Genomic DNA, 57,231 nt, shown 5'->3' with positions numbered 1-57,231 from the left:
CTCAGGTAGATCAAGAGCAAAATTTAGAACTTGGACACTATTACAAATTAAGTGGAAAAATTCGCCCTGCGCATAGTTATGCCACAGCAGGTGCATTTGATGTAGAGCGGTGGTATTTACAGCAAAATATTATGAGTGGTTTTCGGGTTGAGCAGATTCAGCCTATCTCGGCTGAACAAATTTATGCCATGGGGTTTACACAACATTGGCGTGCCCAACAGACGCTATGGGCAAAATTTCGATTATGGATTGAACAGCAGCGTTATCAAATTCGACTGTTTATTCAGCAGCAACCTTTGCATCATCAAGGTTTAATTCTTGCATTACTCACAGGAGATAAAAGCCTATTAGATGCAGAAACTGAAGCACAGTTTCAGCGTTTTGGAATTAGCCACTTATTGGCTATTTCAGGGCCACATGTGCTGATTTTTGCAGGCATGCTATGTTGGGCATTACGTCAGCTGATTAGGTATTACCGTCCGCATTGGTATTTGTGGATGCCTAAACAATACTTGCTCATGTTGCCATTTTTAAGTTGTGTATTGCTGTACACCGCCTTTGTCGGTTTTGAAATTCCTGCATTAAGAACCTTGCTGATGTGCAGTCTAGTGACAGTAATGTTAGTGCTGAAGCAGAAGCTTCAAGGCTTTGCCTTGCTGATTTATAGTGCTGCCTTATTATTATGGTTTGATCCTTTAAGTGTACTGTCTGCTGCTTTTTGGCTGTCTTACGGGGCCTGTTTTATTCTACTGCGTATTTATCAGAGCTTGAGTGCGCAACCACGTATAGAGCTGAATCGTTGGCAGCAACTGAAACATGCCAGCAAAATTCTAATCGAGTCGCAATGGAAAATTTTTATTGCCTTATTTCCTTTGGTGATTGTGTTTTTTAAACAAGTGGCGTGGATTGCACCGCTTATTAATATCATCGCAATTCCATTGATTGGTATGCTGATCGTGCCTTTAGATGTTTTGGCAGGAATTTGCTTTTTTATTTTTGAACCCTTGGCGTCAATACTGTTTCAATTGAATGATCTAGCTATGGCTTTGTTGCGCTTGATTTTTCGGGGGATGGAAACCGTTTTTGTACCACGGTTACATACTTTGTCGATGTCTGCAGCGGTGTATGTCTGTCTATGTTTAGGCTTATTTCTGCTATTTTTACCACAATCGGTATTGCCTAAAACTTGGGCAATCTTATGTTTTGTTCCACTGATTATAGTCGATAGCCAACGACAACCATTTGAATTGACCGTACTGGATGTAGGGCAGGGGCAAGCGCTTTTTTTACGTTCAGGTCATTACAACATGATGATTGATGTGGGCGGTTCTTATGATGAAAGTAAGTTTAGTATTGGACAGCAAATTTTACGTCCATTTTTAGCGGTGCATGGTATTAAACAACTGGACTTGGTGGTTTTAAGTCATTTAGACCAAGACCATAGTGGTGCATTTCCTCATTTGCAAAATGAAGTCAATATTCAGCATGTCTTTGCCAATCAGACCGTAGATGTGGCAGTAAATAGCAAGTTTAATTTGTGTCAGCAAGGGCAACAGTGGTCTTTACCACATCAGGTACAGATACAAGTTTTATCTCCTAAACCGAGTCAATTACCCTATGCCGCACAGCAACAAAATGAGTTGTCATGTGTGTTGTATATTTCAGTGCCATCCGCACAGCCATATCAGCATTTTTTAGTGATGGGCGATGCAGGTTGGGCAACTGAATATCAATTGTTGCAGGAATATCCTGATTTAAAAGTAGATGTGTTAATTTTGGGTCATCATGGGAGTAAGCACAGTTCTGCCTATGATTTTTTAGCACATTTTAAACCCAAATTGGCCGTGGCATCTGCAGGTTTTGATAATCGTTATGGACATCCTAGTTCTTTAGTTCAGCAACGCTTAGCTGTGCTCAATATTCCGTTCATGAACACCATACAACAGGGCAGCGTACGTTTTTCTGTAGATGCACAACAGCGTATGCTTATACAGCCGTATCGGCAGCAGAAATTGTGGTTGCAGCGTTAGTTTGGTTCTGTGTCTGGGCACGTACAGCCTGCACATCTGCCAAGGCTTCTTGCACAGGTTTATGATAGACCCCGCGTAAATCTGGATGGGCTTTATAGCGTTTATAACTCCAGTGATAATGTGTAGGATAACGACGGATCAAATCTTCAATTGCACGGTGAATAATAGCTGTCCCTGCATTGGCATCACACTGATAAATGTGCTCATCTATCGCTTCGATATACATATCAAAGCCTTGATCTGCATTTCTTAACGCATATAAGAACAAAGCTTTTGCTTTAGTTTTCTGAATCAATTTGGCGCTTAAATTACTCGATTCCAACGGAATACCAAAAAAAGGAATCATCTCACCACCTATATTTGGGGTATGGTCTGGCAAAATGACAGTGGTTCCGCCTTGTTTGAGTGCTTTAAAAATTTGACGTACCCCAGATTCATCTGTTGGGACTAAATGTGCCTGTTCACGGCTACGTGCTTGGCGCACAAAATCATCTGCCGCAGGGTTTTTGACAGGTTTATACATGATGGTCATTTGCGTATATTGAGCGATCCACGCATTCATAATTTCCCAAGTGCCAAAATGCGGCACAATTAAGACCAAACCCTTTTGTGCAGCCAGTGCATCTTGTAATAGTTCTAAACCATGTACCTGATGGATTCTTTGAATATTTTTTTGATTGCTTGATCCCCAAATATGAAAAAACTCAAAATAAGAGGTCAGTTCGTTACGAATTGCTTGCTGGATAATCTGTTCGCGTTGTTGTGAGTTCAGCTCAGGAAGCGCAATTTGTAGATTGAGTTGAATGGTTTGAGAGGTTTTACTCAAACGCAGTGTATTGACCAAAAAAGCCAAAGATTTTGCAAAAAAACGCGCAACTGTTAAAGGTTGTCGACTGACAAAATCAAGCAGGCGCGATAAAGCCGTTGTCGGTGCAGGTTCGGTCATAACGACAGCATCAATTGATAGAAAGGATAAAGATGTAAAATATTATAGGAGAAAATACAGGCTTTAGACAGTTTTTGCCAATTCCGTGTATATAATGGAGCAAATTTACTATTTTTTGGATTGTTTCATGTCCGATTGGCCACCAAAACCACAAAATGAATCACAACAAATATCTCCACAAGCACAGCAGCCCACAGGCAATGAGTGGAAACTATTAGAAAAAGCTGTTTTAGCTTCAGTTGAAGAACAACGTCGTGCACGTCGTTGGGGGATTTTCTTTAAGTTTTTAACTTTTGCTTATATATTTTTACTGTTGGTGATAATGGGCAAAGGGTGCAGTACCACGACCACGAATCCATCGGCAGCGAGTCCACATATCGCGGTGGTGGATATTGTTGGCACAATTGCATCTGATAAGCAAAGTGTGAACAGCAATGACACCATCAAGTCACTGAAAAAAGCCTATGAAAACAGCAACAGTCAGGCGGTGGTGCTAAATATTAATTCTCCGGGTGGTTCACCTGTGCAGTCAGATGAAATCTGGCAAGAAATTCAATATCTGAAAAAACAGCATCAAGGGAAAAAACTCTATGCCGTGATTGGCGATACTGGCGCTTCAGGTGCGTATTACATTGCTTCCGCTGCAGATGAAATTATTGTCAATCCATCAAGTTTGGTGGGTTCAATTGGCGTGATTATGCCAAATTATGGGCTGAGCGGTTTAATGCAGAAGATGGGTGTGGAAGATCGTACTATGACCTCAGGTGAAAATAAAGCCTTATTGTCGATGACACAACCTGTTGATCCTGAACAGAAAAAACATGTGCAAGCCGTATTAGATAATGTGCATGGCCACTTTATTCAAGCAGTGAAAGATGGACGCGGCGCGAAACTGAAATCACAAGATCCTGCGATTTTCTCAGGTCTGTTCTGGACAGGTGAGCAAGCCGTGACTTTAGGCATTGCCGATAAGATTGGCAGTTTAAATAGCCTGAAGCGTGATTTAAACCTAGATAAAACAGTGAACTATACCATTGAACACAGTCCTTTAGACTCTGTGTTGGGTCGTATGGGGGCAGCAGTGGGAGAGGGCTTTGCCACTTCTTTATCTCAACATATTCAGACTGAGCAAAACGCGAAATTACAATGAAACCACTGATTCATTTTGCGCATGCCAATGGCGTGCCATCGAAGGTTTATCAAAAACTGTTTGATTTACTTAAAGATGATTACGATGTGATTTACGTCCCTTTGTTGGGGCCAGATAAGCGTTATCCGATTGATAATCATTGGCAAAGCTTAACCCAACAAGTGATTGACAGTGTTGTGCGTCAAGCTCAGGGACGTAAAGTGATTGCGTTGGGGCATTCTTTAGGTGCAGTGTTGTCGTTTCAAGCCTCTTTACAACGCCCTGAATTATTTGAACAAGTGATCATGCTTGATCCACCTTTAATTATGGGTAAAGCATCGGTGTTTTTACATTTTGCCAAAATGTTTAAGCTTAAAGCAGTAGATCAACTGTCGCCTGCGTCTTTGTCTTTGCGCCGTCGTGATCATTGGGAAAGTCGTGAGCAAGCAGCAGACTTATTGCGTCCGAAAGGTTTTTATCAAGATTTTGATGCCGACTGTTTTCAGGCTTATATCGAGCATGCTTTGACTGATGACCATGTACGAGGCGGGGTACAATTGACCATTCCAAAAATGGACGAGGTCAATATTTTTAGAACCAATCCATCACTGTGGTGGTTACCGCAAGCAAAACTGCAAGTGCCGACAGAATTGGTGATTGCAAAAAAAGGGCCGTTCTTAAAAGCAGGTTTCCCACAAATTACCGCCAAGAAATTCAACATTGCTTATCAGGTGGTTGAAGGTGGACACATGTTCCCTTTAGAAAAACCTGAAGCGACGGTGCAGTTGATTAAAGATTTGATTCAAGCACAGCAGAGTAAAGCTGCTTCTGTTTAATTCAGTCTGAACCAAATACGAACCATAAAAAACGCCTGATCAACAGGCGTTTTTTCGTATATATCAAAAGCTACATACTTAAAGAATATTTAAAAATTGCAAAACTGCACAGGTTGTTGTATCAGTTGTTGGCGATACATCACACCTTGCGCAGTGTGCTGAATGGTTCCGTTACAAATCCATTCAACCACTTGCGGATAAATCAAATGCTCCAACACATGCACACGGTTCGCCAAGCTTTCGGCATCATCGTGGATGTTTACTTGCAACACACCTTGTGCCAGTGCTTGACCTGCATCTAATTCAGCAGTGACATAATGCACGGTACAACCATGTAAAGTATCGCCTGTATTGAGTACACGTTGATGGGTGTGCATGCCTTTATAATGCGGCAAGAGTGAAGGATGAATGTTGAGCATTTTACCTTCCCAAGCATGCACAAATTTGGCACTTAAAATACGCATAAAGCCTGCGAGAACAACCAAATCAACATCCCAATCAAGTAATTGTTGATGCATGACATCATCAAATAATTCACGACTCGGATATTGTTTGTGCTCAATCACTGCAGTTTGAATCCCTGCTTGTTGAGCGCGTTGTAAAGCATAAGCATCAGGCTTATTGGAAATAACCCCAACAATTTGCCCTGAAAGATTGGCATCTATCAGGGCTTGTAAGTTACTTCCGCTGCCTGAAACGAGGACAGCTATTTTGATCATCTGAGTCAAATCACGCAAAAATTACGCGAATTTTTTCATCTGCGCCTTCAACGGATTCGGCGTTGTCTTGAATACGACCCATCACCCAAGCTTTTTCGCCAAGGCTGTTGAGAAGCTCAACTGTTTTGTCTGCATCGTTGGCATCTACAACAACAACCATACCTACACCACAGTTAAAGGTGCGATACATTTCAAACTGTTCTACACCGCCTTCACGTTGTAACAATTTGAACAGTTCTGGCCATTCCCAAGATGATTCGTCAATCACTGCTTGCGCACCATTTGGCAATACACGTGGTAAGTTACCTGGTAAACCGCCACCCGTAATGTGCGCCATAGCATGCACATCAACTTGTTTGCACAGTTCAAGCATTGATTTGACATAAATGCGTGTTGGTTCCATGGCAACGTCAGCCAGTGGACGACCATCAACCAGTTGAGTTAAATCAACATTTTTTACGTCTAAAATTTTACGAAGTAAAGAGTAACCGTTTGAGTGTGCACCTGAAGAAGCGACACCAATCAGAACGTCACCAGCTTTTACTTTAGAGCCATCAATAATTTTGCTTTGCTCAACCACGCCCACACAGAAGCCTGCAAGATCGTAATCTTCACCTTCATACATGCCTGGCATTTCAGCAGTTTCACCACCTACAAGCGCACAGCCTGCAAGCTCACAGCCTTTACCAATTCCTGTAACAACATTGGCTGCAACGTCTACATTTAAGTGACCTGTTGCATAGTAGTCTAAGAAGAATAAAGGTTCAGCACCGCACACCAGCAAGTCATTTACACACATTGCCACCAAATCTTGACCAATTGTGTCATGGCGGTTTAGGTTCAACGCTAAACGTAATTTAGTTCCTACACCGTCTGTGCCAGATACGAGCACAGGTTCTTCATAACCTTTCGGAATTTTACAAAGTGCGCCAAAGCCGCCTAATCCACCCATCACTTCAGGACGAGTCGTGCGCTTAGCGACAGATTTGATACGATCGACTAACGCGTCGCCCGCTTCAATATCGACACCAGCATCTTTATAGCTTAAACCAGTGGTTGGGGTAGAAGTTGAGTTGCTCATAATGAAGTCTCCGCATTCGCGGGGCGATTATACCTGAATATACGAAACTCTTATGTTATTTATGCGCTAAAATGCTATCTTTATTCAAATATTTTAACTTCTATAACGAATAAACTGAAAAAAGGCGAATTTCTATGGTCGATCGTACCTTGCGTCGCATTTTTATCCTGTCTGGGATAGTGCTGCTCCTTTGGGTGCTGTACTTATTAAAACCGGTTGTCATTCCTTTTGTTGTTGCATTTTTCATGGCTTATTTATTTAGCCCATTGGTTGAAAAATTTTGCAAAGTCGGTTTGCCACGTTGGCTATCTATCAGTTTGGTTTTTATTGGGATTGGCATCGCGCTGACTTTGGCAGTTTGGTACATCATTCCTTTGGTTTGGAAGCAGTTGATGATTGCGCGTGACAGTATTCCTGTCGGTATTAACTGGATCAATTCGACCTTCTTGCCGTGGGTATCATCCACTTTCAATATTGAAGAAATGGAAATTGATACCTCGCACATGAGCAGCATCGTCATGGATTATGTGCAAACCAATTATAGCGCCGATAGTATTCAAGCCATGTTATTGCGTGTCGCACAGTCTGGTCTGAATTTTATTCAAATTGGCGGCACCGTGGTGCTGATTCCGATTATTGCTTTCTATTTCTTGCTCGACTGGCAGCGTATGCTCGACAGCCTGCGCCGCTTAATTCCGCGTCCTTATGAGCAAAGCACGTTGGCTGTGGTACAAGAATGTCACAGTGTGTTAGGCGCTTTCGTTAAAGGTCAGTTTTTGGTGATGATCTTGTTGGGCGTCGTTTATGCGACTGGATTGCAACTGATTGGTTTAGAAGTCGGCTTGATTATTGGGATGGTAGCGGGACTTGCTAGTATTATTCCGTATTTAGGTTTCGCTGTAGGGATTGTTGCAGCCATTATTGCCACTTTCCTACAATTTGGCATTGACTGGATGCAATTGGTTTTAGTCCTTGTGGTCTTTATGATTGGACAGGCGGTGGAAGGCTATATTCTACAACCGTTTTTATTGGGTGATAAAATCGGACTTTCGCCAGTCGCGGTGGTGTTTGCTGTTTTAGCAGGTGCACAACTGGCTGGATTCATGGGGATGTTGATTGCTTTACCTGTAGCAGCGGTGATTGTGGTTTTACTGCGTCATTTACGTGATTTTTACGAAAAAAGTTATTTGTATGGGCAACCTGTGGTGGTGTCGGAAGATGGTGCATCGGGTGACATCAGCATTGATACAGCACAAGTTCATATTGATATTGAGCTTGATCCTCAGTCAGCAAATTCACTGCAACAGACTGAAAAATCAAGTAAGATAAAGCCCTCAGATCAGCAAAACTCCTAGGTGATTACAATTCTATGCGTCAACTGCAGTTAGATATCGAGCCTCAATTAGATGCACGGATCAGTGATTTTTCTGGTCCAGGTTGGGGGCATGTGATTGATGCAGTTCGACAGCTTCATGCAGGATTGGTCAATCGCTTTTATGTCTATGGTGGTGCGGGTACAGGCAAAAGTCATTTATTGTCTGCAATTTGTGATTCCTATTTAGAAATTGGCAAATCAGCTATTAAAGTATCCTTACTTGAATTATTGGATGCCCCAACAGAAGCAATTACCTCTTTAGACCGTTATGATTTGGTTGCTTTAGACGATATTGAAGCGATTAGTGGTGTACCACATTGGCAACGTGCGGTGTTTCACTTAATCAATTACAGCAATGAGGTTGGTGGTCAGTTGGTGTTTTCATCACGTTTTGCACCGATTGAATTAAAGCTTGAATTGCCCGATTTGCAATCACGTTTGACGCAGGCAGTGAGTGTTAAAGTGCCTTCAGGCAGTTTGTATGCAGACCGACAAGCTTTAGTGAGTTCCGTGTTAGAGCGTCGCGGGATTATCATCGACCCACAAATTATTGATTACTTATTGTTACATGGCCCACAGCAGACCTCGATTTTGCTGCAAAGCCTTGAACAGTTGGTGCAATTACTTAAAGGAGAGAAAACGAAATTAAGTGGCGCAAACCTGCGTCAGATTTATGCTTTAATTGACGAATATCGGTAAAAATTAAAATTACTTGAGAATTTGCGCAAGCTATGCCAAATTATTCGGAAAATAATTCGAAGTTGCAGGGAATTTGCAACTAAAGAAGAAAAAAAACAAAGAAAATTACAAGGAGTACGCTTATGCTCAAGCAGAGCATCGGCATTGGTATGCTGTTTATCGCAGGTCATGCATATAGTAGTAATATCATTGTCACCACCACTGCTGACACCAAAGCAGATGATCAACAATGTTCTTTGCGTGAAGCCATTGAGTATATTAATTTAGGCATGCCTGAAGAAGGCTATTTGGGCTGTGGCGGCAAAAATGCCTCAAGTGTGATTTTATTAGAAAAGAAAGCCGTCTATCAAATTGATACTCAACTTAAAATTACAGAAAACCTTGAAATTAAAACCACCTATGACAGTAGTCTGAATGATAAAACTGCCCCAGGTTTGAATAATGCCACGATTCAGATGCGCGGCAATGAGCGAATTTTCCACATTGAAGATAGCAAGGATCGTTTCTTAAAAGTTTCTTTAAAAGAATTAACTTTACAGGGCTGCGGTGAGGAACGCTGTCGTCAGCAACAAGGTGGTCTGATTTATAATAATGAACATTTAATTTTAGACTATGTGAAACTGAGTCAGGGTGTAGCCAATCAAGGTGGGGCAATTTATAACCTCGCACAAATGACTGACGAGAAGATCCCTGCAGGTTTTATTGAGATCAAAAATAGCTTGCTTGAAGCTAACCAAGCGCAGGAAGGTGGCGTCATTTATACGCAATTCCCCCGCTTTGTGATTACAACTTCAGTATTTAAAGGCAACAAAACCATATCAGTTGCTTCAGCCAATCTCTATTCTGCAGCAAGTTTGGCAGATGAAGAAATCAAAGCCTTTCCTAGTATGGGGAATATGATCGTGAGCAGTACTTTTACTGCAAATGAAGGCTATGTCATGAATGTGCTGGATGATATTGGTGTCAATAACATTAGCTTGATTGGTAACAGCCGTGGTGTGTATCTCAACGCACCTTTGGGTAAAGCCTATATTGCCAATAGTGTGATTTTGGGTAATCCACATCCTGTCAGTGTCAATACTGCAGCAAACTGTGTGCAAGCAGGTTCAGATGCAACAAGATTGCAAAATAATTTAGTCGGCGCAGGCTGTAGAGCAGGCGATAGCAACTATCCAAATACGCTATGGACTGCAAATTCGGTGCTTGCAGGTAATCTGCTTGAAGGTGCATGCCAAACCCTCAGTCAAGATAAAACGGCACTCTTTTGTCCATATCAAGTTCCTGAAAACTCATTCTTGGGCTTTATGCGCCCACGCGTATTGCTCAGTTATAACAGCCTGAAAGATTCTGTGGTGTTGAATCAGGGGCAATTACAACTGGGGGATAATACGGTAGTCGGTTGTGCTGCTTCAGATCAGCGCGGTAAAAACCGTCAGTCAGATATTACCTTATGTGACCGTGGTGCAATAGAGGTGATGGTTCCTGAAACTATGGGGCTTATAGGTCAAGATATTTTGGCGGGTCAAATTGCTAAAATGTCGGTGAGTGATTTGTTGGGTGATAGTGATTTGGTGCCTAAAGAATTTTGTGATCAAGTCTATCCAAACAATCCGACAGGCCAAGCATGGCAAGCAGGTTGTGTGCAAATTGAGCAACTCGATACACGTTCTAAAGGAAAATTGACCGTAGATGAGTTGGGGAATTTGGTATATACCCCAGATTCTGCTTGGCATGGTGCAGATGTCTTTAAAATTAAATTAGTTACCAGCACCACACGCTTTAACAGCACAACACCTTATATGGAAGTGAAAGTCCAAGTTATTCAAGAACATGAAAATCGTATGGAAAGCGATAAAATAAAAGTTTCTGGTGGTGCATGGAGCGCTTACGGATTAATGACTTTATTGGGTTTGTTGGGTTTACGCCGTAGAAAAGCATAAAGGATGAATATGAAAAATAATAAAAAAACACTATTAGGGATAATGGTGCTGTCTGCTATGTCGCTTATGGCAGCAGATAATCGTGTGATTCAGGTCACGACCTTTGAAGATCAAAATGGTGAAGACTTAAGCAAATGTTCATTACGTGAAGCGTTAGTTGCGGCCAAGCAGAATATTGCGTTCGGTGGATGTAGCGCAGGCAATACCAACCGTGGTGCAACCGATATGATTCAGTTGCAGGCTGGGGAATATATCTTAAACTCAGAATTACGCCCGCAATCTATGGTGCGTATTTATGGGGCGACAGCGGTCGACTATAACCAAGTAGATCCGATTACCCATCGTTATCCTTCAATTGCATCGTTAAAAACCACTATTAATGCACATGGCAATAGCCGCATTATCAATACTTCAGATACCCAAGCCAGCGTGGCGCTATACGATGTCATTCTAAAAAATGGGAATGCCCATGGTGGTGGTAATGCAAACCCTGCAGATGCAGGCAAGGGTGGTGCATTATTTGTGGCAGGCCCATTAGCTGCGAACAATGTCGAAATTCAAAATTCGCATGCAGAACAAGGTGGTGCAATTTACGTTGTTGCTCATCAAGCGGAGCGTCAAGTCAATTTAGAAAATGCTTATATCCATGCGAACCAAGCCAAAGTAGGTAGTGTGTTGGCAATGGATTGTAGTGCCAACTTGGTCAATACACGCTCTATGGTGAAAATTGACCGCAGCAGTATTGTGAAAAATGGTGCTGCAAATAGTCTTAGTACTTTTGATCTTTGCGGCCAACCAGATCTTGCGTTGACTGCCAGTACGATTGCACAAAACCAAGCTGATACCAGCAAAGGTCATATCTTTAACTTAAGTAATGCAGAAAATCATCCGCTTAGCACTTTGTCACAGGTGTATTTGCAAAGTAATACCATTGTTGAAAATAAAGCATGGAGTACTTTATTTTATGACAATTATCCACGCATTAATCTCGCTTTTAATATGTTGGCCTTTAACCAAGGTAAATCTTGTCGTTATGCGTTACCTGCAAGCTTAGAGCAGGCGCACAATATCAACACAATTCGTAATGCCTTGGTCACAATGGGCTCAGCGACAGAGCAAGGCGAGTGTGATTTACCTGAAACAGCAAATAATTCTTATGACGGTGCGAAAAATTTGGATTTAACAGGGCTTAGCTTTGATCAAGTATTGCAGCCCTTGCAAGAACCATCTGCTTATAATTTATTCCTGCCGTTGTATTATCCAAAACTAGGTCCAGACCCTGCGAAAGATTTGATTGATGTAAACAGCATGGGTTGTAGCGATTATGAACAACGTGGTTTGGCGCGGGTGAGTAATGCAACTTTAACTTTAAATCCTGATGCAAAAAATACCTGTGAAATTGGCTCGGTAGAAGTAATGCGCTTAAACGCTGCCGATATTCAAAGCTTGCGTAATGTCTCTTATGAAAGTTTATTTGCCAATTATCAGCAACAAATTGACCGTATTCAGTCAGCGATAGATCAAAGTAAAGATGCTGCATCTTCGGTCGTTTCTCAATCGCGTTCTGATTTGAAAACGATGCAGGATTTGTTGGCCAATACCAAAGCCAAGCAGCAATATCGTGCCATTTATGTTGATCCATTTGCCATGGCATTAAAGCATGATGAACCAACTGCAGATGGGAAATTTGTTCAGTTAAGACAGCTTAATTCTGACAACTTTAGCATTAGCACTGAAGTATTGGGGATTGGTGCAATTTCGGGTTCAGGTACCACATTTAGTACCGATAAATTGACCCAAGATCCACTATTCAAATGTGAATGGGATGCACAGTTGCAACGGATTGTGATGTATCGACTGAATGATAAAGTCACAGAAGCAACCGATTCAGCGTATTGTAAATACACCATTACCTCAAAATTGGACAGTAATTTGCATTCTTCGGGCTTACTTGAAGGTAAATTTAGCAATATTGCCCCAATTGCAAAAGATGATCGTGTACGACTTGAATATGGTACAGACCTCAAAGTGAGTTTTAATCCATTGCTGAATGATAGCGATGGTGGGGATGGCATAATCAGTACTTTAGCTGAAAATACCAATAAACCAGCATTCTATAGAGACCATACAGGACAAGAGCTCGCAATTCGTTTTACACATAACCCTTCCCCTTCTAGCGTGGTGCTAACGGCAGATCGTAAAGCACCTTGTCCAGGTGATTATGAACGTGAAACCTGCTATGGAGGCAATATTCAGGTACAAGTGCGTAATAGTTTTAGCCCATTTGATTATGAGCTGAAATACACGATTTTCGATCATGAACTGGAATTATCGCCTGAAGCGACCATTACTTTAGAAAATACAGCGAAAAATACCAATTATGAAGCCAGTGGTGGCGGTGGGGGAAGCTTAGGTTTCTGGGGTATGTTTGGTTTAATCGGATTGGCGTTCTATCGTCAACGTCCAAGAAAATCGTAATCTACCGACTCTTTATTGCAAAAGCCTCATCTGTTTTACACGATGAGGCTTTTGTTATTGGTGACTTCAAGTACTTTCTATTATCCATGAACAGATAAAATTAGTGACTCATTGCAGGCTGCTGATATTTAAGAATGTATTCCTGACGAATTAAAGGTCGTTGTTCAGGTGTTGCTTGTTGCAAGCGTTGTCCTAATTCACGACGTTCTTGCGTGCTCATTTTTTGCCAAGTTTCACGCATTTTTTGTTTTTCGCTATCAGGCAGTTGAGTAAACCAATCCATCCGCTGCTGCAAAGCTACGCTTTTTTCTGCAGGAATTTCTTTTAAGTTTTGATAGCGCTTAATTAAGGCCAATTGTTCTTCTTCAGAAAGAGTTTCCCAGGTTTCTGAAATTTGCGTATCTGCATCTTTGGAAAAAATCCAAAAACGCTCAAACCCTGCAAAACTGGTTTGTAAAAAACTGAGCGCACAACACGCAATCACAATTCGTTTAGCTGCCATGTGGAACTTTGTCCTCACCCAACACCATTAACATTTCTAAATCTTCCACCATTTGTGGAGAAAGTTTAGGAACAGATACAGCTTGATTCTGCGGCTGTGTGGTCATTTCCATTGAATTTGGCAAGACCACAAAACCTGCAATTGCCGCAGCCAATGCAAAACCTGACATTTTCCAAAGCCCATAGCGCGATGTTTTCTTGTCTTGAATATTGTCCAAGACATGATTCATGACCGCGGCTTTGTCTTGATGGTGGCGAGCCAATCCATCAAGTTTAGATGTCACTTGTTTTAAGAAATCATCTTGTTTCATTCTGATGATCCTCCCAGATACGGATTCATATGTGCCAAACTGTTGCGTAAAGCTTGAATAGCACGGTGATAATGCGTTTTTACACTGCCTTCAGTGCAGTTCATAATTTGTGCGGTGGTTTGCGTATCAAAACCTTCCCAAGCACGTAACATAAAAGCTTGTTGTTGCCGCACAGGAAGCCCCGCAATTGCTGCCTGAATTTCTTCTACAGTCACAGCTTGATCTAAAAACTCTGCAGGATTGAGTGCTTGCTCATCGACAATATCAAGTTGTTCAACATCGTCATCATCTAAACTGATTTTTTTGAACCATGAAAACGGTTGAGCGCGGCGAGCTTCTTTACGACGCCAATCTTGTAATTTGTTATTTAAAATGGTGTAAAACAGGGGATACCATTCCTCTGTGGCTTTGTCAGCATAAGATTTATGCAAGGAAATAAAGGCTTCTTGCACCAAATCCATAGCAATGCCGTGCTGTCCTTGCGTTGCACTTTCCATCATCACTAAGGCACGCCCCGTTACGTCTTGCATGAAATTCTTCAGACGTTGCTCAGCCGTACTCTTAAGAGCACTCAAATTTTCCGAGTGTGACGACTTCGGGTTTAAATCCATAGAGATGGAAAATCCTGTCATTGGATACCCACCATTATTTTTAACATCATATTTTTATAACGCTAAAAACAATGGTTTGGTTGACATTGCAAGTTATTATTTTCAGTCTAATCTATTTTTTTTGCAGGGCTAGTCTTTTTAAAATAAATTAACCATTTACAGACGTTGGCGTACCATTTCAAAGAAACAGATTGAGCCTGCAATTGCCACATTCAAAGATTCCTGTCCACCTGGTTGTGGAATACTTACCGCTTCTGCATGCTGTAAGGCATAATCGGACACACCTTGACCTTCATTGCCTAGAATCCAGACGCAAGCCTTACGCAGATTTTTGGAATAGAGACTTTCTGCATGGTGTGAACTGGTCACATATACAGGAATCTGAAATTGTGCTAAGACATCTTCGAGTTCAATATTTTCAAAGGTATGCAAGCTAAAGTGTGCGCCCATGCCTGCACGTAACACCCGTGGCGACCAAAGTGAGGCAGAACCTTTGGTACAAATAATTTGTTCAATATCTGCTGCTGCTGCAGAGCGCAATAAGGTGCCGACATTACCCGGATCTTGCACATTTTCTAAAATCAGTGTGTCTGCTTTAAAGTCTAAAGCTTGGCTTGAACTTGGCACGTCGACAATGGCTAAACAGGCAAGGGAAGTGCCTAAAGTGCTTAAATCTTTATATAAAGATTCGCCAATGACAAAGACCACGCCTGTGTATTTAGCCAAAATACGCTCATAGTCAGGATGGCTTAGTGCATGTTCGGTGGTAAAAATCGAATTGATTTTTTTATTTTCATGTAACCACGCCAGACACAAATGTGTACCTTCAAGTACCGTTTGTCCCTGTTTTTTGCGATAGTTATTTTGTTCAATTAAACCACGTAAGTGTTTAATTTTCGGGTTATCTTTTGATTCTAAAAAAATCGTAGGCATGCGATAAAATCCACAGCAGTCAGCGAATGGCCGACTGCTGTTGTTAAAAATTATTGATGGTAGCTGCTGACCAAATCGACTTCATTTTTTGAGCCAATGATGACAGGCACACGTTGATGTAGGTCTGTAGGTTGGATATCTAAAATACGCACACGACCTGTGGTTGCCGCACCGCCTGCTTGCTCCATGAGCATACTCATTGGGTTGGCTTCATACATTAAACGTAAACGACCTGCTTTTTTCGGATCTTTTAAGTCGTATGGATACATGAAAATTCCGCTACGGCAAAGGATACGGTGAATATCGCCTACCATACATGCAACCCAACGCATGTTAAAGTCTTTTTCGCGTGGCCCAGTTTTACCAGCCAAAAGCTCATCAATATAGCGTTTTACAGGTGCTTCCCAATGGCGTTGGTTTGAAGCATTGATCGCGTATTCTTTTGTATCGGCAGCAACTTGAATGTTGTCGGCAGTCACCAAGAACTCTTGGCTTTCTGGGTCAAAGGTAAAGAATACCACGCCTGCACCAACAGTGAGCGCCATCATGGTAGATGGGCCATACAGGACATAACCTGCAGCAACTTGTTGTGTACCTGCTTGCATAAAGTCTGCAGCTTGGGTCACGGCATGTTTTGCAGGTAAAATTGAGAAAATAGTACCCACACACATATTGATGTCGATGTTGCTTGAGCCATCTAGTGGGTCAAACAAGACTAAATATTGACCATTTTCTTGAGCAGGGGTGAATTCGTCTAATTCTTCCGACGCCAAACCACCCACATTAGGATGTTTTTGTAACGCTTCAATTAAATAATCATTTGAAATAACATCTAATTTCTTTTGTTCTTCGCCTTGTACGTTTTCATTTTGTGCACTGCCTAATACGCCCGCCAATGCACCTTTTTGTAATGTTTGGTCAATTGTTTTGCAAGTATTGGCTATAGTTTCAATCACTTGAGCAAGTTCGGGTGTTAAATTTCCAGTTTGTTGTTGTAGAAATTGGGAAAGGGTGCGGTATGACATGACTGGAAAACTCCGAATGACTGCAAAAATGAGGATAACAATATGCTGCAATAGTTTAGATGAGAACGCGTTAAAAGAAAAATTAAACTCGACTATTTGCTATGATTTTACCCTTGCAAGTCCTGCAGAAAGTGCTATGTTGATGTGAAGGATTTAATTTGAGATAGGAGCACAGATATGACAACGTTAAAGTTTGATGCGACTCCAACGCCAAGCGAAGGGATTAGTTTAGACGATATTTCTGAGGACAAGATGAAAGCCGCTTGGAAAGATTACGAGTCTAAACCTGAATATAAAAAGTTTAACAAGCATGATTTGATTGAATCTATGCAAACTGCAAAAGCTGATGCCGAGTCGGAATAACTGAAGCAAAGCTGTATTTCTGCACTTATCTGTTAGTTTTTAAAATATTCGTTCGCCCAGTTTTTTATGTCATAAAAAAGCGCCCTTGTAATAAAGAGCGCTTTTTTCGTATTGGGGAAACACGTTCTAAACGAGTTTTTCCCAAACAGCAAATTATTATTTCAATAATGGTGGAACAGCTTCGTAGTTAATTTCTACGCGACGGTTTTCTTTCCATGCATTTTCATCATGTCCAGGGTTGACTGGCATTTCTTTACCATAGCTCACTGCTTCAAGCTGACCTGCGTTAACGCCGCTGGTGATTAAGAAGCTCTCAACCGCTTTGGCACGACGCTCGCCTAAAGCCATGTTGTATTCGCGTGTACCACGCTCATCGGTATGACCTGTAAGTGCAACTTTAGAGTTGGCATTGGCCATTAAAAACTGTGCATGTGCTTGTAGGGTCTGGTAATCATCATTAGATAATTCGCTGCTGTCGTAGTCAAAATGCACCACACGCTTTGCCAAGAAAGCTTTGTTGGCTTCGGTTACACCTTTGGCAGATGCACCTGCAAGGTTTTGTGCATTTAAAGCTGCATCTTCACTCAAACCTTGGGTGTTGACTGTAGTTGCACCGTTTGGTGTTTGACCTGCTTGAAAGTCAGTTGTTGGTTTGCGGTTTGCACAACCTGTCATCACTAAAGCTGATGCCAAAACAGGGAGTACCAATAATTTAACTGCGTTCATCCTCATCTCCATGAAGCTTGATTTTTGGTTTTAAAACAGAACTGAAAAGTGTTTACCTTGCGGGTACTCATTATTTTGGTGCCCACGCAGGTTCACGCACTTCACCTTGTTCACTAGGTAAGTTCATGCGGAAGCGACCGTCTAAAGACATAATTGACAATAAGCCACGTGCGCCTTCGCGCGTTGCATACACCACCATTTGCCCATTTGGTGAGAAGCTTGGCGACTCATCCAAACTGGTTGGGGTTAAAATATTGGTGATATTGGTGTTGATGTCTTGAATTGCGACTTTGTAATTACTGCCACTTGGGCGATGCACCAATGCCAGTTTACGACCATCGGCACTGAGCGTACCACGTGCGTTAAATGCACCGCGGAAGGTTAGGCGTTTGCTGCTGCCTGTGGCAAAGTCATAACGATAAATTTGTGCGGAACCACCACGATCTGAAGTGTAAATAAATGATTTACCATCTGGTGCATAACGTGCTTCGGTATCAATCGCACTGTCATTGGTCATGCGTCGCAGTTCACGGGTGCTTAAATTCATTTGATAAATTTCTGGATTGCCATGCATGGATGCGGTAAACAACATACTTTGACCATCTGGTGAGAAGCTTGGAGCACCATTTAAACCACGGAAACTGGCTAATTTTTCACGCTGACCTGTCGCCAAATCTTGCACATAAATAGCAGGGCGTTTGGTTTCAAACGACACATAGGCAATTTTTTTGGCATCTGGTGTCCACGCAGGCGATAAAATAGGATCACGCGAAGTCAAAATGGTTTTAGGCTGTTCACCATCAGTATCGGCAATTTGCAGGGTATAGCGTTGTTCAGGTGTTGCAGGGTTGCGCAGTACATAAGCAATGCGTCCGCTAAAGTCACCTTTAATGCCCGTGAGTGCTTCATAAATGGCATCACTGATCATGTGTGCAGCAGAACGTACGCGTGACGCAGGCACGCTTAATAATTCATTCAATAAGTATTGCTGTTTTTGCACATCATAAAGTTGGTAATGAACTTCATAACCGCCTTCTGCAGTGGCTTTGACATTTCCCGTCACCACATAAGGTACACCTGCGGCTTGCCATGCAGCTGCATTGGGATGGTTCATGCTTGCAGTTGCAGCAAGGTTTTTAGATGAACTGGTGAATTTGCCTGAACGGTTTAAATCGTTTTCTACAATAGGATAAATACTTTGATCATTGCCAAACGGCACAATCGCAATTTTAGGTGCTTCTTCTGGTGCTTTGGCAATTTCTAAATGCAGTTGTGCAAAAGATTGTGTGCTTAAAACTGGGCTAAGCGCAGTTAAAATAGCAAGACAAAGTAGGTGTTTACGCGTTGTTTCCATCATTCGCTATTTTCTCAAATCAACATAACTTTTTTGGATGTAATTGTGGTACATAATGGCATGCTTTGGTAGGAATGAAAGCATGAATTTATAATAAAACTGTTATAACACTGTGAAAATTTAAATTTATTTATACTCGTAAATATTTTGAGAAGGAGTTAGCCAAATAGATGTTATTCGGCTAACTGGTAACTTATTGCGCTGTAAAGGTAGAGGTGAAGCTACGTGCTTCGCGTCGTGCATCTGGGTCTGATGGCATCGGATAAGGTGCGGCAGCACGAACAGCAGCTTCTACACTGGCTTTCATGTCAGGGTCGCTAGAATTAACCACGACAGACTGAACTGCGCCACTGTCACTTAAAGTCACGCGGGCAGTTGCACGTTGACCCGAAGAACCAGCTGGGGTATCCCACGCTCGTCTGATTTTATTTTCGAAATCGCGTTTAGCAGTGGATGCAATGCGTCGTACTTCAGCCTTTTTCTGAGCAGCTTCTTCTGCAGCTTGTTTGGCAGCTGAAGCTTTGGCTTCAGTATCGGCACGTGCCTTCGCTTCGGCATCAGCTTTGGCTTTTGCATCTGCAGCAGCTTTACGTTTTGCGTCGGCATCAGCTTTGGCTTTTGCATCTGCTGCAGCTTTACGTTTTGCATCGGCATCTGCTTTGGTTTTTGCATCTGCGTCAGCTTTACGTTTTGCATCAGCTTTGGCTTTTGCATCTGCGTCAGCTTTACGTTTTGCCTCAGCATCTGCCTTGGCTTTTGCATCTGCTTCAGCTTTGCGTTTTGCTGCTGCATTGGCTTCGAGTTGACGTCTTTCTGCCGCTTCTGCTTTTTTCAGGGCTTCGGCTTCTTTACGACGTACAGCATCTGCTTCAGCACGTGCTTTGGCATCGGCTTGAGCTTTTGCTTTGGCGTCAGCTTCTCGTTGAGCACGTTCTTCGGCGCGTGCTTGTTGAGCTTTTAAGCGTTCAGCTTCTAGTTTTTGTCGCTCTGCAATTTGTTTGGCTTCAGCAGCTTGTCGTTCTGCACGTGCTTGAGCCTCTGCTGCTTGTGCAGTTTTTTGTGTATCAACTTGAGGAGCGGGTGGCGTAGGAGCCGCTGCAGGTGTTGGAATGACAGGGGCAGGTTCAAGAGCAGGCTCGGCTGTTTGAGTAATTTGCTCTGCTACATTTTCATGTGTGGTTTCAGCAGATTTAGTTTCTAATAAGGGTTTTAAATCTTCTGGTTTTATTAATACCGTTTTAATGGGTTTAGGCGGCTCAGGTGCTTTACTCATGCCCAAATAAAGCAAGCCAACCACTGCGATAAGGTGGACACCTACGGTGAACCCAATCGCGATGGCTTTTTGTTGAAAAGGTGGCTTTTTAAAATCTTTCATAAATTACTTTAAAGGCTCGGTCAGCAATCCAACTTGGGTTAAACCCGCATCTTGTAAGTCAGACATTAACGCAATCACATCACCATAAGGGCGTGTATTATGACCGCGAATAACAACCTGAAACTCTTTGTTTTCAGCTTTGGCTTGAATTTGAGCATCGGTCAAAATTTGTTTCAGTTGGGCTAATTCCAAAGGTTCGGCTTTGTGTTCTTTGTATTCTAAAAAATATTGCCCATCTTTATTTAAAGTCACCAAAGCAGGGGCATCTTTCGATTCAATTGGATTACCATTGGCTTGAGGTAAATCGACTTGAATCCCACTGGTAATCATCGGTGCAGTAACCATAAAAATCACCAATAACACCAACATGACATCAATATAGGGCACTACATTCATGTCACTTTTGAGTGGTTTCTTAATGCGCTCGAAGCGTCCTGAGCGTTGAATGGCCATTAGTCGTGATCCTTAGTATTGCCTAAAGATTGACGTTGTAATAAAGCCACCATTTCTTCGGCAAATAAAGCACGATCAGAATAAATCGCTTCGCCTTTGGCGGTGTAATGGTTAAAGGCAAGTACCGCAGGAATGGCGGCAAATAAACCAATGGCTGTGGCAATGAGGGCTTCGGCAATCCCTGGTGCGACTGTTGCCAATGTGACTTGATCGACATCTGCCAGTCCAATAAAGGCATTCATAATGCCCCAGACGGTACCAAATAAACCAACGTATGGCGCAACCGAACCAATGCTGGCTAATGCACCTAAGCCTTGTTCAAGTTGAGCTTGGTCGCGGCTTAAACCGACACGTAAAATACGTTCTGTGCCTTCAATGGTTTGTGTTGCAGGCGCTTGGCGCTTTTTGAGTTTTAAAAACTCACCTAAGCCTTGATAGAAAATATCTTCCAAACCGACACGTTTTGAATTGAGCTGTGCGTTGTTGTAAAGCGTATTTAATTCTGCACCAGACCAGAAGATTTTTTGGAAATGCTGATCATCTGCCTGTGCTTTTTTATAGCTCATGTGTAACTTGGCAATCAGATACCAACTGTATAATGATGCTAAAAGCAGCGAGAGCATTACCAGCTGAACAACAGGACTTGCTTGTAAAATAAGATCTGATACTTGAAGAGATGATTCGAGTTGTGTTGCCATAGTTACTACATGTGCCAATTCATTTTTTTAATCTTGTCCTAATTCTTTCAGAATAAGGCTACGAATTTCATCTGGCAGACGACGTGGTTTCATATCTGAACCAAGACAGGCCAATTCAACCTCGCCAGATGCAAGCATGATTTCACCACGATAAATATTTTGTTGCAATACAAATGATGACGCTTTACACGAAACTACACTTGCTGTAACAGTAATTAGGTCATCCATTAAGATTGGACGTGAATATTTCACGTTAATTTTATGCACGACAAAGTTGTAATCTTGTTGATGCCAATAATGATCAACACCCGACGCACGAAGCCATTCGGTACGGGTACGTTCCATAAAGCGAATATGGTTGGCGTGGTAAACAATGCCGCCTGCATCAGTATCTTCCATATAGATACGAATTTTAAATTCAAATTTATTCGCCATAATGATGTTCCGCTTCAATGTTGCAAAGTTGTTTGATAAGCAATACTTATAGCTTAAGCCATGTCTATGAAATGACGTGAATCGGGGCTATAAGTCAAGCTGTGTATAGCGTGGCAGTTTATCATTCTCAACGCTTCGTCCAATGGCACAAGATTTCAAACATGCTTTTAAGTTAAAATTAGCTGCTTGCCTGATACATGCAGATGATCCATTAAAATGAGCAGTACATGAGTCGTTTAGTTAAATTTTTTGTAGTGATTGCCATATTGTATTTGTTGTGGATGCTGCTGCTCCAGTCAGATGGAGGAATTGCCGATAACACAACCTATCAGTCATCGCAGCAAGTCCATCAGTTTAAAGACTATACCATTCAAGCTTTGGAAACCTATGAAGGTGAGTTTCGGGTATTGTCACGTGAAAATTATAATTTTGGACGTGAAGCCGAACTTAGCCCTGTCGATTTTGCCTTGGGATGGGGCGAAATGGCCAAGCCTGAAGTGTATAAACAGTTGTCTATTCGTCAAAGCAACCGTTGGTATCATTGGCGTTATGAACAAGCACCACCGATTCCTGTGCAAGAGATTGCAAGTTTGAGCGCTAATACGCATTTAATTCCTGCCACACCCGCGATTGCGACACAGTTAAAACAGATTGATGAAGATGATTTGATTTATTTGAAAGGTAAATTGGTTGAAGTTACTGCCGCAGATGGGTGGCAGTGGCGCAGTTCTTTAAGCCGTCATGATACAGGGGCGGGCGCGTGTGAATTAATGCTTGTTGAAGATGTGCGTGTCATCGAAAATTAGGGTCTATCTACAGACCCAATTGACCTAAATATTTAATAGCTTAAAGGGAGATAGCTCCCTTCAAGCTATTTTTTCCTTTGAGCTATTTTTCTTTTGGCTCTGGCGGTGTCATCCCAAATTGTAAATACGCCATATTGGTGGCAATACGCCCGCGAGCGGTTCGCATTACATAACCTTGTTGAATTAGGTATGGTTCAATTACATCTTCCAAAGTGCCAGAGTCTTCAGCCATAGCAGCGGCCAAAGCTTCCACACCTGCAGGCCCACCATCAAAACGCTCTAATAACATTGATAAATAACGACGGTCTAAGGTATCTAAACCATCTTTATCGACATTCAGCATATCTAGCGCACGTTGTGCCATCTCTTGCGTGACTTCACCTGTGCCTTTGACCTGCGCATAGTCACGAACGCGACGCAATAATCGGTTGGCAATACGTGGTGTACCGCGCGATCGACGAGCGACTTCATTGGCTCCTGCATCGGTCATTGGCACATCCATTAAACTCGCCGAGCGTTTGACAATATGGGTCAAATCTTCAACCGAATAAAATTCCAAACGCTGCACAATACCAAAACGGTCACGTAACGGTGAGGTGAGTAAGCCTGCACGTGTGGTAGCGGCGACAAGGGTAAATGGTGGCAAGTCCAGTTTAATGGAGCGTGCTGCAGGCCCTTCACCAATCATGATGTCCAGTTGATAATCTTCCATCGCTGGATACAAAATCTCTTCAATCACAGGTGAAAGACGATGGATTTCATCAATAAATAACACATCACCTTCTTCAAGATTGGTCAGCATGGCGGCTAAATCGCCTGCGCGTTCTAAGACAGGCCCTGAAGTAGATTTAAGGTTGCCGCCCATTTCACGGGCAATAATATTGGCGAGTGTGGTTTTGCCTAAACCTGGTGGTCCAAAAATCAGGGTGTGGTCCAATGCTTCTACGCGTCCACGGGCTGCACCAATGAAAATTTCCATTTGTTCACGCACTACAGGTTGCCCAATATAGTCATCGAGTGAAGTGGGGCGAATGGCGCGATCAATTTGATCTTCGGGTTTTTCAGAACCACTGATTAGACGGTCTTGCATATCGTGTTAACTAATCTCTTGAGCTGGGCATTTTGATGCTGCATGCACAGCCTCAAAGTATGAGTTGCGTTTAAATGCCTTTGCGAAGGCATGATTTTACTTTTGAAAGATCAAAAGTAACAAAAATCTTATGTTGAGTTGAGGGTATATCCCTATACCCCAACTCAACGGGCGACATCCATGTCGCCAGTCATGTATCCAATATTGGAAAGATGAACTTACGCTAGGTTTGTTGGCATCTTTTATTTATTCATCGACTTTAATGCTGCACGGATAATATCACTGGCTTCAGTAAAATCGGCCTTAACTGCATTAATCAGTTTTTGTGCTTCGGCAGGTTTATAACCTAAAGATTGTAAAGCGGCTTCGGCTTCGGCAACAGCAGAATTGCCTGTAAACTGAATTTGGGTCACAGTGGAATTGCTGCTGCTCACTTCGTTGGACATGGCTTTAAAGCGATCACGTAATTCAATCATCAGGCGTTCAGCGGTTTTTTTGCCCACACCCGGTACTTTAATCAGGGTGTTAATGTCTTCATGTTCTACGGTGTGAATCAGTAATTCGACACTCAAGGTTGATAAAATACCTAGCGCCATTTTCGGGCCGACACCATTGACTTTGAGTAAAGTACGGAAAATGGTTTTTTCTTGGGCTTCTAAAAAGCCATATAACAATTGAGCATCTTCACGCACAGCTAAATGCGTCCACAGGGTAATTTTCTGCCCCTTTTGTAACTGGCAAAATGTGGTGAGTGGCGTGTCAATTTCATAGCCCACACCATTTACATTCAGCAACACGGTTGGTGCTTCTAAAGCCAATACTTCGCCAATAAGACATCCGATCATATTTGTGGTTCACTGATTAATTTAAAATAAGTTGCTGTTCGCATAGTAGAGCGCATTTTCACAAAAGGCAAAATCTGCGCTTAAATCCTACTTCTATTTAGATACAAGTATTGATATGCAAATTACTCATTATAGCAAGCCGACCTTATTGCCTTGTAATTCTTGCGATAAGTTATAGGCTTGGTGATCTGAAAACTTAGAGATAATATCCAAGACTTGCATAATATTGTCATAGTGATTATGCGCAAAATCTGCCCCTGAGCGTTGCAAGATTGACATTAAATGCTGCTCTTTAAAACTTAGGGTTTTATGTGGCGTGGTGAGTGGAATAAACGCATCCAAAATGTTTTGTAAACTTTGATGCGCAATAATTTCCAGCCCTGCCTTTTGTGGATGCTCGAAAATTTTCTCACGGGCTAAGTCTTTGGCGCGATTAATACCAATTTCAATATCTACCGAGCAATATTGTAAAAGACTGCCTTTGAGCTGTCCCATTAGAATTTCCAAATGGTGTTTGGCAAACGCTGTGGTGACTTCATCGACCAAACGTTTCATGACCCGACCACGCAAAGCGGCAATTTTTTGTTGCCATGTGGTACGTGCCATCGCCAGTTCTGCTGGAATACCGTAGTCACCAATCAAGTTTAAAAAGATCGGTTCAACTTCTTCATAGCTGAGCATGTTTAAAATAATGCCATCTTCCAAATCAATTAAGGCATAGCAAATATCATCTGCTGCTTCCAATAAATATGTCAGTGGATGACGGCAATAGTGATAATCGCCCAATTGAATCAGACCAAGCTGTTCTGCAATTTGTTTGAGAATTTCTTTTTCGGCTTGGTAACAACCAAACTTATCACGTTGATTGGCAGGGCGGTTGCCTTGTTCGGCAATGGTTTTGGAGAGCCATGGATATTTTAAATAAGCGCCTAAAGTGGCATAGGTTAAACGCATGCCGCCATCATTTGGATGGTAGTCAATTTTGGTGAGTAGCCGTAAACCTTGCGCATTGCCTTCAAACTGACGGACATCGGCTTCTTCTTCATCACTAAGTTTGGCGAGGAAATTGCCGTGTGAAGCATCATCAAACCATTCACGAATGGCGTATTCGCCTGCATGTCCGAAAGGTGGATTGCCAATATCATGTGCCAAGCATGCGGCTTGAATAATCGCACCGACATCGGCAGGGGAAATCCACATAGGCAAGTGGTCTTTAATTTTTTCTGCAGCCAACATCCCTAATGAACGTCCAATACAAGACACTTCTAAAGAATGGGTTAGGCGAGTGTGAATACCATCGTGTTGAGTCAGTGGATGGACTTGGGTTTTACGGTTTAACTGTCTAAAACTTTGCGAAAAAATAATACGGTCATAATCTTTATGAAAAGGGCTGCGCGCCTGTTCTGTACTTTGTTTTTTACTACCAATTCGAACTGTGGAAAGCAGTTCTAACCAACGCATTTGAGTCATTTATCATTATTCACTATGTGCTTGTTTTGCATCATGCCAAAAAAATGACAAAAGCTCTAGGGGCGTGCGACATGGCTTGTCTTTTTAAATCTAAATTCATACAAAATGGGGGATAAGTTTGTGGCGAAGCGTACTTTAAATTTTTTTTTGGGGCTATATAAATTGAGGATTGGATGATGCGTATAGGTTGCCAAAATAGCAACAATGCTCAAATTTTTATGCTAATTTCTAATTAATTGTGAAATGGATAGCGAAGCTTAAATATGCTCAAACTGATTTATTATGTGCCTGAATCTCATCTTGAAGAAACCAAACTGGCTATTTTTGCAGCGGGTGCAGGTGGAATTGGCAATTATGAACATTGTGCATGGCAGGTTTTAGGCACAGGGCAATTTAAACCTGTAAAAGGAGCAAATCCTTTTATTGGTGAGTTAGGTGCTTTGGAACACGTTGCCGAATGGCGCGTGGAAACCATTGTACCTGAGCAAAATGCTCAGGCAGTCGCAAAAGCGCTCAAGGCAAGCCATCCTTACGAAGAGCCTGCCTTTGAGTTTATGCAACTTTTAGATATTAATTTTTAAAGACTTAAATACCAATTTTTAAAGAAAAATAGAATTGTACGATCACTCATATATGGATTGGGGCAAATATAAGTTGCGTAGATAGATTTTACTTTTCACGGGCGAAAAGTAACAAAAGCCCTCTGTTAGACTGATGGTACGTCCTGTACCACAGTCTAACGGGCGACATCCTTGTCGCCTTATCACGAGTCAAAATGTGGCTAGGTTTTAAAAATACAGTTGAAATATTAGGGTCTGTTGACACTTCATCTATGTTTGCGACGTGAGAGATATATCTCGCAAGGTTTTTTAGCTGCTATAAGGCATGGGGCAGGAAATTTAGTTATTCTAAATGACTGACTCATAACGCAATAGCAGCAAAAAATATGCTCGTCCCCTTGCGCAGCAAACAAAGCAGCGCTTTGTTCTTGCTCATGTGGCTAAAACTTTCTCAGATTACGTTATGAAACTTGGCAATAGTCTCGCTATTCCTTGCGTTTCATGCCTAATCTGCTCAGTTTTAGCCTACAGCGCAAGCCATTTATGAAATGTTAACAGCCCCTAGACTTTCTGAATAAATAGGTCACGGTCAAAACGGTATTGCGGGAAAAAGACACCATCTTCGGCACGTTCACCTGCAGCAATCACCATCACTGGAAATTGTGATCATTCAGTTTTAAGAGTTTGCGTACCATCGGCTCATCAAAACCTTCCATCATACAGCTATCAAAACCGTGTGCGCGAAGGGCCAAGACCATATTTTCACAAGCGAGTGCAGTGGTTTTACTCGCCCAAAGTTTGGCATCGGCAGGGTTAAATGCAGTTACAGGTAATTGTTTATCTAAACTACGTGCAATTTTGAAAGCGACTTTCTTAAAGTTACCTACTGCGTTTAAGTAGCCAGTCATGTAGTTATAAGGAATAAACTTGTAATATTTTTTGACTGCTGCAGGTGCTTCAGGAAAAGGAAACTCGCTGATGTTCTTTTTTGCCATTTCATCAACACGGTCTGTGCGTGCAATACACACAATTAGCTCTGCTGCAGTGCGAGCAGCAAGCTGTCCTAAGCAGGCTTTAACCAGTTGTTTCTTCTTGGCAGGGTTTTGCACCACGACAAAAGTCCACGGTTGTAAATTAGATGAGTTCGGTGCCAATAAAGCCATATCTAAACAATCATCCAATACTTCCGCAGGAATGGCTTTGTCGGTAAATTTACGCACCGAACGACGGCTTTGAATGACTTTTTTAAAGTTTTCTATATCAATATCTTGTGGTGCAGGCTCAAAATAACGTTCTTTTTTTTCAGCTTTAACATCAGCTGGATTTGGATTAGACATTACAATTTTCCTCAATTTTTTAATGATTGATAGCACATTGCAGAATATGGGGGCGAATAAAGAAAAAACCACATTCAGCCAAAATGAATGTGGTTTTAAAACATCTAGTTCACTTGAAATGGGTGTAAGTACATTTCAGCTAAACAGCGCTTAATTAAATTGGCTGAAATCAGGTTTACGTTTTTGCATAAAGGCTTGCACTGCTTCCATCATTTCTGCTGAGCTGACACGTTGCATAAAAATCTCAGCTTCATGGTCAATCCAAGCCACAATTTCATTGACATTATGTTTCATGAGGGCTTTAGATTGTTTAAGTGAAGCTAATGGTAAAGCTGCCAATTGTGCTGCTTTTTGTTGCGCCGTTGCATAGACATCAGTTTCAATGCTATTAACTAAATTTGCCGATAATGCCGTTTCGCTATTGAATTTTTGTGCAGTTAGCAACAGTTCAGCCGCCTTGTGATAGCCTGCTTGTTCTACCAGAAGTTTGCTTGATGCACCTTCAGGCGATAAGCCCAAGCTCACAAATGGAATTTGGAATAGGGCAGTATTGTCGCTATATACCAAATCTGCATGTAATAGAATTGTGACACCAATGCCAATTGCCACCCCACGTACAGCTGCAATCAGCGGTTTAGAAAACTTAGCTGCAGATTTTAATAAGATGAATGGAGGGCCTTCGGCAGCAGGTAGTTGTCCTTTAGGTGCAGCAGACTTCATAAAGTCTTGCATGTCATTGCCAGCACTAAAATCTGCATCTGTGCCACGTAAAATTACACAACGTACTGCGTTGGACTGATCTGCTTCATCTAAGGCTTGTGCAATCCACAAATATAATTCACCATACAGCGCGTTTTTTGCTTCTGGTCGGTTGATGGCTAAAGTCAGTACGCCATTGTCTAAATTCGCATTCAAATGTGGGTGAGGTTGTTGAATACAGCTCAGTGTCATCGTACTATCCTTGCTTTGATTGGTTTGAATTTATGGCTCATTATGTCGCAAATTCGCAGCGCTGGCACAACTCATGAGTTCATAAAAAGTTAGTGAATGATGAGATTTGCGTTCCTAATTCAATGTGAAATTTATTTAGAATTTGGGGTTGTTCATTTAAAAAATGAATAAGCAAGGCGGAATCTTAACGTCTATTAATTCTATTTTAGGATTAACCTTCGGTTCGACCTACTTTTGTTTTGGCAAAAGTAGGCAAAACCATTTGTCATCCACGAAACCTGCCCAATTATTGTTTTTGATTTATTATCTTGCAAAAACAATAATGAGTTGATACCACGCAGGTTGTGGATGACATTTCCGCGTATCAGATAGCATCATGTTGTTATCAAAATTAGGATTGGCGTATTTATTATGCAATATACGTTTGATTATTTGGTTTTCATTGGCCGCTTTCAGCCATTTCATTTGGCGCATTTGCAAACCATTCAAATTGCGTTCGCACGTAGTCATTATGTGATTTTGGCATTAGGTTCTGCACAAAATGAGCGCAATTTAAAAAATCCGTTTTTAGCCAAAGAACGTGAGCAGATGATTTTGTCTAACTTTTCACCTGAGATGCAAGAACGGATTAAGTTTGTGCATGTCGTAGATGTCTACAATGATGAAAAATGGCAAAAACTAGTCAAATCTTTAGTCGGTGAATTGATTCAACCGCAAGATCGTGTTGGTTTAATTGGGCATTTTAAAGATGACTCGTCTTATTATTTAAAGTTTTTCCCTGAATGGGAGATGGTAGAATTAGACAGCTTGCAAGATGCCATGTCTGCTACGCCTGCACGTGAGACTTATTATCGTGGGGAAATACAGCCTAATTTTTTCCCGCAAGGCACAATTGATTTCTTAACCGCATTTCAAAACACGGAAATTTATCGTCAATTACAAGACAAATACCAGCAGCAGGACAGCAGTAATTTGACGGAGTAATCCAGTTTTTAAATGAAAAAGGATGATTGAAAAAGCTTTCAATCATCCAGAACATTGTGTTTTTTTAGAGGCTGAAAATTAAGCCTGTAAAGCGGTTAAATCCGCAAGCACTTGCTCGGCATGTCCTGCAGCTTTGACTTTACGATATTCTTTCAGTAATTGACCTTGATGGAAAATAAAAGTAGAGCGTTCAATGCCCATAACTTTTTTGCCATACATATTTTTTTCTTTAATCACATCAAACAACTGACACAATACTTCTTCTTTATCGCTAATCAAGTTGATGCCTAAAGATCGTTTTTCGGTAAAGTTTTGATGGGCTTTGACTGAGTCGCGCGAAATGCCAATGATGGTGGTATTAAGCGCATCAAATTGTGGCTTTAGCGCAGTAAAATCGACAGCTTGTGTGGTGCAGCCTGGGGTAGAATCTTTCGGGTAAAAATACACCACTAACCAATCTGTACCAAGTTCGGTTAAATTGACTTCGCCTGTGGTTGCAGGAAAAGCTTGATTTGGTAATTGAATTGTCGTGCTCATATTTTTCTCCAAAATCATGCACATAAAAAACTAGCCACATAAAGTGGCTAGTTGAAATTGTTAAGAAAAATTATTTTTTCTCAGCCGCTTTCATTGCTTCTTCAGTTAAGGTTTTTAATTTACCTGTAAGCTGAGGACCAAAACAAGTTTGCAAATCTTTATTTTGCTTTTGTACAAAAGCTAAAGTCGCAGGGCTCTTTTTCTGGTTAATTGCGCTTTGAATTTCCCATTTTTGAGCGTTGGTTAATTTACCATCTGCTTCTACTGCACAAGTACAATATTTGCTTACTTCAGCTGTAGTCAGTTTTTTGCCTTTTGCAGTTTCTTCTTTACAAACATTAATTAAAGCTGCTTTTACATTGGTGCTTTTATATGCTTGTTGCAACTTGTCATTATTTGCGTGTGTCGTTGTTGCGAATAATGCAGCAACAGACATAATCGCAGAAACTATAATGTTTGATTTTAAATTTTTCATACACTTTACCTTGTTATGACGGTATATAACGCGTTGGGTCTGCAACACCGGCATCGGCAAAACCTTGTTTGCGTAAGCGACAGCTGTCACATTTACCACAAGCACGTCCTTGGTCATCTGCTTGGTAGCAAGAAACCGTTTGACTATAGTCTACGCCATGTTCAATACCTAAGCGAATAATATTTGCTTTGGATAAATGTAACAAAGGTGTCTCAAATTTTAACGGTTTGCCTTCTACGCCAACTTTGGTTGCCAAGCGTGCCATATTGGCAAAAGCATCAATAAATTCAGGACGACAGTCAGGATAGCCCGAATAATCTACCGCATTAATACCAATCACAATTGCTTCTGCATCAAAAACTTCGGCAGCTGCCAAAGCATAAGACAGGAAGATGGTATTACGCGCAGGCACATAAGTCACAGGAATACCTTCTTGCTCATGATCAGGTACTTCAATGCTGTGATCGGTCAGGGCAGAACCGCCCAAGTTGCCTAAATCAATATTAATCACACAATGCTCAATGCCTGCATTTTTAGTCAAGGCACGTGCAGCATCTAGCTCTGTAGTCGAGCGTTGACCATACATAAAACTAAGTGCAACACATTCATAACGCGCTTGTGCCCATGCCAAACACGTGGTTGAGTCTAATCCACCAGATAACAATACAATGGCACGAGGGCGCATAATTGAACTCCAAATTTTAAAATATAGCGATAGAACTTGAGCAAAAGTGTGAAGATTGACGTCAATACGAATGGGGATTCGTGAGGAGATTAACGACCTGTTTCATCATTCCAAAGCAATTTATGTAATTGCAATTGGAAACGAACAGGGAGATGGTCGGCTAAAATCCACTGTGCCAAATCACGTGCAAGTTGTGGCAAGGCGACTGCACCTTTTTCGACAGTAAATGCAGGGGAGAACCACACTGTATCGACTTTTTTATGCAACTGATATTGCTCAACTTGCTGCTTCGCCCAAAGATAATCGTCATGATTGCAAATCACAAATTTGATTTGATCATGTGGGTTTAAAAAATCTAAATTTGATAATAAATTGCGTGACATTTCACCCGATGCAGGGGTTTTTAAATCCAGCACCTTCGACACACGGTTATCCACTTTAGAAATATCTAAAGCTCCACTGGTTTCCAAAGACACTTCACAACCTAAATCTGCCAAGCGTTGCATGAGTGGCAGTGCATTCGGTTGAGCCAGAGGTTCACCGCCCGTCACACATACATACGGTGTTTTAAATTCTAGCGTGGTTTGGATGATGTCATCTAAAGATTGACGTTCGCCACCTTCAAAAGAATAAGTGGTATCACAGTAATGGCAACGCAATGGACAACCCGTTAAACGAATAAACACGGTTGGCAAGCCCGATGTATTGGCTTCGCCCTGCAATGAATAGAAAATCTCCGTGATGCGTAAACCCGCAGACGGATCAGAAACAGGAATAGCGGAAGATCGGAGGGTACTCATAAAATTCATCACAGTATATAAAAAAACAAAAATCTCTACGGTCATTGCTGGCCGTAGAGATGGGGAAAACTAAAAAAAGTTTAGTCTTCGCGTAATAAATCGTTCAAACTGGTTTTTGCGCGGGTTTTTGCATCTACTTTCTTCACAATGATAGCAGCATACAAGCTATAAGTGCCACATTTAGAAGGCAGGTTACCAGAAACTACCACCGAACCTGCAGGTACACGACCATAATGGATTTCGCCAGTTTCACGGTCATAAATTTTGGTCGATTGACCAATATAAACGCCCATAGAAATGACCGAACCTTCTTCTACAATCACACCTTCAACAATTTCAGAACGTGCGCCAATGAAGCAGTTGTCTTCAATAATAGTTGGGTTTGCTTGAAGTGGCTCAAGTACACCACCAATACCTACACCACCCGATAAATGCACGTTTTTACCAATTTGTGCACATGAACCTACAGTTGCCCATGTATCAACCATGGTGCCTTCATCTACATAAGCGCCAATATTGACATAAGATGGCATTAACACCACATTTTTGGCTTGGAATGAACCTTTACGTGCAACTGCTGGCGGTACAACACGCACACCTGCTTGTTTGAATTGCTCGTCAGTCCAACCTGTAAATTTCGTGTCTACTTTGTCGTAGAAACGCAAATCGCAAGATTCAATTGGCTTGTTATCATTGAGTTTAAAAGATAACAAAACTGCCTTTTTTAACCATTGGTGAACGATCCACTCACCATTAATTTTTTCAGCAACGCGTAATGTGCCGTTATCTAAACCTGCAATTGCTTGTTCAACTGCCTGACGAATTTCAGAGGGACAATCTGCAGCGCTGAAATTAGCGCGGTCTTCAAATGCTTGTTCAATGATTGTTGAAAGCTGAGACATCGATGTTCTTACCAGAAAAAAATTTCCGAAGATTTTACACTATATTGAGTGAGGAATAGATAAAAATTGGAACAGATTGGAATTTATCCTTGGCAAAATAAAACAAGTTAAGTTGCGCGCTAAATTGTTGAAGTTTTGAAAATAAATGCTTTTGCAATAAACAATAAGAATAAATTTGTATCAAAAAATAACAAAAACGGGGTGAATTTTGCATAAAAGCTGAACGCAACATGCTCTATAGTTTTCTCATGACAAAACGAATGAAAATTCAAAAAGTTTTAGTTTGAGGAGAAACACAATGAAAACTTTACATACATTTTTAGCCGCTTCGGTATTGGCAGCAGTTGCAGGTTCTGCAATGGCAGATACAGCTGTGGTACAAGATGGCTATGCGTTTGATCGTAACCAACTCATTCCAACAGGTGTACGTGCTGAAGTTGGTACAACAGGTTATGGTGGTGCCTTACTTTGGACTGCAAACCCGTATGTGGGTTTAGCGCTGGGTTATAACGGTGGCGATATTTCTTGGTCGGATGACTTATCTATTAATGGTACTAAGTACGATATGGATATGGACAATAACTTGACCTATTTAAATGCTGAAATTCGCCCATGGGGTGCAAGTCCAAGTAAATGGGCACAAGGCGTTTATGTAGCTGCTGGTGTTGGTTATATTGACAATGAATACGGCTTAGATAAGCGAAATAAAAATGCTCAAGGAACTATTCATGTAAATGATGTTGCTTATATTGGTGAGGGTGGTGTAAAAGGCAAACTCGCTTATGAAAATGACATTGCGCCATATTTAGGTCTAGGTTTTGCTCCAAAGATTAACAATAATTGGGGCGTATTTGGTGAAGTTGGTGCTTACTACACTGGAAATCCGACAGTTGAGTTAGAGGAATATGGTAATCTAGTTGGTGGAGTACCAATTGCAGAATCTGTACGTGCCGAAGCACAAAAAATCCGTAATGATGACAAATACGAATGGATGCCAGTTGCGAAACTAGGTGTAAGTTATCATTGGTAATATCTATTAGCTTGAGCTAAACCAAAAAAACGAGCTTCGGCTCGTTTTTTTATGGTTTAAAAGCGGTGTGCCAATTTTAAATGATAAACCCACGCCTCACGTTGTTCGAGTGAAGAAAAACTTGAGATTTGCGTGATTAACGACTGCGGCTGTACCGTGTCTGGCTTAGTAAAGTGCAAATAAAGTAGACCTGCAATCATAAACGTTTTGGGGTTGAAGTGATAAACCGCGCCCGTACCAACACCAATATAGCCATCTACGGAATTTAAGCTTGAGGCAGGATTACCTGCACCAGAATCCCACAAGCCTTCCACCGCAGTGATCCACTTGGGTGACCATTGATGGGCAAAACCCAAACGGGTCGACCATTGATTTTTTTGGTAATCAATCAGGTTGAACTGATTACCTAATCCTTCAGATTGCAGAATTGCAGCAAATTGAGTGGGTTGAATTTTAAAATCTTGCCAATTGACCCATCGCAATGATCCGTACAGAAAATTTTGTGCAGGTAAACCGGTGTGAAAATCTAAATTCACCGATTCAGGGGTCTGAATTTCAGTTGCTTGTTGTGGTGCAATCTCTAAAGGAAATCCCCAAATACTTTCGCTTGCATTGGTACTGTGCTTGATTTTAGAGCGATAAGTAATTGCTGTATTAAATGCATATTCAGGAATTTGGTAGCTTACACCTGCCAACCAACCCCACGCATGGTCTTTGGGGAAATTTACGTGATAATCAAAAAAGGTATAGTCAACTTGAGTACCAATTTTCAGATCACCTGAAAATGACTGGTAACTTAGACCTGTAAAGAGGTTCCAATGTTGTGTGGGTTGATAGCCAATGAGTGCTGTAATATTTCTTGAGTCAAACTTAATATCTGCATTTTCTATAGGTAAGGGTTCACCTGAAAGAATAGGACTATAGTGATAATCCACATCAACAAAATAAGGTTGGTCAAATAATAACGCCACAGAAATTTGTGGATGTGGTTGTAATTTTAATGCAGCTTGGATGAAGTGTTGATTATTGACTAAATTGCCTGTTGAAAAATCTTGAACGCCTAATTTGGCAATATTTTGTTGATGCTGTACCTGACCTGAAATATTGGTATCCACGTGTAGCAAAGCGACTTCCGCATAATTTCCTTTTTCAAATAATGCATGTACCGATTGACCGCTACGTTCTAAAGCGGCAGCAGAGGCATAACCTAGCGGCAGGACACACAGCAATCCAACAAAAATGTGAAATTTCATGTTACGTCCTTGGTCTAAATTATAGAATTGTGTTTAAAATCAAATAATCATTTTTATTGTTGATTATATTTTATGCATAATTTGAATCAATTTAAAACATTATTTTCCTGTTTTAAGATAAACGAAGATCATGGCGAAATAATGAAACATAAGAGAGCGAATGCGCTCTCTTATGTGAATGGGGTTATTCGTCAGGATAAGCAATGCGCTTTAACGCTTTAATATCGGCATTTGGTGCACATAAAGAAATAAACTCATAGCCATAGCCACGTAGTAAATGTCCTTTGCGAACCGCAATCCATGTGGTGTTTACCCCAAAAATATCGGTCTGGATTTGTTTTAGACGGTAATCGCGTTCTGCATCGTATGCCACATTGTTTACCACGCCTACGCCCATGCCCAATTCAACATAGGTCTTAATAACATCGGCATCAAGTGCAGACATAACGATATTGACATCAATTCCTGCATCGGTAAATGCTTTGTCAATTTTAGAACGTCCCGTAAAGCCGCCGTGATAAGTGATGATTGGATATTCTGCCAAATCGGTCAGGCTAATCTCAGTTTTACTGGCTAAAGGATGATCTTGCGGGGTAATAATGCTGTGGCGCCAGTCATAATAAGGCACACTTGCCAAGTTCTCTTCAGTGGTTAGAGATTCGGTTGCAATACCAATATCGGCTTCACCTTGTAGCAGCATTTCGGCAATTTCAACAGGGCTGGCTTGTTGCAAAATCAAATGTACTTTAGGGAATTCTTTTTTAAACAAATTCACAATAGGCGGCAGCACATAACGCGCTTGGGTATGTGTAGTCGCAATGGTGAGCGTGCCTTCATCGACTTTATTAAAGTCATCGGCAAGGCGTTTAATGTTATCTGCATCAACCAACATGCGTTCGACAATACTCAGCAAAGCTTGTCCTGGCTCGGTTAAACCTAGTAGACGTTTGCCTTTGCGCACAAAAAGCTGCACACCAAGCTCATCTTCAAGGTCTTTAATGTGCTTACTCACGCCCGATTGAGAGGTGTATAGTGCTGCAGACGCTTCGGTTAAATTAAAGTTTTGCCGAACGGTTTCTCTAATAATTCTAAGTTGTTGGAAATTCATAGTGGTGCAACCCTAAAAAGGATGGAGCGGGTTAGGCTCCATCTTGATGTCCTTATGCGACTTGATTTTCAAATAAATGTAAAGTGATTACACTTAACCAAACCGTTTGATTTGGGCGGAATTGGTGCAGTTTCGCTTCATCTGCGGTGAGTGCAATTTCAATCAAATTCCCTTGACGATCTTGCAATTCTGCAACTACTTTACCAGCAATCCAAACCTCACGTAAGAAGGTCGCTTGAATGGTATTTTCCTGTGGTTGGGCATGAATATGCAACTCATCTGGACGTGCAAATGCAATCACTTTGCCTTGAGGCGCATTCGGTTGATTGAGAAGTTGTACGCGATCTTCACCAATTTGCACAATCCCTTGATGATGTTGTCCTTCAAAACGGTTGGCTTGACCTAAGAAGTCAAATACAAACGGAGTTGCAGGCTGTTCATACACTTCACGCGGTGAACCAATTTGTTCGACATTACCTTTGTTCATGACAATAATTTGATCGGCAACTTCGAGTGCTTCTTCCTGATCGTGGGTCACGAAAATTGAAGTGATGTGTAATTCATCATGCAAAGTTCTTAACCAACGTCGTAATTCTTTACGCACTTTGGCATCAAGCGCACCAAAAGGTTCATCCAATAACAATACGCGTGGTTCTACCGCTAAGGCACGTGCCAAAGCAATACGTTGACGTTGTCCACCCGATAATTGTGCAGGATAACGGTCTGCTAAAAAGCTTAACTGTACCAAGTCGAGTAAACGCATAACACGCTTTTTAATCTCGGCTTCTGAAGGTCGGGTTGCACGTGGACGTACCCGTAAACCAAATGCGATATTGTCAAATACGGTCATGTGGCGGAATAGGGCATAGTGTTGGAAAACGAATCCAACTTGACGTTCGCGCACATGCACATCGGTTGCATCCTGACCCTCTAATATCACTTGCCCACGATCTGCCGACTCTAATCCTGCAATAATACGCAACAAGGTGGTTTTACCACAGCCTGAAGGCCCAAGCAGCGCCACCAGTTGGCCATCTGGAAAATCGAGGGAGATGTCTTTAAGTGCATGGAATGCACCAAAATTTTTTTCAATATTTTTAACTTGAATACTCATGCGGTCATTCCTTAAGAAACAGTTGAATCTTCATTGCGTTGGTTTTGCTTTTCTTGGCGAATTTCAACCCAAGTTTTTAAAATCAGGGTCACAATCGCGAGAAGTGCCAAGAGAGAGGACACCGCAAACGCAGCACTAAAGGTATATTCGTTATAGAGAATTTCGACGTGCAGCGGTAGGGTGTTGGTTTCTCCGCGAATATGCCCCGATACCACAGATACCGCGCCAAACTCACCCATTGCGCGGGCATTACACAGAATCACGCCGTAAATTAAACCCCATTTTATATTTGGCAAAGTGACTTTCCAGAAGGTCTGCCAACCCGATGCACCTAATACAATCGCAGCTTCTTCTTCCTCTGTGCCTTGCGCTTCCATTAAAGGAATCAATTCACGCGCCACAAAAGGTACAGTAATGAAGATGGTGGCAATCACAATTGCAGGTACGGCATATAAAACTTTGATGTCGTGTTCCATCAACCAGCCGCCCATCCAACCTTGTGTACCAAAAATCAGGACTAGCATTAAACCTGCAATGACAGGAGAAACTGAAAAAGGCATATCAATTAAGGTGGTGAGGATCGACTTACCACGGAAATTGAATTTCGCCACTGACCACGCTGCGGCAATACCAAATACCACGTTTAAAGGTACGGCAATGGCTGCAGTGAGTAAGGTTAATTTCACTGCCGATAAAGTGTCAGGATGCACCAATGCTTGGACATAGACACCAATGCCTTGTTTAAACGCTTCGACAAAAACCAAAATCAGCGGCAAAATCAGACAGCTTAAGAAGAAAATGAAGGCAATTGCAATCAGGGTATAGCGTACCCAAGTCGGTTCACGTGTTGCATCGCGTGATTGTAGTTTTTCAGCCAAAGCATTGCTGTTGGTATTTAAACTCATCGTGCAGCTCTCCCTGTGCGACGACTTGCCCATGCTTGTAATAAGTTAATTAAGAACAGCATGACAAAAGAAATCAGCAACATCACCACAGCAATTGTGGTTGCACCTGCGTAGTCATATTCTTCTAAACGAGAAATAATCATTAAGGGTGCAATTTCAGTTTTAAATGGTTGGTTACCTGCAATGAAAATTACCGAGCCATATTCACCCACGCCACGCGCAAATGCGAGTGCAAAACCTGTAATCAGTGCAGGCAATAAAATAGGGAAAATCACTTTGGTGACAATTTGAAAGCGGTTAGCCCCTAGCGCAGATGCTGCTTCTTCCAACTCGGTTTCTAAGTCACTGAGTACGGGTTGCACGGTACGCACAACAAATGGAATACCAATAAAAATCAGGGCAAGGGTAATCCCGATAGGGGTATACGCGACTTTAATGCCTAATGGTTCTAAATATTGTCCAATCCAGCCAGTCGGTGCGTATAAAGAAGTCAGGGCAATACCCGCAACTGCAGTAGGCAATGCAAAAGGTAAATCGACCAAAGAATCTATAATACGTTTGCCCGGAAAGCTGTATCGTACCAAACACCATGCCAATAATAAGCCGAAGACGACATTAATAAAGGCTGCAATGAGCGCAGCGCTAAAACTGAGTTGCAAAGATTTTTGGATACGTTCTGAACTTAAAATTTCCCATAAACCATCCCAACCGATACCCAGCGATTTAATAAATACAGCCGATAAGGGAATAAGAACAATTAAGGATAAATACGCTAGGGTAAAGCCTAGAGAAAGACCAAATCCTGGCAGCACTTTGGATCGCTGCGACATGATGACTCCTCAAAAGAGAGAATGAGTGTTTGAAAACAAACAGATAAAAGTAAAAGATAAATTCGGCACAAGCATAATTTGCGAAGATTAAATTGCAAATTTGAATAAATACTTGTTGTTATCAGAAATACTGATATGTGATTGCATATTTTCTGCAATCAAATAATCATAAATTTCAGGAAATGCCCCAAAGCCTGATGCAACATTAATATGACCCACTTGTCCTAAATTAATCGGTGTTAATTGCCATGCTTGGGCAAGTGCCTGTGCATCTGCAAAACTTAGCCACGGGTCATTTTCACTGATCAATAAGCGTGTCGGTACAGCCAATTTAAGTTGCTGAAAATAAGCCGAATAATTGCTTTGGCTGTGTTGTGCAAAACCAGATTCACCAAAACGGGCAGGGTTAGCAGGTGCAACCAAAACCACATTTTTTATTTTCGCCTGCAGTTCAGGGTGCTGCGCCAATGCTGCCACTGTGGTCAGACAACCAAAACTGTGCGCCACAATTTGAATGTCGTCCTGAATCGGGGCAACTGTTTTGACAAATTCAGCAACCCAGTTCTGTAAAATTGGGCTATTCCAGTCTGACTGTTGTACACGCGAGCAAGACATGAGTTGTCGTTGTAACCAAGATTGCCAGTGCGCATATTCACTGCCACCTACACCTGGAACAATTACGGTATGAATCATGTCGATGCTCCTTCGCATATTTCAGCCTGAAATAATGATCTGAATAACGCTTGAATATGAATTGAACCCATCATTTTCAGCTTTGGCTGTGATCACTTGGATTCAAAACTCAGTAAGATAATGCTGTAAAATTCATGTTTTAAATAATCTGCAACAAGGATAACTAGAGTTTCTATGCAAAAAAAATAATTAAAAATGAATTTTATATGAATAAAAGAGATATATGTGAATCAGGTAAAAATGCGTTTGTGAAAACACCCGCATTTTTCAATTTGGGTGTTTTCAGCTAGCGCTTTGGTATGATTTACCTTTCGGAGTATTATTTGGTTTGGTTGGCTTTGACAATCTGATCGAAAATGCCATCATTTTCAAAGTGTTGCTTCTGAACTTTGCTCCATCCACCAAACTCTTGATCAATAGTCACCAACTTCAATGGTTTAAATTGCGACTTATATTGTGCCAACACCGTAGCATTACGTGGTCGGTAATAATTCTTCGCAGCAATGTTTTGACCCGCAGGCGAATAGAGATAGTTTAAATAGGCTTTGGCTAAGTGTTGATTGCCATCTTTTTGCACATTTTTCTCTACAATCGCCACAGGCGGTTCAGCCAAAATAGATAGAGAAGGCGTGATGATCTCAAATTTACCCGGTTGTTCACGCACGGCTAAATAGGCTTCATTTTCCCAAGCTAACAAAACATCACCAATGCCACGTTCTGCAAAAGTGGTGGTTGAGCCACGTGCGCCTGAATCCAATACTTTGGTTTGTTTATAAATTTGGCGAACAAACTCTTGCGCTTTAGCATCATTGCCCGCAGGTTGATGTTTTGCCCATGCCCACGCTGCCAAATAGTTCCAGCGTGCACCGCCAGATGTTTTTGGATTTGGAGTAATGATTTCCACACCAGGTTTGACCAAATCGCCCCAATCTCGAATACCTTTCGGGTTGCCTTTACGCACTAAAAATACAATTGTGGATGTATAAGGGGTCGAGTTGTGCGGAAATTTCTTTTGCCAGTCTTTAGGTAATAGACCGCGTTTGGCAATTTCATCAATATCGGCAGCCAGTGCCAAAGTCACGACATCGGCACCTAGACCATCAATCACCGCACGTGCCTGTTTGCCCGAACCGCCATGTGATTGTTTAAAGTTAATGTTTTGCCCGGTGGCTTTTTTCCAGTACGCACCGAAATCTTTGTTAAAGTTATCGTATAATTCACGGGTTGGATCGTAGGAAACATTCAGAAAGTCTTTTGCAGAAACGCTCAAGGTTGTTGCCGAAAGTACTGCCGCCAGTAGTCCAATTTTCAGTTTTGTAAAGTTCATGTTTGACCTCAGGTATTAAATCTGTTGTTGAATGAGGCAAGCATATCGGTAGTCTATTTGCTGAAAAAATAATTTAAAATGCGGTGAATATCAGTAAATGATAAATATAAATTTCTTCATTGTTTTCTATATTTAGAGATAAATAACGAGTACTTCTTCCATGCAGTGTTATAAAAATGCCAAGCCTACCGAGCAGATTCATGTGTTAGATCGCGCGTTTCATTATGGTGATGGATGCTTTAGCACTGCACGTTTTCGCCAAAATCAAATTGAATTATTTGACCGCCATTTGGCGCGTTTGCAATATGCCAATCGCCAACTTTCTTTAAATGCCAATCTTGAGTTAATCACTGAAACGCTGACAATTTTAAAGCAGGCGCATGGCGAGTTAAATGGTACTTTGAAGATTGTTTTAAGTCGTGGTGTGGGGCAGCGTGGCTACAGCTTGCCTGATCATCCTGCCGATGTTTGGGTGTTTTTCTATCCACAAGTACAAGCGGCTTTAGATACGGCATATCATTATGACATCATTCAAAGTGGCATCTTGGCACAAGCGATTGGACTAAGCATGCCGAATTTAGTTGGGCTGAAAAGTCTAAACCGACTTGAACAGGTATTGCTCAAACAAGAAGCCGATCAAAAAGGCTGGACAGAAGCTTTGGTTACTGATGTACAGGGCAGTGTGGTTGAAGGTGTGAGTAGTAATTGTTTCATTCGTATAAACAATACATGGATTACCCCGCAACTTGGTTATAATGGCGTGCACGGTGTCATGCGGGCAGAAATTTTATCGCGCATGCAACAACAGAATTTGCATTGTGAACAGCGTGATGTTCATGTTTCGGAAATTGCGCAGATTCAAAGTCTGTTTTTCTGTAATGCCTTAACGCCCATGAAAATTGTCAGCCATTTAGGGCAGCAGGTTTTAGATGTGCAGCCGTGTGTGGAACTATTTAAGCAACTTCAACTGAATCAGATTCATTCTTATGTCTAAGCGTCCATCAAAATCTAAAAAGAAAACCAAACCTATATGGTCTAAGCGTGCTATTCAGGGTGCGCTTATTTTTGTACTCGGACTGTTTTTGGTCATTGGCATGATCTTATGGTCAAGCTTATTTAAAGATTATCCTATTGAAGGCAAAAAACAATTATTGGCAATTAATGATGGTGATACCTATTCACGCTTTATTGATCGTTTGGCAGAACAAGATCATGTGAATTTTCCAATTGTTTTAAAGCTCTATCAACGGGTGATGATTCACGACAGCATGAAAAAAGGCGTGTATGAAGTTCGTCAGGGTATGAGTGTACGTCAGGTTATGGAAATGATCGCCAATGCTGAAAATGCACAAATGAACCGTATTTTGGTGATCGAAGGCACGACTTTTAAACAATTGATTGATGCGTTAAAGAAAGATGAGTTAGTCACCAAAGAAGTGTCGCATTTGCCATATGATCAAATGCTAAAAGCTTTAAATATTCCTTTTACACATCCCGAAGGTTTATTTGCGCCGAATACTTATTTCTTTGCCAAAGGTGAAACTGACCGTAAAATTTTAACCGATTTATATCAGCGTCAAATGAAATCATTGGATGATGCTTGGAATAATCGTGCAGCAGATTTGCCCTATAAAAATAAATATGAAGCTTTAATCATGGCATCTATTATTGAAAAAGAAACCAATGTTGATGCTGAATTAGAGCAGGTTTCGGGTGTGTTTGTACGTCGTTTAAAACTGGGGATGCGTTTACAGACTGACCCAACCGTGATTTATGGTATGGGAGAGCGTTATCAGGGCAATATTACCCGTCAGGATTTACGCACTCCAACGCCATACAACACCTATACCATGAGTGGTTTAACGCCAACGCCAATTGCATTGCCAAGTCAAAAAGCCATTGAAGCGGCGATGCATCCAGATCAATCTGACAACATTTATTTTGTGGCGACAGGTAACGGTGGGCATAAATTTAGCACCAATTTGCAAGATCATAACCGTGCCGTACAGGAATATTTAAACGTACTGCGCATGAAAAAATCAGGGGAATAAGCATGTTTATCAGTTTTGAAGGTACTGAAGGGGTAGGCAAAACTACACTTATTCGCCGTATTCATGATTATTTTACTGCACAAGGTCAGTCGGTGGTTTTAACCCGTGAACCGGGTGGAACCCCTATGGCAGAGCAAATTCGTGCTTTGTTGCTCGAGGTCAACCATGAAGAAAAAATGTGTTCAGACACTGAGTTATTGTTGATGTATGCAGCGCGTGCACAGCATTTAGATCGGGTGATTTTACCTGCGTTGGCTGCAGGAAAAACTGTACTGTGTGACCGTTTTAGTGATGCGAGTTTTGCTTATCAGTGTGCAGGACGTGGTTTGAGTGAAAGCAAGTTGCAGACTTTAAATAATAACTTTGTGGCACGTATGCCTGACTTAACTTTCTGGCTGGATGCACCGATTGAACTGGGTATGACCCGTGCACGAGCGCGTGGTGAGCTTGATCGTTTTGAGCAAGAGAAAGCCACTTTCTTTGAGAAAGTAAGAGGCGGCTATCAAACTTTATGGGAGCGATATCCTGAGCGGGTGAAGCGCTTAGATGCAACACAAAGTCCAGATCAAGTATTTGCAGAAGCGATGCACTATTTGCAAGCGAAGGCATAAAACGCAAAGGCATATACAAAAAGGCATAACAAGCCATTGGGTTGTAGTTAGACATTTGATTGAATGGAAAAATCTTCTATAGTGGAAACGCTTTAGAAGATTTTTTTAAAAAATAGCGAATAGTAAGTATGACCAAAGAAGAAATTATTGAATTTTTAAAAGTAGAGTTTCCGCAAAGTCTGGAAAAATGTGAAATTGTGTCCATCAAGCCACGTGGCGCATTGGTAAATTATCACATCGATGAACGTGATTTACGCCCAGGTGGTACGGTATCAGGGCCGACTATGATGACTGTTGCAGACTATGCACTTTATATCGCCATTTTAGGGGAGTTGGGTTTGGTGGCTTTGGCGGTGACCAGTAATTTAAACATCAACTTTTTACGCAAGCCCGCAGCAGGCCGTAATTTACGTGGTGAATGTCGCTTAATGAAAGTAGGGAAAAACCTCGTGGTCGGTGAGGTTTGGGTATATTCCGAAGGTGTAGATGATGCCGTGGCGCATGTCACAGGGACGTATTCGATTCCACAGATTGGCTGAGAATAAAGTCAGCTTTATCTTAATTTTAGTTACTTATATTTACCATGTGGTTACATATGTACACATACTACATGAAAATCAGGGTTTGATTGGTTAAAAAATAATCACAAATATTTCATTTTATGTTTTTCATATAGATCAAATCTGCTTTTGTCTAAGCTAGCAACCCGTAAGTAATAAAACAAGGGAGCTAAATGCTTAAATTTAAGAACAATATTGTTCATGGAGCAATCTTTGATATGGATGGAACAATGTTTGATACTGAACGATTACGGTTTCAAACATTGAAGCAGGCATCTCAGGAGCTCATTGGCGTTGAATTTTCAGACGTATACCTCATGCAATGTTTGGGTTTGAGTGCAAAGAGCGCTGAACAACTGGCGCAAGCAGAATATGGTGCAGACATTCCTTACCGTGAGATCCGTCAGCGTGCTGATGAACTAGAACTAGAAAGTGTGCGCAATTTTGGTGTGCCCATTAAAAAAGGTTTGTTGCAGGTATTAGAGCGGTTACGAAAGTCTGGCTTGAGAATGGCGGTTGCTACGTCTAGTCGTCGTGCCATTGCCGAAGAATATTTGATTAATGCCAATGTCTATAAGTTTTTTGATGTATTAGTTTGTGGCGATGAGGTGCAACAGGGCAAGCCACATCCTGAAATTTTTATAACAGCCGCACAAAAAATTAATCTAGAACCCAGCGAATGTTTCATGCTGGAAGATTCTGAAAATGGAATCAAATCTGCACATGCAGCGGGTGGCATAACCATACTATTTCGGGATATAAAAAAACCTAATGCTAATATGTTGTCACTCACGCAGCATTATTACGCAAGTATGCAAGCTTATTTAGATGACTTAAATCAAGTTATTCCTGTATTGGAAATGCCGAGTTTACAAGAGGCCTTCCCGCAAACTTTAAATCAGTTGAGTGTGGGGATTCATGGTTTTGGTGCAATAGGTGGGGGCTATTTGGCCCAAATTTTATCGCACTGGGATGGCTATACCCGTCCTAAACGTATTTATGCTTCTACACGGAATACCTTATATCGTTCTGCAGTAAACGCCTTTGGAACGTATTCAATTCGTTATGGACAATGTTCTTATGATGAACGAATTGAAAATATGCACATCATTGATGCGGAGAACTTGCAGCAGATGCAGCAAATGTATGTGGAGTCGAGCCTAATTGCATTATGTTTGCCTGAACATGCTTTACAGCAAGAGGCTAAAGTAATTGCGCAGGGCTTATATGCCCGTTTTATAGCGCAAGTTGAACTCCATCAGCCTTTAACTATTTTGGTAATTTTAAATAAAGTTGGGGCAAAACAGCTCTTGATGACGCATATTAATCAGGCGTTAGAGACGTTGTTGGATCCCGATACGGCAGCCAAAATTATGGCGCAGCATTATTTTTGCGATACTGTCGTAAATAGAATGGTCTCTAAATTAAGCGATCAAAACTTATATCGCCAATTACGCATCAAGTATAATATTTTTAAGCAATTTCAGTTGGATGACGAAGCAGAGCCAATTGAAATTGAAGACAATACTCGATTGCAGCCTGAGCAAGAGCGTCAAGCCACCTTATATGTAGAAGATTTAAGACGCAATTTTCAGCCCAGTCACATTTTGCAAAGTATGGATTTAATTTTATTTCATGCTGAAAGTGACATGCCTATTTATGTGGAAAATGCCAGTCCATTATTGCAACACATGCGTCAAATGATTTTGGTAGATGATATTGCCGAAATCCAACTCATTAAAAATCGTTTATGGAATGGTGTACATGCCATGATGGCTTGGTTATCCAGTTTAATAGGGCATAACAGTATTGGTGTCGCAATGGCAGACCCATTGGTTGCAGATTTTACCCGCGCTGTTTCGACACAAGTAGCGTTGGGATTAGCTGCACAGTTGCCGCATCGTCAGCAAAACTTAAAGCATCTGGCACAGAGCTTTCTGGACTCATGTGAACATGCCTATAAAGACCCGTGTCAGCGTGTGGCACGTGACCCTTTGCGTAAACTCTCAGCCAATGAACGGGTGATGGGTGCTTTGATTTATCATCTGCAGCATGATTTAGCTGCAAATTATGTGAAGAAAGGAGTGGTGTTGGGCTATCTGTATGCAATTAAACTGCAGCAGTTGGGGACTCAAGCAGCATTACAGCATTTGTCAAAACAATTGCAAAATGCGCCTATATACGAACAGACACGGCAGCAATTGCAGTACACAATTAGCCACCAATTACAGCAACTATTGGCTGGTCAAGTTCGCTTAGAAGCATTTATTCAAGATGATACTCAAGTTGCAGCCGTAATATAAAACTCAACTTGATGAATTCTTAGGAGGAGGTTTAGTAAGTTAACGTCATCATATTCAAAATGATAAAATACCGAATCGTGTTATGGAATACGATTCGGTGCTTTCTTGCATTAGAATTCGAATGCACTTTATTCACAGATACTTTTATGCAAATGCTGTTGCGTAACAAGCAATCAGCTCACTCATTCACCAATGGAGTTTCCACTTGGAAATTAGGTGGAATGAGCACAGTTTTACGCAATTCAGGCGCAAGCTCAGGATAATCCAGCGTGAAGTGTAAACCACGTGATTCTTTGCGTTGCATTGCACAGCGTACAATCATTTCAGAAACCAGAACCAAATTACGCAGCTCAATCAGGTTTTTACTAACTTGGAAGTCCTGATAATACTCGGTAATTTCACGTTTCAGCATTTCAATACGGTGCAAAGCACGTTCTAAACGCTTAGTGGTGCGTACAATACCGACGTAGTTCCACATGGTTGCACGAAGTTCATCCCAGTTTTGTAAAATTACAACATCTTCATCAGGGTTGGTCACTTGAGAATCATCCCAAGCAGGAACTTCAGGTGAGCAATAATCTGTAGTGTGATGTGCTTCAATATGTTTGGCCGCTGCCATTCCATATACAAAACATTCTAAAAGAGAGTTACTTGCCATGCGGTTAGCGCCATGCAAACCTGTATAAGACGTTTCACCAATCGCGTATAAACCAGAAATATCGGTTTGGCTATGTTCATTGACCATCACCCCGCCACAAGTGTAGTGGGCAGCAGGTACAACCGGAATCATATCTGTAGTGATATCAATGCCTAATTCCAGCAAACGTGCATACAGTGTAGGGAAGTGTTCCTTGACAAATTCTGCAGGCTTGTGGGTAATATCTAGCCATACATGACGAATACCCAAACGCTTGATTTCATAGTCAATTGCACGTGCCACAATATCACGCGGAGCGAGTTCTGCTCGTTCATCAAAACGCAGCATAAAGCGTTCGCCATCAGGTAAACGTAAATATGCACCTTCACCACGCATGGCTTCAGTAATTAAAAAAGAACGCGCCTGAGGATGATACAAACAGGTTGGATGGAATTGGTTAAATTCCATATTGGCTACACGGCAACCCGCACGGAAAGCCATGGCCATACCATCGCCCGTCGCAATGTCTGGGTTTGAAGTGTAAAGGTAGGCTTTCATTGCACCGCCGCAGGCAAGAGCGGTAAATGGAGCAAGGAAGGTATGTACTTTTTGAGTACTTTCATCTAGTGCATATAAGCCTAATGAACGATTAGCTTCGTTTAAACCAAGCTTTTGTGAGGTAATCAGGTCAATGGCGATATAGTTTTCAAATATAGTGATGTTTTGCTGTTCTTGAGCACGTTGCACCAAAGTCGTGGAAATTGCACGGCCTGTAGCATCGGCAGCGTGAATGATACGTCGCTGTGAGTGACCGCCTTCACGGGTTAAGTGCAACTGTTCTTGTTCATCTAAAGTAAATTGCACACCTTGTTTCAGCAGAAAATCTACCGAAGGTTTGCCGCCTTCTACGGTTTGCTTGACGGCATCCATTTCACATAAATGCGCACCTGCAATCATAGTGTCATCTATGTGTTGTTCAATTGAATCTGTTTCATCAAGAACTGCCGCGACACCGCCTTGCGCATAGAAAGTGCTGGCTTCAGTAAGGGTAGATTTCGCCAAAACGGCAATATTGAAATGCTGGGGTAATGAGAGCGCTAAACTCAAACCTGCACCACCACTTCCCACAATAATCACATCAAATTGATGTGTTGTGTTTAAATTAGGCATGTCCATCAGCTAATTTGAAAAAAGTTGGATAATGACACCCCTTTTTACAGAAAAAGGCAAGTGCGAAGTGGATTTGAATAATGAAAAAAAAGAATAAACTGGCAACTTTTATGGAATATCCCACTTTTATTGTGATTCGATTCCACGCTTTTCATTTATAGCACTTTGGCGCATCATTTTTGATGGGTCAAATATAAGATGCTATCTCAGCTATCCTCCACAGTGCCTGCCAAACCGTAATTGAAAAAGATTCAACATTTTATTACGCAAAAGCCTATTATTTTGTGCTAAATAAGGTGAGTTCAAAGTCATAATTATTATTGAGTGAATGCTATTTATGAAAAATCGCAACTTAAAAAAAGGTTTATATGCGGCTGTTTTTACTATGGCAACTGTGCAGACTCAAGCAGCACCACCAGTAGACTTTTCTAATTTGGTTGAGCAGGTTAGTCCTGCGGTGGTGAGTGTCAATGTTGTCAAAAAAATGAGTCAGGAAGAACTCTTACAACAACAAGTTCCAGAAATTTTACGCCGTTTTTTTGGCAATCAAGTGATTATTCCTCAACAGCAAATTCCACAAGAAAAAACAGGTTACGGCAGTGCCTTTTTTATCAGTAAAGATGGATACCTTTTAACCAATCACCACGTTGTTGAAGATGCTTCTAAAGTTACCATTGTACTGAATGACCGCCGTGAACTTGATGCAACTGTCGTGGGTAGTGATGAACGTACCGATGTCGCGTTATTAAAAGTGCAGGGCAGCAGTTATCCAGAACTGCGTACAGGCAATGTCGATCAATTACGTGTAGGTGAGCCTGTACTTGCGATTGGTTCACCATTTGGCTTTGACTATTCTGCATCGGCAGGAATCGTGAGTGCCAAAATGCGTAATATGATGGGTGAAACTTCAGTGCCATTTATTCAGACCGATGTGGCGCTTAACCCAGGTAACTCAGGCGGGCCACTATTTAACCAGCGCGGTGAAGTGGTCGGCGTGAACTCCCGTATTTTTAGTGGTACGGGTGGTTATATGGGCTTGTCATTCTCTATTCCAATTGATGTAGCAATGGATGTTGCCGATCAATTAAAACGAAATGGTAAAGTGACCCGTTCTTATTTAGGGGTGAGTTTGCAGGATATTGATCGTAATTTGGCTGAATCTTATAAACTGAGCAAACCAGAAGGGTCATTGATTACTCAAGTTGCACCAAATTCACCTGCTGCACGTGCAGGCTTACGTGCGGGTGATGTCATTCTTAAATATAATGGTACGCCAATTTCTAGAACTTCGGAATTGTTGAACTATTTAAACCGTTCAGTGCCAAATCAGAGTATTCAGCTTGAAGTATTACGTGATGACAAACGCCGTAATATTACCGCTACAGTCAGCACAGCACCTGATGATACGCCTGCAAAAAACAACCCTGAAACTGCTGCTAAAGGCCCTGTCTTAGGTGTGTCTATTCGTGATTTAACTGTTGCAGAACAACGCCAGTTAGATATTAAAGGTGGTGTGCTCATTCAGGAAGTGCGTCGTGGTGGTTCAGCAGCTCAGGCGCGTATTATGCCAGGCGATGTGGTGGTACAACTGAATAATACGCCAATTCAAAATGCCAACCAGTTTGTTGAAACGGTATCTACCCTGAAACAAGGTTCAGTTGCTCGGGTCGTGATTATTCGTCAAGGGCAACGTGCCATTATTGGGATGCGTATTCAATAAGTTAAAGCATCTGTCAGTGTTAATTTGATCTCAATATAAATGATCATTCGCATAATAGTCGCTCTTCAAACAGAGCGACTTTTTTTATGCTAATTGAATATTTTTGATAGACTAAGCAGACACGGCAGTTTCTAGTAAAAAGGATGCAATGAGCAGCATATTTGATTTAAAAATCACCGTACAGCCAGAACATATTGATATTTTAGGGCATGTCAATAATGTGGTGTATGTGCAGTGGATGCAGGATGTAGCATCGGCACATATCGAAACATTAGGTTTAGGGGTGCTGGAATACTTAAAACTAAAACATGCGATGGTGGCGGTGGAACATCATGTGCAATATCGTAAAGCGGCACTCGAAGGTGAGGAGCTGATTTTGCGTACATGGTTAAGTGATTTGAATGCGCTGTATTCATTTCGTCAGTATGCATTTTATCGCCCGCAAGATAAAAGCCTGTTATTTATGGGTAGCACACAATGGGCATGTGTGGAAATTGCCACAGGCCGTCCAAAGCGTATGTCACCTACCTTTACGCAAGCTTATCAGCCACTGGCTGCAGATGTTAATCCTTTAGATTTTAGTGCTTATGATTAGTCGAGAGATAAGTTAAGTACCGAGTGTGCTCTAGTTGGGTATTACGATTCGTTATATCTTGAGGTTTTTAAGATTCATAAAGTATTTAAATCTACACATAAAATGTCTAAGTCTGCTGTATAAAACGAAAAAACTAAAGGGCAGCAAAAGGAACTCATTATTATGGATACATTGAAAAATCCATCTGCTATAATCCTTCGCAATTTCTATTCGGCTTTTGCTCTGCATGAATTTTAATGTGCAGAGCGTGTTATTTTTCAAGGTAACCCATGGCGCAAGCTAAAAAAACTGTTGATATTAAAAACATCCGTAACTTTTCGATCATTGCCCATATTGACCATGGTAAATCGACTCTAGCAGATCGTTTCATTCAAACCTGTGGTGGTTTACAAGATCGTGAGATGCAAGCTCAGGTGTTGGATTCTATGGAGCTTGAGCGTGAGCGTGGGATTACTATTAAAGCCACCTCAGTGACTTTATACTACAACCATCCAAATGGTCAGGAATACCAGTTAAACTTCATTGACACCCCAGGACACGTTGACTTTTCCTATGAAGTATCACGTTCTTTGGCAGCTTGTGAAGGTGCGCTATTGGTAGTCGATGCGGCACAAGGGGTAGAAGCGCAATCAGTTGCAAACTGCTATACCGCAATTGAGCAAGGCTTAGAAGTTTTACCTGTACTGAATAAAATTGATTTACCGCAGGCAGAACCTGAGCGCGTGATTCATGAAATTGAAGAAATTATTGGTATCGAAGCGCAAGATGCACCCACCTGTTCGGCTAAAACAGGTTTAGGCATCGACAATGTTCTAGAAACTTTGGTGAATGTGATTCCAGCACCACAAGGTGACCGCGAAGCACCGCTACAAGCTTTAATTATTGACTCATGGTTTGATAACTACTTGGGCGTTGTGTCTTTGGTGCGTATCAAACAGGGTCGTGTGCGTAAAGGCGACAAGATGTTGATGAAATCGACAGGTCAAACGCACATCATCACATCTGTGGGTATTTTTAATCCAAAACATACTGAAACAGGTGTTTTAGAAGCAGGCGAAGTGGGCTTCGTAATTGCAGGAATTAAAGACATTTTTGGTGCACCAGTGGGTGATACCATCACGCTTGCAACCACACCAGAAGTTGAAACATTACCAGGCTTTAAAAAGGTGAAACCGCAGGTCTATGCAGGTTTATTCCCGATTGATGCCAGCGATTTTGAACCTTTCCGTGAAGCACTGCACAAGCTACAAATTAACGACTCAGCGTTGTTCTTTGAACCAGAAAGTTCAGATGCCTTAGGCTTTGGTTTCCGTTGTGGCTTCTTGGGTATGCTACACATGGAAATCGTACAAGAGCGTTTAGAGCGTGAGTACGATTTAGACCTAATTTCATCAGCTCCAACGGTTATTTATGAAGCTGTGATGAAAAATGGCGAAACGGTTTATATCGACAGTCCATCTAAAATGCCTGATGGTTCAACTGTAGAAGATTTGCGTGAACCGATTGCGGAATGTCATATTTTAGTGCCGCAAGAATACTTGGGTAACGTCATGACCCTATGTATTGAGCGTCGTGGTGTGCAAAAAGACATGAAATTCTTGGGTAACCAAGTGTCTATTACTTTTGAAATTCCAATGGCAGAAGTCGTGATGGATTTCTTTGATAAATTGAAGTCATGTTCACGTGGTTTTGCATCGTTAGATTATAACTTTGTGCGTTTTGAAAGTTCATCTTTGGTTAAAGTAGATGTACTGATTAACGGTGAAAAAGTTGATGCCTTAGCGATGATTTGTCACCGTCAGGATGCACGTCACCGTGGTATTGCCTTGGTTGAAAAAATGAAAGACTTGATTCCGCGTCAAATGTTTGATGTGGCTATTCAGGCTGCCATTGGTGCACAAATTATTGCGCGCTCAACCGTGAAAGCGATGCGTAAAAACGTACTTGCGAAGTGTTATGGCGGTGACGTTTCTCGTAAGAAGAAACTGCTTGCCAAGCAAAAAGAAGGTAAGAAACGTATGAAGCAAGTGGGAAGTGTTGAAATCCCGCAAGAAGCTTTCTTGGCCGTACTTAAAGTCGAACGCTAAAATTATAAGGATAACAAGCCCATGGATTTTGATTTTAATTTGATTCTCGTTCCTGCCACATTATTTTTTATTGCGGTGTGGCTGCTCGATAAATTTGTATTTAAACAAAGAGCGACGAAAGGGCGAGGCAATGAAAACTTCATTATCACATGGGCTTATGATTTTTGGCCTGTTTTGGCAGTGGTGATGGTACTGCGTTCATTCCTGTATGAACCATTTAATATTCCGTCAGATTCTATGGTGCCAACCTTAGAAACGGGCGATTTTATTTTGGTGAACAAGTTTGAATATGGCGTGCGTTTGCCAATTATTAACAGCAAAATTATAGATGTGGGTTCGCCTGAGCGTGGCGAAGTTGCGGTGTTCCGTTATCCACCACAACCAAGCATTAGTTATATTAAGCGTATTGTCGGTTTACCAGGCGATCATATTGTTTATGATCATGGTCAGCTGAGCATTAATGGCGAGAAAGTAACGAAAACCCCAATCCAGTTTAGCCGTGAAAAAGACAGTCTAGATACACCTACTTCAATTTACCATCAGGAAACTTTAGGGGCGCATACATTTACCATGCGCGAGCTTGAAGGTGTAAACGTGGCGCGTCAGGCACCATTCCTGAACTATGTAGACAATGGTAAATATTCAGCAGAAAATGGTTTATATTGGGAAGTCAAAGTACCTGAAGGTCATTACTTCGCGATGGGGGATAACCGCGATCAAAGTGCTGACAGTCGTTTTTGGGGCTTTGTACCAGAGGAAAACCTAACAGGCCGTGCATTCTATGTCTGGATGCATAAAGAACCTGGGTTTAATTTGCCGTCATTTAGTCGTAACGGCAAAATTGATTAATAAAGCAGATTAGGAAAATAAAAAATGCGTCATCAACAAGGGGCATCCTATATTGCAATTTTAATTGCAATTATTGGTTTTGCATTTATGGCAAAAGTAGCAGTTGCAGTTTGGGCACCATATTTCGATGATCGAATGTTGGACAATCAAATTGAAGAACAATTGTTAAATGGGCCAAAAAATCTATCACCACAACAGTTTATTGGTGAAATGGACAAGCGTTTAAGCATGAACAACATTCGCGATATTAAATTTGCAGATGTGGCTCAAGTGACTAACGTCGATGGTTTAGAAGTGAAAAAAGAATATGAAATAAGAAAACCTTTCTTATTGAATATTGATATTGTAATGAAGTTCGAGAAAAGTTTTGATCAAAGCTCAGTCCAAGCTAAATGAGACCCGTCTAGCCAGCCGAATCGGTTATCAGTTTAAGCAACCTGAATTGCTTAAATTGGCTTTGACTCACCGCTCGGTGAGTCATAAACACAATTACGAACGTCTGGAATTTCTAGGCGATTCGTTGTTGGGAATGATTGTTGCCAATTATTTATATGTGGCTTATCCACATGAAAATGAAGGGCGTTTAACGCGCATGCGGGCAACACTGGTGCGTCAGGAAGCCTTAGGTAAAATTGCCAATGATTTAAAGCTCAGCCAAAATTTAATTCTCAGTACAGGTGAATTGAAATCTGGTGGTCATCATCGTGAGTCTATACTGGCGGATACCGTAGAAGCGATTATTGGCGCCATTTATGTCGATAGCGGTGATTTGAATTTGCTGCAAACGATTGTGCTAAAATGGTATAGCCCTTATTTAGATCATATTGAGCCAACCGATCAACTCAAAGACCCTAAATCACGCTTACAAGAGTATTTACAAGCACGTAAAAAACCTCTCCCGGTTTACGAGGTTGTAGATATTCAGGGCGATGCACCGAATCAGCATTTCATTGTGGAATGCCGAGTCGATAGTTTGCCTGTAATGAAGGGTGAAGGTTCAAGCCGTCGCTTTGCCGAGCAGGCAGTTGCGGCAGATATTTTAAAATTCTTGGAGCAAAAGTCTGAATGACCATCCATTCCGATCACGTAGATGCTGATCACGAGTCGAATAACGACGCCAATGACCTAATTAACCAATTCTTTAGCGGTCAGGGAACTGAAATTCCATCTGATTTCCGCAGTGGTTTTGTTGCGATTGTTGGTCGCCCGAATGTGGGTAAATCAACCCTCATGAACCATTTGTTAGGTCAAAAACTATCCATTACTTCACGTAAGCCACAAACCACACGTCACAAAATTGTGGGAATTGATTCACGTGAAAAATCTCAGGCTGTGTTTGTAGACACACCAGGGATGCATAAAAAAGAAGTCCGTGCCATCAACAAAATGATGAACCGTGCTGCATCGTCTGCTTTGCGCGATGTGAATTTGGTTTTGTTTGTGGTGGATGCACAAAAATGGACGCAAAATGATGAGTTAGTCCTAGAAAAGCTGAAAAATGCAGAAATGCCAGTGATTCTGGTGATTAACAAACTCGACACTTTTGAGAATAAAAATCAGGCTTTGCCGATTATTCAAGAACGTGCCAAGTTAATGAACTTTGCCGAAATTGTACCTGTATCGGCATTGCGCGGCGCGAACCTAGATCATTTGCGTGACACGATTGAACGCTATTTGCCATTCCAGCCACCGTTGTATTCGCTAGATCAAATCACAGACCGTTCAGAACGTTTCTTGGCATCTGAAATTATCCGTGAAAAGATCATGCGCCAATTGGGCGAAGAACTGCCTTACGATTTAACCGTGCAAATCGAATCATTTAAAACTGAAGATGCGGTTTTAAATGAAAAAACGGGTCGTATGAAAGCACCATGTACCTATATTGATGCCACTATTTTTGTAGATCGCTCTGGTCAAAAAGCCATTGTGATTGGTGAAAAAGGCGCGAAGCTGAAAAAAATTGGTATGGATGCACGGGTCGACATGGAAAAAATGTTCGAGCAAAAAATCATGCTGACGCTTTGGGTGAAAGTCAAAGGTGGTTGGTCTGATGATGAACGTGCATTAAAAAGCTTAGGATATAGCGATATCTAAGTTTGACGAAAAGGGAACTGTGATGATGAAAGTGTTGGCCATTGTGGCATGTATGTTTGTCTTGCAAGGTTGTATTCACAAAGTTGTGACAGTTCCCGTAAAAGTTGCCTACAAAACTACAAAGGGTGTGGTGAAAGGCACTGCTGCTGTAGTTGGTGCTGTCATTCCAGATGGTGATGACGAAGAAAAATCCAAACAAGAATCCTCTAAAGAACAGGATTAATTGACGCTATCATGCGTAATGAAATCTTGCATGGTTATTTAATCCATCATCGAAAATACCGCGAACGTAGCCATATTGTGCACTTATTTACCCGCGAACATGGGCGGGTTGATGGTATTTTAAGACAAATGCCACCGCCACAATATCAACCGATTCGCATACAAGCTTCGGGAAAATCAGACCTTAAAAATTTCACCAAGCTGGAAATTGTCAATCAACCGGTTTTCTTCTTTGGTGATGCATTTTTTTCAGGCTTTTATTTAAATGAAATCGTGCTGCGCTTATGTTCTGCCGAAGTGGAAATGCCAGAAACTTTTGTGCAATATCACCAGACTTTGGCGCATTTACAACACTTATCTAGTCAAGAAAATCCCAATCTATTCTTAAGACAAATTTTACGTCAGTTTGAACATGCATTATTGGAAGAATTAGGCTATGCGATTGATTTTTCAGTCGATGCGAACCAAGAGCCAATTCAGCCCAATCTACATTATCATTTTCAACTGAATGATGGTTTTATCCCTACCGCACAAGCATCACGGGCTAACTTAGTCGGTACACAGATCCTCAGTATGTGCGACTATGAAAAAGGTAGGGATTTTAACCCAGAG

At 41.5% G+C, this 57,231-nt stretch carries 57 protein-coding genes and 1 pseudogene (2 of these 58 only partly in view); 26 read left to right on the top strand and 32 right to left on the bottom strand.

Annotated features, from left to right (window positions below; genetic code table 11):
• Positions 1 to 2,030 carry the 3' portion of a DNA internalization-related competence protein ComEC/Rec2 gene (locus HYG89_RS01135; protein ID WP_178865710.1) on the top strand. Its footprint begins 406 nt before the window's first position, so only the last 2,030 of its 2,436 coding nucleotides appear in the window; the start codon falls outside the window, past its left edge; the stop codon is at positions 2,028 to 2,030.
• On the opposite strand, the gene HYG89_RS01130 is transcribed toward HYG89_RS01135, so the two are convergent.
• Complete coding sequence (locus tag HYG89_RS01130) at positions 1,987 to 2,976, bottom strand: lysophospholipid acyltransferase family protein (RefSeq protein ID WP_178865707.1); 990 nt, start codon at positions 2,974 to 2,976, stop codon at positions 1,987 to 1,989. The genes HYG89_RS01135 and HYG89_RS01130 overlap by 44 nt on opposite strands.
• 127 nt (positions 2,977 to 3,103) lie before the next feature.
• Between HYG89_RS01130 and sppA the strand changes: the two genes are divergently transcribed.
• Positions 3,104 to 4,126 (top strand): signal peptide peptidase SppA, encoded by a 1,023-nt coding sequence (gene sppA / locus HYG89_RS01125; RefSeq protein WP_004971820.1) that lies wholly within the window; start codon positions 3,104 to 3,106, stop codon positions 4,124 to 4,126.
• Positions 4,123 to 4,941 (top strand): alpha/beta fold hydrolase, encoded by an 819-nt coding sequence (locus HYG89_RS01120; RefSeq protein ID WP_004971819.1) that lies wholly within the window; start codon positions 4,123 to 4,125, stop codon positions 4,939 to 4,941. The genes sppA and HYG89_RS01120 overlap by 4 nt, the downstream gene beginning before the upstream one ends.
• Before the next feature lie 89 nt (positions 4,942 to 5,030).
• Here HYG89_RS01120 and purN read toward each other — a convergent pair whose 3' ends face one another.
• Both purN and purM read right to left on the bottom strand, forming a co-directional pair.
• Positions 5,031 to 5,660: a phosphoribosylglycinamide formyltransferase gene (gene purN / locus HYG89_RS01115; protein ID WP_178865704.1), complete on the bottom strand. Its 630-nt coding sequence runs from the start codon at positions 5,658 to 5,660 to the stop codon at positions 5,031 to 5,033.
• Positions 5,661 to 5,670: 10 nt separating this feature from the next.
• Positions 5,671 to 6,741: a phosphoribosylformylglycinamidine cyclo-ligase gene (gene purM / locus HYG89_RS01110; protein WP_178865701.1), complete on the bottom strand. Its 1,071-nt coding sequence runs from the start codon at positions 6,739 to 6,741 to the stop codon at positions 5,671 to 5,673.
• Between the two features lie 134 nt (positions 6,742 to 6,875).
• Between purM and cxpE the strand changes: the two genes are divergently transcribed.
• From cxpE to HYG89_RS01090, 4 genes are all read left to right on the top strand, one after another.
• Positions 6,876 to 8,096 (top strand): chloramphenicol efflux transporter CxpE, encoded by a 1,221-nt coding sequence (cxpE, locus tag HYG89_RS01105; protein ID WP_178865699.1) that lies wholly within the window; start codon positions 6,876 to 6,878, stop codon positions 8,094 to 8,096.
• A 14-nt stretch (positions 8,097 to 8,110) separates the two neighbouring features.
• Positions 8,111 to 8,815: a DnaA regulatory inactivator Hda gene (hda, locus tag HYG89_RS01100; RefSeq protein ID WP_004971812.1), complete on the top strand. Its 705-nt coding sequence runs from the start codon at positions 8,111 to 8,113 to the stop codon at positions 8,813 to 8,815.
• 122 nt (positions 8,816 to 8,937) lie between these two features.
• Complete coding sequence (gene rbtA, locus HYG89_RS01095) at positions 8,938 to 10,755, top strand: rhombotarget A (protein ID WP_178865696.1); 1,818 nt, start codon at positions 8,938 to 8,940, stop codon at positions 10,753 to 10,755.
• 57 nt (positions 10,756 to 10,812) lie between these two features.
• Positions 10,813 to 13,233 (top strand): CSLREA domain-containing protein, encoded by a 2,421-nt coding sequence (locus HYG89_RS01090; protein ID WP_256733909.1) that lies wholly within the window; start codon positions 10,813 to 10,815, stop codon positions 13,231 to 13,233.
• A gap of 100 nt (positions 13,234 to 13,333) precedes the next feature.
• Here HYG89_RS01090 and HYG89_RS01085 read toward each other — a convergent pair whose 3' ends face one another.
• From HYG89_RS01085 to HYG89_RS01065, 5 genes are all read right to left on the bottom strand, one after another.
• The gene (locus tag HYG89_RS01085; protein WP_004971806.1) at positions 13,334 to 13,735 is read right to left on the bottom strand and encodes a DUF3106 domain-containing protein; all 402 of its coding nucleotides are present in this window, start codon (positions 13,733 to 13,735) and stop codon (positions 13,334 to 13,336) included.
• Positions 13,725 to 14,045: a hypothetical protein gene (locus HYG89_RS01080; protein ID WP_004971804.1), complete on the bottom strand. Its 321-nt coding sequence runs from the start codon at positions 14,043 to 14,045 to the stop codon at positions 13,725 to 13,727. Before HYG89_RS01080 ends, HYG89_RS01085 begins: the two co-directional genes overlap by 11 nt.
• Positions 14,042 to 14,656, bottom strand: a complete 615-nt coding sequence (locus HYG89_RS01075; RefSeq protein ID WP_004971803.1) for an RNA polymerase sigma factor — start codon at positions 14,654 to 14,656, stop codon at positions 14,042 to 14,044. The genes HYG89_RS01080 and HYG89_RS01075 overlap by 4 nt, the downstream gene beginning before the upstream one ends.
• Before the next feature lie 156 nt (positions 14,657 to 14,812).
• The gene (locus HYG89_RS01070) at positions 14,813 to 15,589 is read right to left on the bottom strand and encodes an RNA methyltransferase (RefSeq protein ID WP_178865691.1); all 777 of its coding nucleotides are present in this window, start codon (positions 15,587 to 15,589) and stop codon (positions 14,813 to 14,815) included.
• Positions 15,590 to 15,639: 50 nt separating this feature from the next.
• Positions 15,640 to 16,614 carry a class 1 fructose-bisphosphatase gene (locus HYG89_RS01065; RefSeq protein WP_178865688.1) on the bottom strand — a complete coding sequence of 325 codons (975 nt, stop codon included), beginning with the start codon at positions 16,612 to 16,614 and terminating at the stop codon, positions 15,640 to 15,642.
• A 177-nt stretch (positions 16,615 to 16,791) separates the two neighbouring features.
• Between HYG89_RS01065 and HYG89_RS01060 the strand changes: the two genes are divergently transcribed.
• The gene (locus HYG89_RS01060) at positions 16,792 to 16,977 is read left to right on the top strand and encodes an NF038105 family protein (RefSeq protein WP_004971800.1); all 186 of its coding nucleotides are present in this window, start codon (positions 16,792 to 16,794) and stop codon (positions 16,975 to 16,977) included.
• 156 nt (positions 16,978 to 17,133) lie between these two features.
• Here HYG89_RS01060 and pal read toward each other — a convergent pair whose 3' ends face one another.
• From pal to ybgC, 6 genes are all read right to left on the bottom strand, one after another.
• Entirely contained in the window at positions 17,134 to 17,703 is a 570-nt protein-coding gene (gene pal / locus HYG89_RS01055; RefSeq protein ID WP_178865685.1) for a peptidoglycan-associated lipoprotein Pal, read from the bottom strand.
• Positions 17,704 to 17,773: 70 nt separating this feature from the next.
• Positions 17,774 to 19,057: a Tol-Pal system beta propeller repeat protein TolB gene (gene tolB / locus HYG89_RS01050; RefSeq protein WP_178865725.1), complete on the bottom strand. Its 1,284-nt coding sequence runs from the start codon at positions 19,055 to 19,057 to the stop codon at positions 17,774 to 17,776.
• 193 nt (positions 19,058 to 19,250) lie between these two features.
• Complete coding sequence (tolA, locus tag HYG89_RS01045; protein ID WP_178865682.1) at positions 19,251 to 20,432, bottom strand: cell envelope integrity protein TolA; 1,182 nt, start codon at positions 20,430 to 20,432, stop codon at positions 19,251 to 19,253.
• A gap of 3 nt (positions 20,433 to 20,435) precedes the next feature.
• Positions 20,436 to 20,885, bottom strand: a complete 450-nt coding sequence (tolR, locus tag HYG89_RS01040; protein ID WP_070154130.1) for a protein TolR — start codon at positions 20,883 to 20,885, stop codon at positions 20,436 to 20,438.
• Complete coding sequence (gene tolQ / locus HYG89_RS01035) at positions 20,885 to 21,583, bottom strand: protein TolQ (RefSeq protein WP_104851739.1); 699 nt, start codon at positions 21,581 to 21,583, stop codon at positions 20,885 to 20,887. The genes tolR and tolQ overlap by 1 nt, the downstream gene beginning before the upstream one ends.
• A 27-nt stretch (positions 21,584 to 21,610) precedes the next feature.
• Positions 21,611 to 22,018 carry a tol-pal system-associated acyl-CoA thioesterase gene (ybgC, locus tag HYG89_RS01030; RefSeq protein ID WP_004971791.1) on the bottom strand — a complete coding sequence of 136 codons (408 nt, stop codon included), beginning with the start codon at positions 22,016 to 22,018 and terminating at the stop codon, positions 21,611 to 21,613.
• Positions 22,019 to 22,245: 227 nt separating this feature from the next.
• Between ybgC and HYG89_RS01025 the strand changes: the two genes are divergently transcribed.
• Positions 22,246 to 22,824, top strand: a complete 579-nt coding sequence (locus HYG89_RS01025) for a hypothetical protein (protein ID WP_178865679.1) — start codon at positions 22,246 to 22,248, stop codon at positions 22,822 to 22,824.
• A gap of 82 nt (positions 22,825 to 22,906) precedes the next feature.
• On the opposite strand, the gene ruvB is transcribed toward HYG89_RS01025, so the two are convergent.
• From ruvB to HYG89_RS01010, 3 genes are all read right to left on the bottom strand, one after another.
• Positions 22,907 to 23,914: a Holliday junction branch migration DNA helicase RuvB gene (ruvB, locus tag HYG89_RS01020; protein WP_178865676.1), complete on the bottom strand. Its 1,008-nt coding sequence runs from the start codon at positions 23,912 to 23,914 to the stop codon at positions 22,907 to 22,909.
• A gap of 242 nt (positions 23,915 to 24,156) precedes the next feature.
• Positions 24,157 to 24,759 (bottom strand): Holliday junction branch migration protein RuvA, encoded by a 603-nt coding sequence (gene ruvA, locus HYG89_RS01015; RefSeq protein ID WP_178865673.1) that lies wholly within the window; start codon positions 24,757 to 24,759, stop codon positions 24,157 to 24,159.
• A gap of 129 nt (positions 24,760 to 24,888) precedes the next feature.
• Entirely contained in the window at positions 24,889 to 26,229 is a 1,341-nt protein-coding gene (locus HYG89_RS01010; RefSeq protein WP_178865671.1) for a deoxyguanosinetriphosphate triphosphohydrolase, read from the bottom strand.
• 263 nt (positions 26,230 to 26,492) lie between these two features.
• Between HYG89_RS01010 and HYG89_RS01005 the strand changes: the two genes are divergently transcribed.
• Entirely contained in the window at positions 26,493 to 26,810 is a 318-nt protein-coding gene (locus HYG89_RS01005; RefSeq protein WP_178865668.1) for a YqfO family protein, read from the top strand.
• Between the two features lie 540 nt (positions 26,811 to 27,350).
• Here the strand turns inward: HYG89_RS01005 and HYG89_RS01000 are convergent.
• Positions 27,351 to 28,126 (bottom strand): annotated as a pseudogene (locus HYG89_RS01000) (nitroreductase family protein).
• A gap of 150 nt (positions 28,127 to 28,276) precedes the next feature.
• Positions 28,277 to 29,077, bottom strand: a complete 801-nt coding sequence (locus HYG89_RS00995; RefSeq protein ID WP_178865665.1) for an enoyl-CoA hydratase-related protein — start codon at positions 29,075 to 29,077, stop codon at positions 28,277 to 28,279.
• Between the two features lie 411 nt (positions 29,078 to 29,488).
• On the opposite strand from HYG89_RS00995, the gene HYG89_RS00990 reads away from it, so the two are divergent.
• Positions 29,489 to 30,061, top strand: coding sequence for a nicotinate-nicotinamide nucleotide adenylyltransferase (locus HYG89_RS00990; RefSeq protein WP_178865663.1), 573 nt, complete (start codon positions 29,489 to 29,491; stop codon positions 30,059 to 30,061).
• Positions 30,062 to 30,139: 78 nt separating this feature from the next.
• Here the strand turns inward: HYG89_RS00990 and HYG89_RS00985 are convergent, their stop codons facing one another.
• The 5 genes from HYG89_RS00985 to dapD form a co-directional block, all read right to left on the bottom strand.
• A complete protein-coding gene (locus tag HYG89_RS00985) occupies positions 30,140 to 30,598 on the bottom strand; it encodes a peroxiredoxin (protein WP_178865660.1) in 459 nt (152 codons plus the stop codon).
• Between the two features lie 70 nt (positions 30,599 to 30,668).
• Positions 30,669 to 31,073: a hypothetical protein gene (locus HYG89_RS00980; protein ID WP_004971768.1), complete on the bottom strand. Its 405-nt coding sequence runs from the start codon at positions 31,071 to 31,073 to the stop codon at positions 30,669 to 30,671.
• A 13-nt stretch (positions 31,074 to 31,086) separates the two neighbouring features.
• A complete protein-coding gene (gene queC / locus HYG89_RS00975; RefSeq protein ID WP_178865657.1) occupies positions 31,087 to 31,758 on the bottom strand; it encodes a 7-cyano-7-deazaguanine synthase QueC in 672 nt (223 codons plus the stop codon).
• 89 nt (positions 31,759 to 31,847) lie between these two features.
• Positions 31,848 to 32,558 carry a 7-carboxy-7-deazaguanine synthase QueE gene (queE, locus tag HYG89_RS00970; RefSeq protein ID WP_178865654.1) on the bottom strand — a complete coding sequence of 237 codons (711 nt, stop codon included), beginning with the start codon at positions 32,556 to 32,558 and terminating at the stop codon, positions 31,848 to 31,850.
• 80 nt (positions 32,559 to 32,638) lie between these two features.
• Positions 32,639 to 33,460 (bottom strand): 2,3,4,5-tetrahydropyridine-2,6-dicarboxylate N-succinyltransferase, encoded by an 822-nt coding sequence (dapD, locus tag HYG89_RS00965; protein ID WP_131261166.1) that lies wholly within the window; start codon positions 33,458 to 33,460, stop codon positions 32,639 to 32,641.
• 298 nt (positions 33,461 to 33,758) lie between these two features.
• On the opposite strand from dapD, the gene carO reads away from it, so the two are divergent.
• Positions 33,759 to 34,490, top strand: a complete 732-nt coding sequence (gene carO / locus HYG89_RS00960) for an ornithine uptake porin CarO (RefSeq protein ID WP_178865651.1) — start codon at positions 33,759 to 33,761, stop codon at positions 34,488 to 34,490.
• Positions 34,491 to 34,546: 56 nt separating this feature from the next.
• On the opposite strand, the gene HYG89_RS00955 is transcribed toward carO, so the two are convergent.
• From HYG89_RS00955 to HYG89_RS00925, 7 genes are all read right to left on the bottom strand, one after another.
• Positions 34,547 to 35,743, bottom strand: a complete 1,197-nt coding sequence (locus HYG89_RS00955; protein ID WP_178865648.1) for an outer membrane protein transport protein — start codon at positions 35,741 to 35,743, stop codon at positions 34,547 to 34,549.
• A 184-nt stretch (positions 35,744 to 35,927) separates the two neighbouring features.
• Positions 35,928 to 36,851, bottom strand: a complete 924-nt coding sequence (locus HYG89_RS00950) for a CysB family HTH-type transcriptional regulator (protein WP_131261163.1) — start codon at positions 36,849 to 36,851, stop codon at positions 35,928 to 35,930.
• Positions 36,852 to 36,903: 52 nt separating this feature from the next.
• Positions 36,904 to 37,965, bottom strand: a complete 1,062-nt coding sequence (locus tag HYG89_RS00945; RefSeq protein ID WP_004971754.1) for a sulfate/molybdate ABC transporter ATP-binding protein — start codon at positions 37,963 to 37,965, stop codon at positions 36,904 to 36,906.
• Between the two features lie 11 nt (positions 37,966 to 37,976).
• Positions 37,977 to 38,870: a sulfate ABC transporter permease subunit CysW gene (gene cysW, locus HYG89_RS00940; RefSeq protein WP_178865645.1), complete on the bottom strand. Its 894-nt coding sequence runs from the start codon at positions 38,868 to 38,870 to the stop codon at positions 37,977 to 37,979.
• Positions 38,867 to 39,700 (bottom strand): sulfate ABC transporter permease subunit CysT, encoded by an 834-nt coding sequence (cysT, locus tag HYG89_RS00935; RefSeq protein WP_096901107.1) that lies wholly within the window; start codon positions 39,698 to 39,700, stop codon positions 38,867 to 38,869. Before cysT ends, cysW begins: the two co-directional genes overlap by 4 nt.
• Before the next feature lie 87 nt (positions 39,701 to 39,787).
• Positions 39,788 to 40,393: an alpha/beta hydrolase gene (locus HYG89_RS00930; RefSeq protein ID WP_178865643.1), complete on the bottom strand. Its 606-nt coding sequence runs from the start codon at positions 40,391 to 40,393 to the stop codon at positions 39,788 to 39,790.
• Positions 40,394 to 40,712: 319 nt separating this feature from the next.
• Positions 40,713 to 41,720 carry a sulfate ABC transporter substrate-binding protein gene (locus HYG89_RS00925; RefSeq protein ID WP_004971740.1) on the bottom strand — a complete coding sequence of 336 codons (1,008 nt, stop codon included), beginning with the start codon at positions 41,718 to 41,720 and terminating at the stop codon, positions 40,713 to 40,715.
• A 160-nt stretch (positions 41,721 to 41,880) separates the two neighbouring features.
• On the opposite strand from HYG89_RS00925, the gene pabC reads away from it, so the two are divergent.
• The 5 genes from pabC to mtlD all read left to right on the top strand — a co-directional run bounded on the left by pabC (position 41,881) and on the right by mtlD (position 47,245).
• Positions 41,881 to 42,714 (top strand): aminodeoxychorismate lyase, encoded by an 834-nt coding sequence (pabC, locus tag HYG89_RS00920; protein WP_004971738.1) that lies wholly within the window; start codon positions 41,881 to 41,883, stop codon positions 42,712 to 42,714.
• Positions 42,707 to 43,771, top strand: coding sequence for an endolytic transglycosylase MltG (gene mltG / locus HYG89_RS00915; RefSeq protein ID WP_178865640.1), 1,065 nt, complete (start codon positions 42,707 to 42,709; stop codon positions 43,769 to 43,771). The genes pabC and mltG overlap by 8 nt, the downstream gene beginning before the upstream one ends.
• A gap of 2 nt (positions 43,772 to 43,773) precedes the next feature.
• Positions 43,774 to 44,382, top strand: coding sequence for a dTMP kinase (gene tmk / locus HYG89_RS00910; protein ID WP_178865638.1), 609 nt, complete (start codon positions 43,774 to 43,776; stop codon positions 44,380 to 44,382).
• 128 nt (positions 44,383 to 44,510) lie between these two features.
• Positions 44,511 to 44,921: a PaaI family thioesterase gene (locus HYG89_RS00905; protein WP_178865635.1), complete on the top strand. Its 411-nt coding sequence runs from the start codon at positions 44,511 to 44,513 to the stop codon at positions 44,919 to 44,921.
• Between the two features lie 194 nt (positions 44,922 to 45,115).
• The gene (gene mtlD, locus HYG89_RS00900; protein WP_178865633.1) at positions 45,116 to 47,245 is read left to right on the top strand and encodes a bifunctional mannitol-1-phosphate dehydrogenase/phosphatase; all 2,130 of its coding nucleotides are present in this window, start codon (positions 45,116 to 45,118) and stop codon (positions 47,243 to 47,245) included.
• A gap of 178 nt (positions 47,246 to 47,423) precedes the next feature.
• Here mtlD and nadB read toward each other — a convergent pair whose 3' ends face one another.
• Entirely contained in the window at positions 47,424 to 49,058 is a 1,635-nt protein-coding gene (nadB, locus tag HYG89_RS00895) for an L-aspartate oxidase (protein ID WP_178865631.1), read from the bottom strand.
• A gap of 331 nt (positions 49,059 to 49,389) precedes the next feature.
• On the opposite strand from nadB, the gene HYG89_RS00890 reads away from it, so the two are divergent.
• The 9 genes from HYG89_RS00890 to recO form a co-directional block, all read left to right on the top strand.
• Entirely contained in the window at positions 49,390 to 50,772 is a 1,383-nt protein-coding gene (locus HYG89_RS00890) for a Do family serine endopeptidase (protein ID WP_178865628.1), read from the top strand.
• Between the two features lie 148 nt (positions 50,773 to 50,920).
• On the top strand, positions 50,921 to 51,367 hold the full coding sequence (locus HYG89_RS00885; RefSeq protein ID WP_178865625.1) for a thioesterase family protein: 447 nt from the start codon (positions 50,921 to 50,923) through the stop codon (positions 51,365 to 51,367).
• 269 nt (positions 51,368 to 51,636) lie between these two features.
• On the top strand, positions 51,637 to 53,454 hold the full coding sequence (gene lepA, locus HYG89_RS00880; RefSeq protein WP_178865622.1) for a translation elongation factor 4: 1,818 nt from the start codon (positions 51,637 to 51,639) through the stop codon (positions 53,452 to 53,454).
• 21 nt (positions 53,455 to 53,475) lie between these two features.
• The gene (gene lepB / locus HYG89_RS00875) at positions 53,476 to 54,303 is read left to right on the top strand and encodes a signal peptidase I (protein WP_004971724.1); all 828 of its coding nucleotides are present in this window, start codon (positions 53,476 to 53,478) and stop codon (positions 54,301 to 54,303) included.
• A gap of 24 nt (positions 54,304 to 54,327) precedes the next feature.
• Positions 54,328 to 54,699: a DUF4845 domain-containing protein gene (locus tag HYG89_RS00870; RefSeq protein ID WP_178865619.1), complete on the top strand. Its 372-nt coding sequence runs from the start codon at positions 54,328 to 54,330 to the stop codon at positions 54,697 to 54,699.
• Positions 54,671 to 55,372: a ribonuclease III gene (gene rnc / locus HYG89_RS00865; protein ID WP_004971722.1), complete on the top strand. Its 702-nt coding sequence runs from the start codon at positions 54,671 to 54,673 to the stop codon at positions 55,370 to 55,372. Before HYG89_RS00870 ends, rnc begins: the two co-directional genes overlap by 29 nt.
• Positions 55,369 to 56,397, top strand: coding sequence for a GTPase Era (gene era / locus HYG89_RS00860; protein ID WP_004971721.1), 1,029 nt, complete (start codon positions 55,369 to 55,371; stop codon positions 56,395 to 56,397). Before rnc ends, era begins: the two co-directional genes overlap by 4 nt.
• A gap of 22 nt (positions 56,398 to 56,419) precedes the next feature.
• A complete protein-coding gene (locus tag HYG89_RS00855; protein ID WP_019837686.1) occupies positions 56,420 to 56,620 on the top strand; it encodes an NF038104 family lipoprotein in 201 nt (66 codons plus the stop codon).
• An 8-nt stretch (positions 56,621 to 56,628) separates the two neighbouring features.
• Positions 56,629 to 57,231 carry the 5' portion of a DNA repair protein RecO gene (recO, locus tag HYG89_RS00850; protein WP_178865723.1) on the top strand. It continues 111 nt past the right edge of the window, so only the first 603 of its 714 coding nucleotides appear in the window; it begins with the start codon at positions 56,629 to 56,631; its stop codon lies off the right edge, out of view.

It is taken from the genome of Acinetobacter sp. SwsAc5 (assembly GCF_013391485.1).
Lineage (GTDB): Bacteria > Pseudomonadota > Gammaproteobacteria > Pseudomonadales > Moraxellaceae > Acinetobacter > Acinetobacter towneri.
The sequence above is the reverse complement of the archived record's forward strand: the minus strand, read 5'-3'. Positions and strand labels throughout refer to the sequence as shown.

Excerpts from the sequence above, each read along its gene's own strand:
- HYG89_RS01130 (WP_178865707.1), bottom strand. The coding sequence starts at position 2,976 with ATGACCGAACCTGCACCGACAACGGCTTTATCGCGCCTGCTTGATTTT.
- sppA (WP_004971820.1), top strand. The coding sequence starts at position 3,104 with ATGTCCGATTGGCCACCAAAACCACAAAATGAATCACAACAAATATCT.
- HYG89_RS01120 (WP_004971819.1), top strand. The coding sequence starts at position 4,123 with ATGAAACCACTGATTCATTTTGCGCATGCCAATGGCGTGCCATCGAAG.
- purN (WP_178865704.1), bottom strand. The coding sequence starts at position 5,660 with ATGATCAAAATAGCTGTCCTCGTTTCAGGCAGCGGAAGTAACTTACAA.
- purM (WP_178865701.1), bottom strand. The coding sequence starts at position 6,741 with ATGAGCAACTCAACTTCTACCCCAACCACTGGTTTAAGCTATAAAGAT.
- cxpE (WP_178865699.1), top strand. The coding sequence starts at position 6,876 with ATGGTCGATCGTACCTTGCGTCGCATTTTTATCCTGTCTGGGATAGTG.
- hda (WP_004971812.1), top strand. The coding sequence starts at position 8,111 with ATGCGTCAACTGCAGTTAGATATCGAGCCTCAATTAGATGCACGGATC.
- rbtA (WP_178865696.1), top strand. The coding sequence starts at position 8,938 with ATGCTCAAGCAGAGCATCGGCATTGGTATGCTGTTTATCGCAGGTCAT.
- HYG89_RS01090 (WP_256733909.1), top strand. The coding sequence starts at position 10,813 with ATGTCGCTTATGGCAGCAGATAATCGTGTGATTCAGGTCACGACCTTT.
- HYG89_RS01085 (WP_004971806.1), bottom strand. The coding sequence starts at position 13,735 with ATGGCAGCTAAACGAATTGTGATTGCGTGTTGTGCGCTCAGTTTTTTA.
- HYG89_RS01080 (WP_004971804.1), bottom strand. The coding sequence starts at position 14,045 with ATGAAACAAGATGATTTCTTAAAACAAGTGACATCTAAACTTGATGGA.
- HYG89_RS01075 (WP_004971803.1), bottom strand. The coding sequence starts at position 14,656 with ATGGATTTAAACCCGAAGTCGTCACACTCGGAAAATTTGAGTGCTCTT.
- HYG89_RS01070 (WP_178865691.1), bottom strand. The coding sequence starts at position 15,589 with ATGCCTACGATTTTTTTAGAATCAAAAGATAACCCGAAAATTAAACAC.
- HYG89_RS01065 (WP_178865688.1), bottom strand. The coding sequence starts at position 16,614 with ATGTCATACCGCACCCTTTCCCAATTTCTACAACAACAAACTGGAAAT.
- HYG89_RS01060 (WP_004971800.1), top strand. The coding sequence starts at position 16,792 with ATGACAACGTTAAAGTTTGATGCGACTCCAACGCCAAGCGAAGGGATT.
- pal (WP_178865685.1), bottom strand. The coding sequence starts at position 17,703 with ATGAACGCAGTTAAATTATTGGTACTCCCTGTTTTGGCATCAGCTTTA.
- tolB (WP_178865725.1), bottom strand. The coding sequence starts at position 19,057 with ATGGAAACAACGCGTAAACACCTACTTTGTCTTGCTATTTTAACTGCG.
- tolA (WP_178865682.1), bottom strand. The coding sequence starts at position 20,432 with ATGAAAGATTTTAAAAAGCCACCTTTTCAACAAAAAGCCATCGCGATT.
- tolR (WP_070154130.1), bottom strand. The coding sequence starts at position 20,885 with ATGGCCATTCAACGCTCAGGACGCTTCGAGCGCATTAAGAAACCACTC.
- tolQ (WP_104851739.1), bottom strand. The coding sequence starts at position 21,583 with ATGGCAACACAACTCGAATCATCTCTTCAAGTATCAGATCTTATTTTA.
- ybgC (WP_004971791.1), bottom strand. The coding sequence starts at position 22,018 with ATGGCGAATAAATTTGAATTTAAAATTCGTATCTATATGGAAGATACT.
- HYG89_RS01025 (WP_178865679.1), top strand. The coding sequence starts at position 22,246 with ATGAGTCGTTTAGTTAAATTTTTTGTAGTGATTGCCATATTGTATTTG.
- ruvB (WP_178865676.1), bottom strand. The coding sequence starts at position 23,914 with ATGCAAGACCGTCTAATCAGTGGTTCTGAAAAACCCGAAGATCAAATT.
- ruvA (WP_178865673.1), bottom strand. The coding sequence starts at position 24,759 with ATGATCGGATGTCTTATTGGCGAAGTATTGGCTTTAGAAGCACCAACC.
- HYG89_RS01010 (WP_178865671.1), bottom strand. The coding sequence starts at position 26,229 with ATGACTCAAATGCGTTGGTTAGAACTGCTTTCCACAGTTCGAATTGGT.
- HYG89_RS01005 (WP_178865668.1), top strand. The coding sequence starts at position 26,493 with ATGCTCAAACTGATTTATTATGTGCCTGAATCTCATCTTGAAGAAACC.
- HYG89_RS00995 (WP_178865665.1), bottom strand. The coding sequence starts at position 29,077 with ATGACACTGAGCTGTATTCAACAACCTCACCCACATTTGAATGCGAAT.
- HYG89_RS00990 (WP_178865663.1), top strand. The coding sequence starts at position 29,489 with ATGCAATATACGTTTGATTATTTGGTTTTCATTGGCCGCTTTCAGCCA.
- HYG89_RS00985 (WP_178865660.1), bottom strand. The coding sequence starts at position 30,598 with ATGAGCACGACAATTCAATTACCAAATCAAGCTTTTCCTGCAACCACA.
- HYG89_RS00980 (WP_004971768.1), bottom strand. The coding sequence starts at position 31,073 with ATGAAAAATTTAAAATCAAACATTATAGTTTCTGCGATTATGTCTGTT.
- queC (WP_178865657.1), bottom strand. The coding sequence starts at position 31,758 with ATGCGCCCTCGTGCCATTGTATTGTTATCTGGTGGATTAGACTCAACC.
- queE (WP_178865654.1), bottom strand. The coding sequence starts at position 32,558 with ATGAGTACCCTCCGATCTTCCGCTATTCCTGTTTCTGATCCGTCTGCG.
- dapD (WP_131261166.1), bottom strand. The coding sequence starts at position 33,460 with ATGTCTCAGCTTTCAACAATCATTGAACAAGCATTTGAAGACCGCGCT.
- carO (WP_178865651.1), top strand. The coding sequence starts at position 33,759 with ATGAAAACTTTACATACATTTTTAGCCGCTTCGGTATTGGCAGCAGTT.
- HYG89_RS00955 (WP_178865648.1), bottom strand. The coding sequence starts at position 35,743 with ATGAAATTTCACATTTTTGTTGGATTGCTGTGTGTCCTGCCGCTAGGT.
- HYG89_RS00950 (WP_131261163.1), bottom strand. The coding sequence starts at position 36,851 with ATGAATTTCCAACAACTTAGAATTATTAGAGAAACCGTTCGGCAAAAC.
- HYG89_RS00945 (WP_004971754.1), bottom strand. The coding sequence starts at position 37,965 with ATGAGTATTCAAGTTAAAAATATTGAAAAAAATTTTGGTGCATTCCAT.
- cysW (WP_178865645.1), bottom strand. The coding sequence starts at position 38,870 with ATGAGTTTAAATACCAACAGCAATGCTTTGGCTGAAAAACTACAATCA.
- cysT (WP_096901107.1), bottom strand. The coding sequence starts at position 39,700 with ATGTCGCAGCGATCCAAAGTGCTGCCAGGATTTGGTCTTTCTCTAGGC.
- HYG89_RS00930 (WP_178865643.1), bottom strand. The coding sequence starts at position 40,393 with ATGATTCATACCGTAATTGTTCCAGGTGTAGGTGGCAGTGAATATGCG.
- HYG89_RS00925 (WP_004971740.1), bottom strand. The coding sequence starts at position 41,720 with ATGAACTTTACAAAACTGAAAATTGGACTACTGGCGGCAGTACTTTCG.
- pabC (WP_004971738.1), top strand. The coding sequence starts at position 41,881 with ATGCAGTGTTATAAAAATGCCAAGCCTACCGAGCAGATTCATGTGTTA.
- mltG (WP_178865640.1), top strand. The coding sequence starts at position 42,707 with ATGTCTAAGCGTCCATCAAAATCTAAAAAGAAAACCAAACCTATATGG.
- tmk (WP_178865638.1), top strand. The coding sequence starts at position 43,774 with ATGTTTATCAGTTTTGAAGGTACTGAAGGGGTAGGCAAAACTACACTT.
- HYG89_RS00905 (WP_178865635.1), top strand. The coding sequence starts at position 44,511 with ATGACCAAAGAAGAAATTATTGAATTTTTAAAAGTAGAGTTTCCGCAA.
- mtlD (WP_178865633.1), top strand. The coding sequence starts at position 45,116 with ATGCTTAAATTTAAGAACAATATTGTTCATGGAGCAATCTTTGATATG.
- nadB (WP_178865631.1), bottom strand. The coding sequence starts at position 49,058 with ATGGACATGCCTAATTTAAACACAACACATCAATTTGATGTGATTATT.
- HYG89_RS00890 (WP_178865628.1), top strand. The coding sequence starts at position 49,390 with ATGAAAAATCGCAACTTAAAAAAAGGTTTATATGCGGCTGTTTTTACT.
- HYG89_RS00885 (WP_178865625.1), top strand. The coding sequence starts at position 50,921 with ATGAGCAGCATATTTGATTTAAAAATCACCGTACAGCCAGAACATATT.
- lepA (WP_178865622.1), top strand. The coding sequence starts at position 51,637 with ATGGCGCAAGCTAAAAAAACTGTTGATATTAAAAACATCCGTAACTTT.
- lepB (WP_004971724.1), top strand. The coding sequence starts at position 53,476 with ATGGATTTTGATTTTAATTTGATTCTCGTTCCTGCCACATTATTTTTT.
- HYG89_RS00870 (WP_178865619.1), top strand. The coding sequence starts at position 54,328 with ATGCGTCATCAACAAGGGGCATCCTATATTGCAATTTTAATTGCAATT.
- era (WP_004971721.1), top strand. The coding sequence starts at position 55,369 with ATGACCATCCATTCCGATCACGTAGATGCTGATCACGAGTCGAATAAC.
- HYG89_RS00855 (WP_019837686.1), top strand. The coding sequence starts at position 56,420 with ATGATGAAAGTGTTGGCCATTGTGGCATGTATGTTTGTCTTGCAAGGT.